This window comes from Nocardia sp. MH4 (assembly GCF_019266065.1).
Lineage (GTDB): Bacteria > Actinomycetota > Actinomycetes > Mycobacteriales > Mycobacteriaceae > Nocardia > Nocardia canadensis.
Window position 1 is genome coordinate 1 of the sequence record NZ_LPNR01000078.1, and the last position, 45,138, is coordinate 45,138.

At 71.1% G+C, this 45,138-nt stretch carries 39 protein-coding genes, 1 pseudogene and 1 riboswitch; of the genes and pseudogenes, 22 read left to right on the forward strand and 18 right to left on the reverse strand.

What is annotated here, in order from left to right; genetic code table 11:
* From ATM97_RS08015 to ATM97_RS08025, 3 genes and pseudogenes are all read left to right on the forward strand, one after another.
* Window positions 1-308, forward strand: a pseudogene (locus ATM97_RS08015) (hypothetical protein); the annotation flags it as partial.
* Window positions 309-465: 157 nt separating this feature from the next.
* On the forward strand, window positions 466-1,044 hold the full coding sequence (locus ATM97_RS08020) for a sigma-70 family RNA polymerase sigma factor (protein WP_110037079.1): 579 nt from the start codon (window positions 466-468) through the stop codon (window positions 1,042-1,044).
* On the forward strand, window positions 1,037-2,152 hold the full coding sequence (locus ATM97_RS08025; protein WP_218717318.1) for an anti-sigma-D factor RsdA: 1,116 nt from the start codon (window positions 1,037-1,039) through the stop codon (window positions 2,150-2,152). The genes ATM97_RS08020 and ATM97_RS08025 overlap by 8 nt, the downstream gene beginning before the upstream one ends.
* A 133-nt stretch (window positions 2,153-2,285) precedes the next feature.
* Here ATM97_RS08025 and ATM97_RS08030 read toward each other — a convergent pair whose 3' ends face one another.
* On the reverse strand, window positions 2,286-2,699 hold the full coding sequence (locus ATM97_RS08030) for a DUF5319 domain-containing protein (protein ID WP_011207424.1): 414 nt from the start codon (window positions 2,697-2,699) through the stop codon (window positions 2,286-2,288).
* 217 nt (window positions 2,700-2,916) lie between these two features.
* Between ATM97_RS08030 and guaB the strand changes: the two genes are divergently transcribed.
* Both guaB and ATM97_RS08040 read left to right on the forward strand, forming a co-directional pair.
* Window positions 2,917-4,461, forward strand: a complete 1,545-nt coding sequence (guaB, locus tag ATM97_RS08035) for an IMP dehydrogenase (RefSeq protein ID WP_305082650.1) — start codon at window positions 2,917-2,919, stop codon at window positions 4,459-4,461.
* A 317-nt stretch (window positions 4,462-4,778) separates the two neighbouring features.
* The gene (locus tag ATM97_RS08040) at window positions 4,779-5,933 is read left to right on the forward strand and encodes a GuaB3 family IMP dehydrogenase-related protein (protein ID WP_218717349.1); all 1,155 of its coding nucleotides are present in this window, start codon (window positions 4,779-4,781) and stop codon (window positions 5,931-5,933) included.
* Here ATM97_RS08040 and ATM97_RS08045 read toward each other — a convergent pair.
* On the reverse strand, window positions 5,930-6,730 hold the full coding sequence (locus tag ATM97_RS08045) for an alpha/beta fold hydrolase (RefSeq protein ID WP_218717319.1): 801 nt from the start codon (window positions 6,728-6,730) through the stop codon (window positions 5,930-5,932). The two genes, ATM97_RS08040 and ATM97_RS08045, sit on opposite strands and share 4 nt — an antisense overlap.
* Window positions 6,731-6,840: 110 nt before the next feature.
* Here ATM97_RS08045 and guaA point away from each other — a divergent pair, with 110 nt between their 5' ends.
* A complete protein-coding gene (guaA, locus tag ATM97_RS08050) occupies window positions 6,841-8,415 on the forward strand; it encodes a glutamine-hydrolyzing GMP synthase (protein ID WP_218717320.1) in 1,575 nt (524 codons plus the stop codon).
* Between the two features lie 4 nt (window positions 8,416-8,419).
* Here the strand turns inward: guaA and ATM97_RS08055 are convergent, their stop codons facing one another.
* The 6 genes from ATM97_RS08055 to ATM97_RS08080 form a co-directional block, all read right to left on the reverse strand.
* Window positions 8,420-8,557 (reverse strand): hypothetical protein, encoded by a 138-nt coding sequence (locus ATM97_RS08055; protein WP_218717321.1) that lies wholly within the window; start codon window positions 8,555-8,557, stop codon window positions 8,420-8,422.
* 77 nt (window positions 8,558-8,634) lie between these two features.
* Window positions 8,635-8,844, reverse strand: a complete 210-nt coding sequence (locus ATM97_RS08060) for a hypothetical protein (protein WP_218717322.1) — start codon at window positions 8,842-8,844, stop codon at window positions 8,635-8,637.
* On the reverse strand, window positions 8,837-10,615 hold the full coding sequence (locus ATM97_RS08065; protein ID WP_255587388.1) for a PspC domain-containing protein: 1,779 nt from the start codon (window positions 10,613-10,615) through the stop codon (window positions 8,837-8,839). The genes ATM97_RS08060 and ATM97_RS08065 overlap by 8 nt, the downstream gene beginning before the upstream one ends.
* Window positions 10,616-10,687: 72 nt before the next feature.
* Window positions 10,688-14,416: an NACHT and WD repeat domain-containing protein gene (locus ATM97_RS08070; protein ID WP_218717324.1), complete on the reverse strand. Its 3,729-nt coding sequence runs from the start codon at window positions 14,414-14,416 to the stop codon at window positions 10,688-10,690.
* A gap of 206 nt (window positions 14,417-14,622) precedes the next feature.
* On the reverse strand, window positions 14,623-15,252 hold the full coding sequence (locus ATM97_RS08075; RefSeq protein WP_218717325.1) for an MspA family porin: 630 nt from the start codon (window positions 15,250-15,252) through the stop codon (window positions 14,623-14,625).
* 171 nt (window positions 15,253-15,423) lie between these two features.
* Window positions 15,424-16,566 carry a N(5)-(carboxyethyl)ornithine synthase gene (locus ATM97_RS08080; protein WP_218717326.1) on the reverse strand — a complete coding sequence of 381 codons (1,143 nt, stop codon included), beginning with the start codon at window positions 16,564-16,566 and terminating at the stop codon, window positions 15,424-15,426.
* 240 nt (window positions 16,567-16,806) lie between these two features.
* Here ATM97_RS08080 and ATM97_RS08085 point away from each other — a divergent pair, with 240 nt between their 5' ends.
* Window positions 16,807-18,303 (forward strand): PspC domain-containing protein, encoded by a 1,497-nt coding sequence (locus ATM97_RS08085; RefSeq protein WP_255587391.1) that lies wholly within the window; start codon window positions 16,807-16,809, stop codon window positions 18,301-18,303.
* Window positions 18,304-18,429: 126 nt separating this feature from the next.
* Window positions 18,430-19,071, forward strand: coding sequence for a response regulator (locus tag ATM97_RS08090; RefSeq protein WP_374104838.1), 642 nt, complete (start codon window positions 18,430-18,432; stop codon window positions 19,069-19,071).
* Here the strand turns inward: ATM97_RS08090 and ATM97_RS08095 are convergent, their stop codons facing one another.
* Entirely contained in the window at window positions 19,072-20,202 is a 1,131-nt protein-coding gene (locus ATM97_RS08095; RefSeq protein WP_218717327.1) for a serine/threonine-protein kinase, read from the reverse strand.
* 211 nt (window positions 20,203-20,413) lie between these two features.
* Between ATM97_RS08095 and ATM97_RS08100 the strand changes: the two genes are divergently transcribed.
* From ATM97_RS08100 to ATM97_RS08110, 3 genes are all read left to right on the forward strand, one after another.
* Window positions 20,414-21,163, forward strand: coding sequence for a hypothetical protein (locus tag ATM97_RS08100; RefSeq protein WP_218717328.1), 750 nt, complete (start codon window positions 20,414-20,416; stop codon window positions 21,161-21,163).
* Window positions 21,164-21,434: 271 nt separating this feature from the next.
* Window positions 21,435-23,006 (forward strand): DNA polymerase Y family protein, encoded by a 1,572-nt coding sequence (locus tag ATM97_RS08105; protein ID WP_218717329.1) that lies wholly within the window; start codon window positions 21,435-21,437, stop codon window positions 23,004-23,006.
* Window positions 23,007-23,106: 100 nt separating this feature from the next.
* Window positions 23,107-24,030 carry a sucrase ferredoxin gene (locus tag ATM97_RS08110; RefSeq protein ID WP_218717330.1) on the forward strand — a complete coding sequence of 308 codons (924 nt, stop codon included), beginning with the start codon at window positions 23,107-23,109 and terminating at the stop codon, window positions 24,028-24,030.
* Here ATM97_RS08110 and ATM97_RS08115 read toward each other — a convergent pair.
* Window positions 24,010-25,230 (reverse strand): cytochrome P450, encoded by a 1,221-nt coding sequence (locus ATM97_RS08115; protein WP_218717331.1) that lies wholly within the window; start codon window positions 25,228-25,230, stop codon window positions 24,010-24,012. The two genes, ATM97_RS08110 and ATM97_RS08115, sit on opposite strands and share 21 nt — an antisense overlap.
* Window positions 25,231-25,312: 82 nt before the next feature.
* Window positions 25,313-26,284 carry an SDR family NAD(P)-dependent oxidoreductase gene (locus ATM97_RS08120; RefSeq protein WP_218717332.1) on the reverse strand — a complete coding sequence of 324 codons (972 nt, stop codon included), beginning with the start codon at window positions 26,282-26,284 and terminating at the stop codon, window positions 25,313-25,315.
* A 132-nt stretch (window positions 26,285-26,416) separates the two neighbouring features.
* Between ATM97_RS08120 and ATM97_RS08125 the strand changes: the two genes are divergently transcribed.
* The 5 genes from ATM97_RS08125 to ATM97_RS08145 all read left to right on the forward strand — a co-directional run bounded on the left by ATM97_RS08125 (window position 26,417) and on the right by ATM97_RS08145 (window position 32,952).
* Window positions 26,417-26,872: a hypothetical protein gene (locus ATM97_RS08125; protein ID WP_218717333.1), complete on the forward strand. Its 456-nt coding sequence runs from the start codon at window positions 26,417-26,419 to the stop codon at window positions 26,870-26,872.
* 66 nt (window positions 26,873-26,938) lie between these two features.
* A complete protein-coding gene (locus ATM97_RS08130; protein ID WP_218717334.1) occupies window positions 26,939-30,547 on the forward strand; it encodes an error-prone DNA polymerase in 3,609 nt (1,202 codons plus the stop codon).
* A gap of 78 nt (window positions 30,548-30,625) precedes the next feature.
* On the forward strand, window positions 30,626-31,624 hold the full coding sequence (locus tag ATM97_RS08135) for a M48 family metalloprotease (protein WP_218717335.1): 999 nt from the start codon (window positions 30,626-30,628) through the stop codon (window positions 31,622-31,624).
* A gap of 187 nt (window positions 31,625-31,811) precedes the next feature.
* A complete protein-coding gene (locus ATM97_RS08140) occupies window positions 31,812-32,765 on the forward strand; it encodes a DUF4349 domain-containing protein (RefSeq protein WP_218717336.1) in 954 nt (317 codons plus the stop codon).
* Window positions 32,725-32,952, forward strand: coding sequence for a DUF167 domain-containing protein (locus ATM97_RS08145; RefSeq protein ID WP_218717337.1), 228 nt, complete (start codon window positions 32,725-32,727; stop codon window positions 32,950-32,952). Before ATM97_RS08140 ends, ATM97_RS08145 begins: the two co-directional genes overlap by 41 nt.
* 9 nt (window positions 32,953-32,961) lie before the next feature.
* Here the strand turns inward: ATM97_RS08145 and ATM97_RS08150 are convergent, their stop codons facing one another.
* Both ATM97_RS08150 and ATM97_RS08155 read right to left on the reverse strand, forming a co-directional pair.
* Window positions 32,962-33,369 carry a type II toxin-antitoxin system VapC family toxin gene (locus tag ATM97_RS08150; RefSeq protein WP_218717338.1) on the reverse strand — a complete coding sequence of 136 codons (408 nt, stop codon included), beginning with the start codon at window positions 33,367-33,369 and terminating at the stop codon, window positions 32,962-32,964.
* Window positions 33,370-33,439: 70 nt separating this feature from the next.
* Entirely contained in the window at window positions 33,440-33,904 is a 465-nt protein-coding gene (locus ATM97_RS08155) for a tRNA (cytidine(34)-2'-O)-methyltransferase (RefSeq protein WP_218717339.1), read from the reverse strand.
* Window positions 33,905-34,003: 99 nt separating this feature from the next.
* Here ATM97_RS08155 and ATM97_RS08160 point away from each other — a divergent pair, with 99 nt between their 5' ends.
* Window positions 34,004-34,330: a DUF3017 domain-containing protein gene (locus ATM97_RS08160; RefSeq protein ID WP_308248410.1), complete on the forward strand. Its 327-nt coding sequence runs from the start codon at window positions 34,004-34,006 to the stop codon at window positions 34,328-34,330.
* On the opposite strand, the gene ATM97_RS08165 is transcribed toward ATM97_RS08160, so the two are convergent.
* Window positions 34,323-34,964 carry a nitroreductase family protein gene (locus ATM97_RS08165; protein WP_218717340.1) on the reverse strand — a complete coding sequence of 214 codons (642 nt, stop codon included), beginning with the start codon at window positions 34,962-34,964 and terminating at the stop codon, window positions 34,323-34,325. The two genes, ATM97_RS08160 and ATM97_RS08165, sit on opposite strands and share 8 nt — an antisense overlap.
* Window positions 34,965-35,033: 69 nt before the next feature.
* Between ATM97_RS08165 and ATM97_RS08170 the strand changes: the two genes are divergently transcribed.
* On the forward strand, window positions 35,034-35,411 hold the full coding sequence (locus ATM97_RS08170; protein ID WP_308248411.1) for a helix-turn-helix domain-containing protein: 378 nt from the start codon (window positions 35,034-35,036) through the stop codon (window positions 35,409-35,411).
* 13 nt (window positions 35,412-35,424) lie between these two features.
* Here ATM97_RS08170 and ATM97_RS08175 read toward each other — a convergent pair whose 3' ends face one another.
* On the reverse strand, window positions 35,425-36,381 hold the full coding sequence (locus ATM97_RS08175) for an oxygenase MpaB family protein (protein ID WP_218717341.1): 957 nt from the start codon (window positions 36,379-36,381) through the stop codon (window positions 35,425-35,427).
* 151 nt (window positions 36,382-36,532) lie between these two features.
* Here ATM97_RS08175 and ATM97_RS08180 point away from each other — a divergent pair, with 151 nt between their 5' ends.
* The gene (locus ATM97_RS08180) at window positions 36,533-37,177 is read left to right on the forward strand and encodes a TetR/AcrR family transcriptional regulator (protein ID WP_218717342.1); all 645 of its coding nucleotides are present in this window, start codon (window positions 36,533-36,535) and stop codon (window positions 37,175-37,177) included.
* 13 nt (window positions 37,178-37,190) lie between these two features.
* On the opposite strand, the gene ATM97_RS08185 is transcribed toward ATM97_RS08180, so the two are convergent.
* From ATM97_RS08185 to ATM97_RS08195, 3 genes are all read right to left on the reverse strand, one after another.
* A complete protein-coding gene (locus ATM97_RS08185) occupies window positions 37,191-38,339 on the reverse strand; it encodes a homoserine O-acetyltransferase (RefSeq protein WP_218717343.1) in 1,149 nt (382 codons plus the stop codon).
* Entirely contained in the window at window positions 38,336-39,652 is a 1,317-nt protein-coding gene (locus ATM97_RS08190; RefSeq protein WP_218717344.1) for a bifunctional o-acetylhomoserine/o-acetylserine sulfhydrylase, read from the reverse strand. The genes ATM97_RS08185 and ATM97_RS08190 overlap by 4 nt, the downstream gene beginning before the upstream one ends.
* An 80-nt stretch (window positions 39,653-39,732) precedes the next feature.
* Window positions 39,733-39,843, reverse strand: a riboswitch (SAM riboswitch).
* Between the two features lie 63 nt (window positions 39,844-39,906).
* Window positions 39,907-40,647 (reverse strand): TetR family transcriptional regulator, encoded by a 741-nt coding sequence (locus tag ATM97_RS08195; protein ID WP_218717345.1) that lies wholly within the window; start codon window positions 40,645-40,647, stop codon window positions 39,907-39,909.
* 207 nt (window positions 40,648-40,854) lie between these two features.
* Between ATM97_RS08195 and ATM97_RS08200 the strand changes: the two genes are divergently transcribed.
* The 3 genes from ATM97_RS08200 to ATM97_RS34265 all read left to right on the forward strand — a co-directional run.
* Window positions 40,855-42,276, forward strand: a complete 1,422-nt coding sequence (locus ATM97_RS08200; protein WP_308248412.1) for an MFS transporter — start codon at window positions 40,855-40,857, stop codon at window positions 42,274-42,276.
* A 132-nt stretch (window positions 42,277-42,408) separates the two neighbouring features.
* Window positions 42,409-43,092: a hypothetical protein gene (locus tag ATM97_RS08205; RefSeq protein ID WP_218717347.1), complete on the forward strand. Its 684-nt coding sequence runs from the start codon at window positions 42,409-42,411 to the stop codon at window positions 43,090-43,092.
* 57 nt (window positions 43,093-43,149) lie between these two features.
* Window positions 43,150-45,138, forward strand: a 1,989-nt coding sequence (locus ATM97_RS34265; RefSeq protein ID WP_308248413.1) for a BTAD domain-containing putative transcriptional regulator, incomplete at its 3' end; no start/stop codon positions are given.

Sequence of the window (45,138 nt, forward strand, 5' to 3'; positions counted from 1 at the left end):
TGCGCGACGCCGAGACCGCGGTGGCGCTCGCCGCCGCCCTGCCCTCGGTGCGGCACCGGGTGAAATCGGCGCTGCTGGTCGCCGCCGCGACCGCCGCCACGGGCGACCTGGACGGGTCGGCGCGACGGGCCCGCGCGGTCGACGACGAGTGCCGCGAACACGGCCTGTTGCCCCTGCGCTGGGCCACGGCGCTGCTGCGTGCCGGGGTGTGCGCGGAGGCCGAGTCGCGGGCCGCCGCAGCCGAAGCCGCAGATCATGCGGCCCGAATCCGCGCATGGGGTGGGGATTTCACGGCGCCGTCCTGGTGACCCCTCCCCGGTGATCTTCCTGAGAGGTCTCATAGAAGGGGCCAGGCCCGCTAGCGGGTGATCAACGGGTCGCTATTGTTAGTCCCGTTCCGCCCCTTCGGTGGAAGCTCGGTCACATTGGACCGCGCCACTCGTAACGCCAGGAAAATCTCTGACGATGACGCATATGGGCGAAGAGTTGGACCTCGCCGTCGCTGCGGCTGCGCAGGGCGACAGGACTGCTTTAGCTCAGGTACTGGAACTGATCCGTCCGCTGGTAGTCCGCTACTGCCGGGCCAGGATCGGGGCCGCGGAGCGCGGGCAGCTCTCCGCGGATGATGTTGCGCAAGAGGTCTGTTTGGCTGTGATGACCGCCCTGCCCCGCTATCAGGATCAGGGTCGGCCCTTCATGGCCTTCGTTTACGGCATCGCTTCGCACAAGGTCGCCGACGCCCATCGCAACGCCGCCCGTAACAAGGCGGAGGCGATGGCCGAAGTACCAGATGTCATATCCACCGACCAGGGACCGGAGCAGCGAGCTCTCGACTCGGAGACGAGCAGGCAGATGAACACTCTGCTGGCAACACTCCCCGAGAAACATCGGGAAATCCTGATCCTGCGCTTGGTCATGGGTCTGTCAGCAGAGGAAACCGCAGTCGCCGTGGGCAGCACGGCGGGGGCGATACGAGTAGCCCAGCACAGGGCACTCGCGAAACTGAAGTCACAAGTGGCGAGGGCAGGTGAAATGTATGGCTAGGGATGGCGAGCGCGGTCGAGGCGACCGGAAGGTTTGGCGTGGGTCGCACGACAGCGGTCCCTACGCCGCCGAGGATGCCGGTGATTCCGGTCCGGTCGACATCGCGGCGGTGCGCAGCGATGATGCGCTGATCGACGCGATCGCGAGCGACGGACCGGTGCGTACCGACAGCCCCGAGGAGTTCCAGCTGGCGTCGTTGCTCGCGGATTGGCGAGCTGACCTGCTGGCCGAGCCGATGCCCGCGGGTCCTGATCTGGACACCGTGTTCGCGGCGGTCAATCAGGAGATCGGCGCGCGGCAGGTTCGAGTCGGAGCTTCCTCGCGCGGACGTCTACGGCTGGTACGACCCATTCTCGGCGCGGCCGCGGCACTGGCCGTGGTCTTCGGCGGCATCACAGCGTTCTCCTACAGCGCGGCACCCGGCGATCCGCTGTGGCGCGTCAAGGAGGTCGTGTTCAGCGAGCAGGCGCAGTCGACCGTCGTGGCACGTGCCGACGACGATCTCGTCGCCGCGCAGAACCTGCTCGACGCCGGTAATCCGGAGCAGGCGCGGGCCCGGCTGGAACAGGCTTCGGCCACCGCGAGCCAGGTCAACGACCCGGGCAAGCGGGAGGATCTGGTCGCCCGCTGGAACCTGCTGCGTGACGAGCTGGCCAAGCGCGCGCCGGAGATCGCCGCCCAGCTGGCGCCGTCGGCGCCGACCTCACCCGGACAGACCAAGCCCACCTCACCGTCGCCGGCCTCGCCGACCCCCAACCCGGGCAGCACCGCTCCGGTGGCGCCGACCGGTCCCGGTGGTACCGCCGACCCGTCCTCGGAGCCGCCGGTGATCCTGCAGACGCCGGGTCCGGGTTCGGAGACCAAGCCGCTCGTTCCGCCGGTCACCGTCGAACCCACGGTGCCGCCGGTGACCACCGTGCCGACCACACCACCCCCGGTGACGGTCGACCCGACCACCCCGCAGACAACCATCGCCGAACCACCGCCGGTCACCGTGCCGACGGTGGTCCCGACGTCCGCTCCGGTGCCACCCACGGTGCCACCGACCCTGCAGACGCCGCCGGCCATGACGATCCTGCCCGCACCGCCCGCGGTGCCGTCACCCTGATCGTCGCGTTCTGACGACGAAGGCCCCGAACCTCAGGTTCGGGGCCTTCGTCGTTGGTGTCTGTCGATGCCGTGCGGCAACCGTCCCCCGCGCACGCGTGACCGGAGCGGGGGAGCGGCGCCCAGCGGACGGCTCAGCTGTCGAAGCCGTCGAAGCCGTCGCCGTGGAACGCCTCGTTCATCGAGGCGTCCGCGTAGCCGCGGCAGTAGTCCCAGGTGACGTACGCCTCGGGCGTCGGGTCGTAGGCGGGCTCGTGCGGACGGACGGTGCCGTCGACGAGTAGCTGGAGCAGGTTCGCCCGCAGCATGTCCCAGTCGTGGTAGTGATCTTGCCGACAATCCTCGCAGCTGACGACGAGCCCGCGGATGCCGCGATGGGCCAGCAGGGCTTCGTAGACGGCGAGGTCGGCGAGATCTTCCTCGACCGCGAGGCGCTCATGAGGATCCAGCGGCTCACCGGGCTCGATCGCATCGAGCGCGGCAGACGGGTCGGAGGGGTCTCCGGCGAAGGGATCCGGCGGCAGGCCAGGTGGTAGATGGTCACGCACATCCCCACGGTACGCAGTACTTGGTGGTCTGCGCCAGCGATGCACCGGGCAAGTTTGCCGCGGGGCTCACTTCACAGGCGTGTTCGCCCGCCGGATACCATGGAATGCAGGCGTCGGCGAGCTTGTTCTCACCGACCATCAATCATTTCCGCTCAGCACCGTCGCGCTGCATCTATCGGCGTCGGTTGCTACCGACGACCAGGAGGGGTCGATCCGAATGAGTAATCCCGTGTCGGGCGAACGAATCGCGGTGCGCCCTCCTACGGGTGGCGACGATCCGACCAAGATCGCCATGCTCGGCCTCACGTTCGACGACGTGCTGTTGCTGCCTGCCGCCTCGGATCTCATCCCCAGTTCCGTCGAGACCTCCAGCAGGCTCACCAGGGAGATCACCCTGCGCACCCCGCTGGTGAGTTCGGCCATGGACACCGTCACCGAGGCCCGCATGGCCATCGCGATGGCGCGTGCCGGTGGTATGGGCGTGCTGCACCGCAACCTCTCGGCCGCCGATCAGGCCGCCCAGGTGGAGACGGTGAAGCGGTCGGAGGCGGGCATGGTGACCGACCCGGTCACCTGTCGTCCCACCGACACCCTCGCCGAGGTCGACGCCATGTGCGCCCGGTTCCGCATCTCGGGTCTGCCCGTGGTGGACGAGACCGGCGCGCTGGTGGGCATCATCACCAACCGTGACATGCGTTTCGAGGTCGATCAGGATCGTCGCGTCGACGAGGTGATGACCAAGGCGCCGCTGATCACCGCCCAGGAGGGCGTCACCGCCGAGGCCGCGCTGGGTCTGCTGCGCCGCCACAAGATCGAGAAGCTGCCGATCGTCGACGGCAACGGCCGCCTGCGCGGCCTGATCACGGTCAAGGACTTCGTCAAGACCGATCAGTACCCCAACGCCACCAAGGACCGCGACGGCAGGCTGCTGGTCGGCGCCGCGATCGGTGTCGGCGAGGACTCTTGGTCGCGCGCGATGACGCTGGGCGACGCCGGGGTCGACGTGCTGATCGTCGACACCGCTCACGGTCACCAGTCGCAGGTGCTGCAGATGGTCGCCAAGGTCAAGGCCGAGGTGGGCGACCGGATCCAGATCGTCGGCGGCAATGTCGCCACCCGCGCGGGCGCCGCGGCGCTCGTCGAGGCGGGCGTCGACGCTGTCAAGGTGGGTGTCGGTCCCGGCTCGATCTGCACCACCCGCGTGGTCGCCGGTGTCGGCGCCCCGCAGATCACCGCGATCCTCGAGGCCGTCGCCGCGTGCAAGGCCGCCGGTGTGCCGGTCATCGCCGACGGTGGCGTGCAGTACTCCGGTGACGTCGCCAAGGCCATCGCGGCCGGCGCCTCCACCGTGATGCTCGGCTCGCTGCTCGCGGGCACCGCCGAGGCCCCCGGTGACCTGATCCTGGTCAACGGCAAGCAGTTCAAGAGCTACCGCGGCATGGGTTCGCTCGGCGCCATGCAGGGACGCGGCCAGGCCAAGTCGTACTCCAAGGACCGCTACTTCCAGGACGACGTGCTCGCCGAGGACAAGCTGGTCCCCGAGGGCATCGAGGGACGCGTGCCGTTCCGTGGCCCGGTCAACCAGGTGATCCACCAGCTCGTCGGCGGCCTGCGCGCGGCCATGGGCTACACCGGTTCGCAGAATATCGAGCACCTGCAGAACGCGCAGTTCGTGCAGATCACCGCGGCGGGCCTCAAGGAGAGCCACCCGCACGACATCACCATGACGGTCGAGGCCCCGAACTACACCGGGCGTGGCTGAGTACAATAGCTGCGTTTGTGCGCCGGAGGGCCGACCTCCGGCGCACAAACACGTGGGCAACTCGCACCTGGCAGGGGCTTGCGGTCCGCTGACCAACAGCGAAGGCTGGCGTCGAGATGTTGTCGGCCTTCCAACACCAACGTTCCCCGCACCCGCGACCTCGAGGAGCGGCGGCCACGCAGTGGCCGGTTCGCGGCCGGGCCGCCGGTCAGGCGCCGCGGCGTAGGCGACGCAGGAGCAAGCCGCGGTGACCGACCGGCGGCCCCCAGGGGGCCGCGAACTCGAGCGCGCCAGCGCTCAGAAAGCAGAGCGTGACTGTGCGTGACATGGTGGAAATCGGAATGGGCAGGGTCGCGCGGCGGACCTACGAGCTCGACGACGTCGACATCGTCCCCTCGCGGCGGACGCGCTCGTCCAAGCAGGTCTCGCTGGCCTGGCAGCTCGACGCCTACCGTTTCGAGATCCCGGTGCTCTCGCACCCGACCGACGCGCTGGTCTCCCCGGAGTTCGCGATCGAGCTGGGTCGCCTCGGCGGCCTCGGGGTGATCAACGGTGAGGGCCTGTGGGCCCGGCACGCCGACGTCCAGGACAAGGTCGATCAGCTGATCGATCTCGTCGACAAGGGGGGTTACGAACGCGCGATCTCCCTGCTGCAGGAATTACACGCCGCGCCCATGCAGCCCGATCTGCTCGCGGCCGCGGTCGCGCAGGTGCGCGCCGCGGGCGTGACGACCGCGGTGCGGGTCAGCCCGCAGAACGCGCGGGCGCTGACCCCGGCGCTGGTGCAGGCCGGGGTCGACCTGCTGGTGGTGCAGGGCACCATCATCTCCGCCGAGCATGTGGGCGACGGTGAGCCGCTGAACCTGAAGACCTTCATCGCCGAGCTGGACGTGCCGGTCGTGGCCGGTGGCGTGAGCGACCACCGCACCGCGCTGCACCTGATGCGCACCGGCGCCGCGGGCGTCATCGTCGGCTACGGCTCCTACCCGGGCGCCACCACCACCGGCGAGGTGCTCGGCATCGGCGTGCCGATGGCGACCGCGATCGCCGACGCCGCCGCGGCCCGCCGCGACTACCTCGACGAGACCGGCGGCCGCTACGTGCACGTCATCGCCGACGGTGACGTCGCCACCTCCGGCCAGCTCGCCAAGGCGATCGCCTGTGGCGCCGACGCCGTGATGCTCGGTGTGCCGCTGTCGGTGTCGGCCGAGGCGCCCGGGCGGGGCTGGTACTGGCCCTCGGCGACCGCGCACCCCTCGGTGCCGCGCGGCTCGTTCCTGCCGGTCGACGAGTCTTGGCTCGACGGCGCCGACGGCACGGTGACCCGCCCGAACCTCGAGCGCGTGCTCTACGGCCCCTCCGACGACCCGTTCGGCTCGCTGAACCTGGTCGGTGGCCTGCGCCGCTCGATGGCCAAGGCCGGCTACTCCGACCTCAAGGAATTCCAGAAGGTCGGGCTCAGCGTCCGCTAGCGCACGGGGGTCAGGGCGACCCTTTCCCGCAGGAACCGTGCGATCGCCGCGTTGACCGGTTCTGGGTGGGTCATCGTGACGGCCAGCCGGGCGCCATCGATCTCCATGAAGGTGGAGGCGGTGAGCCCGTCGGCCAGCGTGCGGGCGCGCGTGCCCGCGATGCCGCTGTGGGTGGCGTGGATGATCAGTGCGGGGCAGGTGATCTCGCGCAGCCGGTCCAGCACGGAGTCGCGTCCGAGCAGGCAGCCGACGGCGGCGTCGAGGCCGTTGTGCGCGTCGCTGACCCAGCGTTTGGTCCACACGTCGCGATGCCGATCGTCGTCGCCGATCAGCCAGTCGGCCAGGCGGCCCGCCGCTTCCTCGCGCGAGCCCTTGTCGTGCCACTCGTCGAGGAAGCGCTGGGTCGCGGTGGACTGCTCCCTGGTCGGCCCGTGCGCCTCGGTGCTGATGAGGATGAGCGCGGCGACCCGCTCCGGCGCCACCAGCGCGGTCCGCAACGCCGTGAATCCCCCTTGCGCGGTGCCGCCGACCACGGCGCGCTCGGCGCCGATGTCGTCGAGGACCGTCAGCGCGTCGCGCGCGGCGGTCCAGTACGTGAACGGCAACCGCTGATCCTTGGTGCGGCCGTGTCCGCGCGCGTCCCAGGCCACGATCCGGAATTCGGGTGCCAGCACGGCCTGCTGCGCGGCGAACATGGTGCGGTCCATGAAGAATTCGTGGGCGAGCAACACCACCGGCCCCGTGCCACCGCTGTCCTCGTAGTAGATGTCGGCATCGATCGCGCGGGCGAATGGCACGAGCACGAGGATAGCCAGCCCGACCGGGGATTGCGCAATGTTCTCCCAACGCGTGTGCGCGCACCGATGCCCGCTGCTCGGCCCTCGTGCGGCGTCACTAAACTGTCCCGGTGGCAGAAACTCAGAGACCGGTCCTCGTCGTCGACTTCGGCGCACAGTACGCCCAGCTGATCGCCCGCCGGGTGCGCGAGTCGCGCGTGTTCTCCGAGGTGATTCCACACACCATGACGGTGGAGGAGATCGCCGAGAAGCAGCCGCTGGCCGTCATCCTGTCCGGTGGCCCGTCCAGTGTGTACGCCGAGGGCGCGCCCCAGCTCGACGCCCGGCTGTTCGACCTGAACGTGCCGGTGTTCGGCATCTGCTACGGCTTCCAGGCGATGGCGCAGGCCCTGGGCGGCACGGTGGCCCACACCGGCACCCGCGAGTACGGCCGCACCGAGCTCAACATCGACGGTGGCGTGCTGCACGGCGGCCTGCCGACCATCCAGCCGGTCTGGATGAGCCACGGTGACGCCGTGACCGACGCCCCCGAGGGCTTCGAGGTCACCGGCACCACCGCGGGCGCCCCGGTCGCCGCCTTCGAGGATCGCGCCCGCCGCCTGGCCGGCGTCCAGTACCACCCGGAGGTGCTGCACTCGCCGCACGGGCAGCAGGTGCTGAGCCGCTTCCTGCACGAGCTGGCTGGTATCCCCGCGCAGTGGACCCCGGCCAACATCGCCGAGGCCCTGATCGAGGACGTGCGCGCGCAGATCGGCGACGGCCACGCCATCTGCGGTCTGTCCGGCGGTGTCGATTCCGCCGTCGCCGCCGCGCTGGTGCAGCGCGCGATCGGTGACCGCCTCACCTGCGTGTTCGTCGACCACGGTCTGCTGCGGGCCGGCGAGCGCGAGCAGGTGCAGCAGGACTTCGTCGCGGCGACCGGCGCCAAGCTGGTGACCGTCGACGCGGTGGACAAGTTCCTGGGCGAGCTGAAGGGCGTCTCCGACCCGGAGGAGAAGCGTAAGATCATCGGCCGCGAGTTCATCCGCTCGTTCGAGGACGCGGTCTCGGGCATCGTGCTCGAGGAGGGCGCGGCCGCGGGGACCGCGCCGAAGGTCGAGTTCCTGGTGCAGGGCACCCTGTACCCGGACGTCGTCGAATCCGGCGGCGGCACCGGCACCGCGAACATCAAGAGCCACCACAATGTCGGCGGCCTGCCCGACGACCTCGAGTTCGACCTGGTCGAGCCGCTGCGCCTGCTGTTCAAGGACGAGGTCCGGGCGGTCGGCCGCGAGCTGGGCCTGCCCGAGGAAATCGTTGCCCGCCAGCCCTTCCCGGGCCCCGGTCTGGCCATCCGCATCGTCGGCGAGGTGACCGCCGATCGGCTCGACCTGCTCCGCCAGGCCGACGCCATCGCCCGCGAGGAACTCACCGCCGCGGGCCTGGACAAGCAGATCTGGCAGTGCCCGGTCGTGCTGCTGGCCGACGTGCGCTCGGTCGGTGTGCAGGGCGACGGCCGCACCTACGGTCACCCGATCGTGTTGCGCCCGGTGTCGAGCGAGGACGCGATGACCGCGGACTGGACCCGCCTGCCCTACGACGTGCTCGAGCGCATCTCCACGCGCATCACCAATGAGGTGTCCGACGTCAACCGCGTGGTGCTCGATGTGACGAGCAAGCCGCCGGGCACCATCGAATGGGAGTAGGGCGCTAGGCCGGTCGCCGTGGCGGCGCCACCTGGGTGAGCAGCAGCCTGCCGAGGAGGAAGCCGCCGGGCGGCCGATGGGTGGTCGGCGGCAGCGCCTTCGCCAGCGGAGTGGGCTGCCGATCGGATCGGGAATCGTCCATTGCCGTGTGTCCTCCGACGACAATGGCCCGTCACGGTGACGGGCCATTGTCGTATCTCGGTGTTCGGTGAGCTTTCGTCAGTGTCGTTTGCCGCGCGGGGAGATCGTCAGCATCAGGCCGATGACGATCGCCGCGATCACCACGCCCCAGCCGATCGGCAGGATGCCGCCGCTGTCGGGGGTCGGTGCGCCGAGCAGCGCCCAGACGCTCAGGGCCAGGGCGATCAGCCCGGTGCAGAGCAGGGAGAACGCCGGTCGGCGGGGTTCGGTGCCGGTCGGGTCAGCCACGGGTCACCTCCACGTCACCCAGGTGCATCTTGATGTGCAGGTCCAGGACCGGGGCGCCCGGTGTTTTCGGGCCGCTCAGCCCTTCGACGCAGGTCGCGTCGGCCACCCGGATGTCACATGTCGTGTTCACTGTCATCCCTTCGGGCAGGTGCACTTTCGCGTCACCGATGTTCACCGCCACTTCGACGCTGCGCGATTCGGTGAGGTTCAGGCCCCGCAGATCCAGAGTGCCCGAACCGATGTCGAGGGCGTAGCGGGGCTGGAGTTCCGACACCGAGGTGGGCGCCCAGACGCGATCGCCGATGGCGCCGCCGTTTTCGAAGTCGATCGGCCCGATCAGCGAGGCCAGCAGGACGAACCCGGCCAGCGGGGCGGTCAGTACCAGCAGTCCGTAGCCGCGCCGCAGGAACGCGCCCGCGATCAGCCCGAGCCCGACGACCGCGAGCGCGACGGCCGCGATCCGCGCCGGGGTCATCCATTCGACGCCCGAGGCCGCGGCCGCACCGGCGAACGCCGCCGCCAGGATCGCCAGGCCGATGGTGACCGGGGTGAGCCGCGACCGCGGCTTCTTCGGCGGCGGGGGCGGCACCGCCACGGCGTAGCGCGGTGCCGCCTCGGGGAGCTCCCAGGCCAGCGGCGCGATGCCGAGCGGATCGATGCCGCTGGGCACCTGCGCGCCGCTGCGCGGGAAACCCGGTGTGGGCGAGGGGAGGTCCGTGCGGAGGACGGCGGTCGCGGCGAGCCCGAGGTCCTGGATCGGCGCGGGTGTCGCCACCTCGGCCGATCCGGCGTCGCGCTTGTCGAGATCGATGGTCGTCGTGGGATCGCTCGAATCGTCCACGGCGCGGACGAGATCGGTCGATGCGGCATGCGGGGTGGCTTCCGCTGCGTCGGGCTCGGCCGTGCTGGCGGGCGTCGAGGTGGCGGTGTCCATGTCGGCGGGTGGGTTCGTCGTGTCGTCTACCGCTGCGGCCGCGGCGGATTCGCTCGTCGCGACCACGTCGACTACGTCCGCCGAATCCGACGCGTGCGCGACGTCGGTGGGGCCGGGTTCGGCGGTGGCCGGTGCGAGGTCCTTGTGCAGGACGATCGTCTCGGTGGTGTCGACCCGGAGCAGGGGCGTGGATTCGGCTGCGTCGGTGCGGGTTTGCGCGCGAGGCGGCACGGTTGTGGCCGGATCGGGGACGTAGGCGTCCGGCAGCTTGGTGTAGGGCGTGTACATCCCGGTCGGTGGCACATCGGGGACGTACGGGTACCCGCGGACCGGCACGCCGGTCGGGTAGCCCGCGGCCGGGTAGCCCGCGGTGCCGAGTGATTCGGCGCGGACGGTGTCGAAACCGCTGGGCAGTTCGGGGTGCCGGATGTAGAGCATCCACCAACCCGCCAGCATGAGTCCCATGCTGACCACCCCGGAGCCGCCCATTCCGAGCCCCACCGGACCCATGGTCGATACCGCGATCGCCAGCGCGACGATCAACACGATCGTCTTGGTCTGCGAGTGCGTGCCGCGCGCGTGATCGGTCAGCGCCTCGGCCGCCGACGCCTCGTTCCCCGCGGAGCTGAGCACCAGCCACGCGAGCAGATACAGCACGATGCCCGCGCCACCGAAGATCGTCGAGACCACGAACGCCACCCGCAGCAGCACCGGATCGACGCCGTAGCGGAGCCCGAACCCGGCCGCGACGCCGGCGATCGGCCCCTGCCGCGGCAGCCGGACGGGCCGCGTATGCCACATCTGCTGGATCTGGTCACCGAAGCTCGTTCTGCTCATGTCCTCCATGGTGTGCTCGACCAGTCCTTTCGCACATCGGGGTGAACCCTGAGGTTTGCCCGGGTTCCCCGGTCAGGCGCAGGGTGGGCGGTAGGAGACGTTCGGGACCTGACGGTGCCAGACGGGTTCGGTGAGCGCGTCGCCGGTGGCCGCGCAGATCCGGGCGGCGACCTGCTCGGGGTCCAGCTCCCAGACGCCGAGCTGGCCGTTGTCGGTGATCACGACCAGCTGTTCGCCGTCGGGATGCACGACCACCCGGCGATTGCGTCCGTCGGCGGGCCCGATCGGGCCGACGCCCTTGTGGGGTGCGCGCGGGTCCTCGATGGACCACAGCACGGTGGTCCCGTCATCGCTGGACAGGGCCAGACTGTCGCCGCCGATCGCGGTGGACAGCGAGATGATCGGGGACATCTCGGTGCGGATAGGGTCGGTGAGCGGCGCGATCGATCCGGGCTCCGCGACCGCCCACAGCCGGAAGTTGTCGAACTCCGTCACGATCATCGTGCGGTTGTCGGGCAGCAGCTGGGACGGCTGGAAGGTGGTCGTGGCGTGGGCGTCCACGGTGCCGATCAGTCGTGGATGGTCCGGGTCGGCCAGGCTCCAGATCTGGCGCAGGTACGGCTGCGCGCTGTCGCCGGGGTCGTAGGACATGGTCTCGAGCCGGTCGCCGTCGGCGGCGAAGCGGCCCGAGGAGAACTGCCCGTGTGTCGCGGTGAGCGGTGCTCCCCGGCGCACCGGTGCGGCCCGATCGGTGACGTCCCACAGCTGGAGCGTGGAGCCGTGGATCACCATCATCCGGTCGCCCTCGACGATCGATTCCGTGGTGTCGTCGGCGGGCCACGGTGCCAGCGGGCGCGGGGCCGCTGGATCGTCGAGGGCGAACACGAGTCGCTGGGCGCCGTATCGGTCGTGGACCGAGAGCGTGCGTCCGTCGGAACTCAGCGCCGGGTCCGACCGGCCGGGCGCACCGGCGATCGTGGTCACCCGGACCGGGCGTCGGGGATCGCTGGTGTCCCAGACCACGAGGGACCCGCTGGCGGACAGCACGGCCATCCGGTCGCCCGCCTGATCGAACACGGGCGTGAACGACGAATGCGGTGCCGTCGTGACCATCGATCGGGGCATCGTCCACAGGCGCAGCGATCCGTCGTTGCCCGCGCCGGCCAGCGTCGACGTGCCGGGCAGCTCGATGAGCGAGCGCGGGCCGCTGTCACAGACCGAGGCGACGGCCTGCAGGCAGGGGCCGGGACTCACCGCCAGCGCGGGTCCGGCCGGCTCCGGTTGGGCCGGATCGATGATGTTCCACAACCGGCCCGCTTCGGCGGAGCTGGTCGCGAGCCCGGTGCCGTGCCCGGTGAAGGCGATCGAGTGCAGGACGTCGTTGTCGACCCGGAAGGGCGAGCCGTAGCGACGTGGGCGATCGGGGTCGGTGACCTGCCAGAGTTCCACCCGGCTCGATTGCGGGCCCGCGGCCTCGGCCGATCCGTAGGTGCCGACGGCGAGCATCGTGGCGTCCGGGCTGAACGCGAGGTCGCGAAAATGATCGCTGCCCGGGATGACGATGGGGGCGCCGACCGGCCGTGCCGTCACCGGATCGCGGACATCCCACAGCTGCACCACATCGGGCGCCCCGGTGTCGAAGACGAGTCTGCCGATCGCGAGCAGGGCGCCGTCGGGACTGAACTCGACGACCGATTGCACGTGCGCGGAGCCGTCACCGGGCAGCTCGATGCGGCGTACGGGACCAGGCCGCTCCCCGAGGGACCAGAACGTCACCGTCGTCGCGTCCGACTCGACGAGGTGGGTGCCGCGCGGGCTGACCGCCATCGACTGCCGCCGACCGGGGGTGAGGGTCTGGAGCAGCCGCGGTGCCTCCGGCCGTGCGAAGTCCCACCACTGCACGCCGGACGGCCCGTTGGTGACCGCGCCGGTGCCGCCGGGGACGAAGGCCAGCACATCGATGGGGACGGCGAAATCGGATGCGATTCGTCGCGGTCGCCGCGCGTCGGTGGTGTCCCAGAAGCGGGCATGGCGGGCGAGATCGATGGAGACCAGCAGCCCGTCCGCCGGGCGGGCGACCAGGGTGTCGATCTGCTGGTCATGGGCGGGAATCGTGGTCGCGAGCGGCAGTTCCTGGCTGTTGAGCAGCTGGGTCCTGCTCGCCGGGTCGGGGCGCATCCGGAACGCGGCCAGCGACAGCTGCGCCGACAGCGACGGATCGCTGGTCCTGCTCCGCTGGGCGGCGGCGACCAGCTCGGTGTAGTCGCGGTCCGCGGTGCGCTGGTCGGCGAGCTTGCCGCGGTCCCAGGCGACGACACCGGTAGCCAGCAGCGCGAGCACCACGGCGGCGGCACCGGCCCGTCGGCGCCGGCCGAACCGGGCCGATCGCCCGGAGGCGTCGAGGAAGGCGCGGGCCCGCGGGCTGGTCGCGGTGCCACGGGCGTGCTCGTTCGCGCTGTCGAGCCGGGTGCCGCGATAGAGCAGCGCGGGATCGCGGGCGGCCGCCTCCCATTCGGTGGCGTCGGTCTCGAGGCGCTGGCGGACCAGGTGTCCGACCCGATCGGTGTCGATCCACCCGCGCAGCCGGGGCCAGGCGGTCAGCACGATCTCGTGGGAGAACTGCACCGAGTCCGCGTCCAGGGCGAGCAGCCTGCTCGCGGCGAGCACGTCCAGCGCCTGCCCCGCGGCGGTGGGATCGGCGCCCCGGGCGAGCAGTTCGGTCCGGCCGACGACGCGGCGGGTATCACGCGTGTCCTGGCCGACGGTGACCAGCGAGCCCAGCAGTTCCTGGGCGGCGTCCTGCTGGGCCGGGGTGAGTTCGCTCCACGCCGATTCGGCGGTCTCGGCGACCGACCCCGCCACCGCGCCCGCCGTGCGATACCCGGCGACGGTGAGTTTGCGGCCCTCGCGCTGCTGCCAGGTCGCGGCCATCACATGTGAGAGCAGCGGCAGGGCACCGGGGTCGTAGCCGTCGGTGTCGGCGTGCGCGCCGAGCCCGCGCAGCTCGGTCAGCACCAGCTCTTCCAGGCCCTGTTCGAGGGTGAGACCGGCTGCGGCCGCCGGCCCGGTGATCGCGCGCGAGACCTCGTCCAGCGACATCGGACCGAGCAGATAGTCGTTGTGCTGCAGGCTGTCCCGCAGGATCGGATGGTGCAGGCAGCGCTCGTAGAAGTCGGCCCGCAGCGCCAGGACCACGGTGAGTGGATCACGCGGGCGGCTGGTCAGCTCGGCGAGCGCGGTCAGGAACGCCGAGCGCTCGGCCTCGTCCGGGCAGAGGGTGAACAGTTCCTCGAACTGGTCGACGACGAGCACCCGGAGGTCGGGGCCGAGCGCGGCGGCCAGCCCGGCGGTCGGTGCCGTGCCCGGTGTCATGGTGGCCGACGGCAGGTCGAGGGCCGGGCGCAGGCCCGCGGCCAGCAGCGAGGACTTGCCCGCGCCCGAGGCGCCGATCAACACCACGATGCCGGTGGTGGCGCGGACCAGGTCGACGAACGCGGTGGTGGCCTGTTCACGTCCGAAGAACAGCGCGCGCTCCTCGGCCCGGAAGGCCCGCAGGCCAGGGTAGGGGCAGGTGTCGCCCTCGCTCGCCGTCGCCGTCCAGGTCACCGATTCCTGCCACAGGCGCCGCCATTCGTGCGGGTCGGCGAGCCTGCGCGGCAGTTGATGCTGGGCTTTTTCGGTCAGCTCGACCAGTGTCAGGATCACCGGCAGCAGCGATTCGAAGCGGGCGGGTACGTTGCGCCCGGCTTTCCAGTCACTGATCCGCTGTGCCGACGGCGTGCCGGTCTGGGTGTTGCGCATGCGCCGCTCCGTGGCTGAGGCGACACGGCGCAGCGTCGGATTGCCCGCTGCGGCATAGAGTTCGGCGAACCGCTGCGCGAAAAGCGCACGTGGCGAAGAACTCTCCTGATCCTCGATGGTCAAAGAACCCCCCGTTCGGTGAAAACGACCGAGGAGAATGATATTTGGCGCATCGGGACCCGGCGCGCCGCCGGGTCCCGATGCGGTCAGAGGAACATGGTGTCGCCGAAGACCGAGTTGGTCGCGCTCACCTGCGGCGTGGTCGCGGTGACCGTCGCCCAGGAGTAGATGTTGAGCGGCCCGCCGCAGTTGCCGACCATCAGATGGAAGTCACGGTTCACCAGGTAGGTGGTGCCCGTGCCCAGCGGCATGCTCCCCACATCGATCTTCTTGATCTCGCCGGGCGCCAGCGACAGGCTCAGATCGAGCCCCGCCGAGATCGACGGACCGATATCGGCCGACGCGTCCGGTCCCGACGAGCCGAACCCGATGGTGGCCCCCGCGCTCACCGAGATCCCGCCGTCCAGTCCCACCGACAGCGTCACGTCCACCGCGCAGGCGACGAGGTAGCCGGACTCGAGCGTGCCGCTCGCCCCCGGGGGCGCCGTCACGTACGCGGTGTTGTCGAGGAACACCTCCCGGTTGGTCGGCATGGCGTTGAGCGCGGGCACCTGCCGGTAGGACTGCTCGGTGTGGCCGAGGGTCAGCTCGAAGCCCGCGGGTCCGTGATAGGTCGTCTCGTGCGGGGCCATCGGTGTCGCCGAGGCGACGGGAGCGATTCCGACGGTGGTCAGCGCGATGGTGGCGGCGCCCAGCACGGTGGTGATGATGTTCAACGTTCCTCCCCTGTGTGTGGGCCGCTGTTTCCGGCCCGTCATCAAGGTAGGAATTCGTCCGGTGCCGACGCTGGCAACGGACCCGCTCTGAAGCCGATAATCGCAGGTGAGAGTGCTGTGTCCGGTTGTCCGGTCCGGACAGGAATCCGCCCCGAACAGCCCGGAACCGGGTCAGATCACCGCGTACGGGTACCCGGCGGCACGGCCCTGGAAGGACAGGATGCGGGGGTTCTGGACGCGGCCGTCGCGGATCTCGACGGCGCGCCGGATGGTCTCGCTGCCCTCCCAGGCGTCGGGGCCGGCCAGCACGATCGGGACGTACTCGAGCAGTGCCTCGGAGTTCTCCCAGGTGGCCGAATCCCAGAGAAACGAGGGACTGTGGTCGACCCCGTAGTGGTGCAGATCGGCGCCGAGGGTGAACATCGGGTCGGCGAAGGTCGTCGGGCGCGCCCAGGAGAAGCCCATACCCTCGTCGCAGGAGACGTCGATGAACAGGGTGCCGCGGGCGAACAGCTCGAGATCGTCCTCGGTGACGAACATCAGCGGTTCCTCGGTGTCCTGGAACATGCAGTTGACGATCACGTCGTAGGTGGCCAGCACTTCGGCCAGCGGCCCCGGCTCGGGCGCCTTCAGCGCGAGCGTGCGGCTCGGGTCGGCCGGGTCGCGCTGGAAGTGCTGCATGCGCACCGAGGCGAACGGCGAGGCCACCGCCGACACGCTGCGCTGGGTCAGCACCGTCACATCGCTGATGCCGAGTGCCGAGAGCGCGCGGACCGCGCCGCGCGCTGTCGCGCCGAAGCTGATCACCGCCGCCCGCTTGCGACGCCCGTAGTCGCCGGTGATGCCGCGCAGTTGCAGGGCGTGCATGACCGAGCAGTAGCCGGCCAGTTCGTTGTTCTTGTGGAAGACGTGGACGCTGAAGTTGCCCGCCGTGGTCCAGTGGTTCATCGCCTCCCAGGCGATCAGGGTCAGCGCGCGGTCCACGGCCAGCTGGGTGATCCGCCGGTCCTGCACGCAGTGCGGCCATCCCCACACGATGGTGCCGGGCCGCATCTGTTCGAGGTCTTCGGCCAGCGGCTTGGCCAGCAGCAGCACGTCGCATTCGGCGAACAGTTCCGCGCGGGTGCGAAAGCCCGCGACCAGGGGCGCGAGGAGTTCGTCGGGATAGCCGAACCGGTCACCGTAGCCGTGTTCGAGGAAGATCTGACCGCGCAATCCCGGATCGATCCGGTCCAGATGGGCCGGGTGGATCGCCAGCCGGTGTTCGTTTTCCTTGCGGGAGGTCGCGACAAGGCCGACGGTCAGGCGCTTCACAGTTGCTTCACCTGGTCAGCCTACGCGTACCGGGCGGCGCGGAAAGCGGCAAGATCAGGGAGATTCCCGATGCCGGGGGCCGCGCGAGCGTGCCAGTATCGAAGGATGGATCCGTCTGTTCCCGCCCGCGCCGCCGCCCAGGGGCCCGTCGCCCCGCGCGGGTACGGCACCGCACCGGGGAACAACGCCACCCCGCCGCCGAACCGCGCACCCCGCTATCCCGGTGGCCCCGGCGCCGCGATGAACCCGGGCGGACACCGGCACCCGAAGGGCCCGCAGCGCTTCGTCGCACGGGCGCTCGGCAACGGCCAGGCCGTCTACGGCACACCGCACCCCTACGTCCCGCAGCCGCAGTTTCGCCCCGCGCCCGGCTACTACCCGGCCGGGTACCCGACGCCGTCGGGGTACGGCGTGCCGCGGGGCTACCGGCCGGGCGTGCTGCCGACGCCGGGCCCCGAGCCCGTCGGCCCGCCGCTGCCGGAGACCCCGCGACTGGTCCGCCGGACCGGTGGCCGGGTGGTCGGTGGCGTCGCCGGTGGGCTGGCCGATCATCTCGGCGTCGACGTGTTCAAGGTGCGGATGGCGTTCGTGCTGCTGTCGGCCCTGGTCGGCGCGGGCCTGGTGGCCTACGGGCTGCTGTGGATCTTCACCCCGGGCGGCAACGACGCGGCCAAACCGACCGGCGACGAGCGCAGGCAGGCGATCGGCCTGGCCCTGCTCGGCCTCGGTCTCGCGGTCACCGTGGGTTGGCTGTTCCAGGGCACCGCCGCGAAGGTGATCGCCCCGATCGTGGTGGTCGCGGTCGGTGCCGCGCTGGTCTGGCGCGAGTACGACGTCGCCGCGCCCGGACCTCGCGCGCTGTTCGGGCTGCCCGCGCGGCCGTCGGTGGTCACCTGGTCGCGGATCGTGGCCGGGGCGACGCTGATCGTGGTCGGCCTCGGCGTGGTGGTGCTGGCCAGGATCGACCTGAGTTCGCTCGGATCGGCGTTGATCGCGGTCGCGGTCACGCTGGTCGGCGCGGGCCTGCTGACGGTGCCGCTGTGGCTGCGCATGGTCCGCGCGCTCAACGCCGAGCGCGGCGCCCGCATCCGCAACGAGGAGCGCGAGGAGATCGCCTCGCACCTGCACGATTCGGTGCTGCAGACCCTCGCGCTGATCCAGCGGCAGGCCGAGGACCCGCAGGAGGTCCTGCGCCTGGCCCGCAGCCAGGAACGCGAACTGCGCAAGTGGCTGTTCGACGACACCGCCCCCGCCCAGTCCAGCCTGGCCGCCGCGCTGCGCACCATCGCCGGTGAGGTGGAGGACCAGCACGGGGTGAAGGTCACCCCGGTGACCGTCGGCGATGTGGCGATGGACCCCGGTGACACCGGCGCGGGCCTGCCGAAGGAACACTTCACCGCGCTGCTCGGCGCGAGCCGGGAAGCGCTGGTCAACGCGGCCAAGCACGCGGGCGTCCCCGAGATCGACCTGTTCGCCGAGACCGAACCGCATCAGGTGAGCATCTTCGTCCGCGACCGCGGCGCCGGTTTCGACACCTCGGCCGTGCCCGCCGACCGGCGCGGTGTCGCGAAGTCGATCTGCGCCCGCGTCGAACGCCGCGGCGGCACCGCCGTCATCGACTCGACCATCGGTCGCGGCACCGAGGTGCGCATCGTGATGCCGCGCTCGGACTCCGGCACCTCGGACCCGGCCGCCGACGCCGCCCCGGCCGACGCGCCGCTCCCGCCCGAGGCATGAGCGATCCGCAACGGCTGCCCCCGAGCGATATTCGTGGGCCCGATGCCTCGGTCCGAACCGACATTCACGGTCGTGTGGTACCGATGAGAACAAGTCGATCGCCGGTGGGATGAGAGTGAGCTGTCAGTGAGTGTTCGGGTGTTCCTGGTCGACGATCACGCGGTGTTCCGGTCCGGCGTGCGCGCCGAACTGAGCCGCGAGACCGACATGGAGGTCGTCGGCGAGGCGGGCGCGGTGGCCGAGGCGGTCGCGGGGATCGACGCGGCCAAACCGGATGTGGTGCTGCTGGACGTGCACATGCCCGACGGTGGCGGTGTCGCGGTGCTGACCGGGATCGCCGACGGCCCGGTGTGCCTGGCGCTGAGCGTGTCCGATGCCGCCGAGGACGTGATCGCGGTGATCAGGGCGGGCGCGCGCGGGTATGTCACCAAGACGATCTCCGGCGCCGAACTGGCCGACGGCATCCGCCGCGTCGCCGGGGGTGACGCCGTGTTCAGTCCGCGGCTGGCCGGTTTCGTCCTCGACTCGTTCACGGGCCGATCGCCGGTGCCCGAGCCGCCGCTCGATCCCGAGCTGGACTCGCTCACTCCGCGCGAGCTCGAGGTCCTGCGCCTGCTGGCCCGTGGCTACACCTACCGCGAGATCGCCGAGACCCTGTTCATCTCGGTGAAGACGGTGGAAACCCACGCCTCCAACGTGCTGCGCAAGACCCAGCAGTCCAATCGCAACGCGCTGACCCGATGGGCCCATCGCCGCCGGATCGAGTGATCACATCACCGCGATGATGATCGCGATCAGGATGACCAGGCCGATCAGCACGCCGGCGCCGATGGCCAGCGGCGCCCCGTTGGGCAGGTTGTCGACGAAGCTGCCGCTGCGCTGGGCCGGTGCCTGGGCGGCGGCCAGCGGGGCGCGCTGCGGGCGCGGCAGCGGGGCGGAATGCGGGCTGCGCAGGCCGCTGGCGGAGTTGCGGGCGGCCCAGGACGGGATGGTGCCGTCCTCGGTGCGCAGCGGCACGCCGAGGATGTAGGCGGCGGTGCCGGGGCCGAAGGCGGCGGTGAGGATCTCGTCGCGCGCCTGGGCCATCGTCGGGCGGCGCTGCGGGGCCGGTTCGAGCATGTGCAGCAGCGGCTGGGTCAGGATGCCGCTGCGGCTGGGCGGGATGATCCGGCCCATCGCGGCCCGGGTGACGACATCGTTCTCGTCGTCGTCGAAACCGAACGGCGGCTGGCCCTCCAGCGCGGTGTAGAGCGTGGCGCCGAGGGAGAACACGTCGCTGGCCTCGGTGGGCTGGGCGCCGCGGGCGACCTCGGGCGGCAGGTAGGCGGGGGTGCCGGTGATGGTGCCTTCCGGGTCGTCGCCGTGGGTGTCGCCCGCGCCGCGCGAGATGCCGAAGTCGCTGAGCTTGGCCTTGCCGAGATCGGGACCGCGATCGGCGACGAGGATGTTGCCCGGCTTGATGTCGCGGTGCACGATGCCTGCGGCGTGCGCGGCGGCGAGCGCGTCGGCCACCTGCGCGCCGATCTGGGCGACCTCGACCGCGGGCAGCGTGTCGAACAGCGTGAGCGCCTTGGCCACGCTGCGCGAGGGTAAGTACTCCATGACGAGCCAGGGTTCGCCCGCCTCGATCACCACGTCGTAGACGGCGATCGCGTGCTCGTGCGACAGCTTGGCCGCCACCCGGCCCTCGTGCACGATGCTGCTGCGGATGCGCTCGGCCTCGGCCTCGCTCAATCCCGCCGTGGAGAGCACCTGCTTGATCGCGACCTCACGGTTCAGCAACCGGTCCGTCGCGAGCCAGACCGCGCCCATGCCACCGCCGCCCAATTTCGACTGCAGGCGGTAGCGACCCGCGACGAGGTAGTCGGGGCCGATATGGGGACGAGCACGTTCGGTCACGGGTGCGAGGGTAGTCGAATATGCCGATGACTGGCCGGTATCACGACGCGCGGGTATAAGGGGGCCCGCTGTGGACACGGGGCGGGGGTGGGTGTCACCCTGGTCGCGATCGAACGTATATTCGAATACGATCGATAGCTGAAACGGTGCTGCCGTTCCGGTGCCGGGCGGTTCTCCGCTCGCGGGTCCATCGTGGAAGTAGGTGGTGTTGATGGGTTCGGATGCGTTGTCGCCCGAGGTGGCGGCCCGGGCGCGCACGCTCGACGAACTGCGCAGGCGGATGGCCGCGGTACCGGGCCGAGGCGAGTCCGCCACCGGGCACATCCCCCGTGAACAGCCATTACGTCGCGATCTGTTGCCGGTGCCCGCGCCGCTCGCCGAACTGTTGCCCGAGGGTGGCCTGCCCAAGGGTGCCGTGGTCGCCTATACCGGCGCGCACTCGTTGCTGTCCGGTCTGCTCGCCGCGGTGACCGGAGCCGGTGGCCACGCCGCGGTGGTCGGCCTGCCCCGGCTGGGTTTGCTGGCCGCCGCCGAGATGGGCGCGCAGCTGTCCCGGCTGGCCGTGATCCCCGATCCCGGCCCCGATCCGGGCGAGGTGGCCGCCGTCCTGCTCGACGGCCTCGATCTGGTCGTCCTCGGGCTCGACGGCGTCGCCGTCCCACCCGCCCGCTGCCGGGTCCTCGCCGCCCGCGCCCGCAACCGCGGCGCCACCCTGGTCGTCGCGGGCGGTACCTGGACCAATCCGTCGCTGCGCCTGGACACCCGCGTCACCGGCTATCGCGGTCTCGGCCCGGGCCGCGGCCGCCTGCGTTCGGTCTGCCTGGACGTGCGCGTCAGCGCCAAGGCGGGCCCACCCCGGCACGGCCGGATAGACCTGTGCGCCAAGGCCGGTCGCACCGAATGGCTCGCCCGCGAAGCGGAGACCCGCGCGGCGGCCGACCTGCGGGAGGCCGTGTCGTGACCGGCCGGCGGCGGCCATCCGGTCAGGCGCCGATCGCCTGCCCGACGGCCCCGCCGAGCCCGGGCCGCCGCACGGCGGCTCGACCGATCACGGTGTGCCCCGAGCCCGCGACGACAGTGGCGACGGCGCCGAGGCTGTCATCGGCCTCGACCGGTGGTTCCGCGCCGGAGCCGCGTCCCGGCGGTCGGCCGGGGCGGTTCCCCCGCCGGTGGCGAACGCTGACCAGCGGTGGACATCCGGCCGCCGACGGTCGTCGCGTCGGGGACAGCCGATGACGCGGGCCGAGCGCGTGCTGGCGTTGCTGTGTCCGGACTGGCCCGCGGTGGCGGCGGCCGCGGCGGCGGGGGTGCCCGCGGATCGTCCGGTGGCGGTGCTGCACGGGAACCGGGTGGTGTCGGCGTCGGCGATCGCCAGGGCCGAGGGTGTGCGCGAGGGCGTGACCCGCAGGGAGGCGCAGTCGCGCTGCCCCGATCTGGTGGTCGCCCAGGCCGATCCGGACCGGGACGCCCGGCTGTTCGAACCGATCGCCTGCGCGGTCGACGCGACGGTGCCCGGTGTCGAAGTGCTGCGCCCTGGCCTGCTGGTGCTCGGCGCGCGGGGCGTCACCAGGTTTTTCGGTTCCGAGGAAGCGGCGGCGGTCCAGCTGATCGACGCCGTGGCGGTGGCGGGCGCCGAGGCCCAGATCGGCATCGCCGACGCCCTGTCGACCGCGGTGCTCGCGGCCCGCCGCGCCGCGTTCGTCCCGGTCGGCGGCGGCGCCCGCTATCTGGCGCCGCTCCCGGTGGCCGAGCTGGCGGCCGAATCCGCGCTGGCCCCGCCGGAACGCGCCGATCTGGTCGACCTGTTGCACCGCTTGGGATTACGCCGGGTCGGCGACTTCGCCCGGCTCGCCCCCGCCGACGTCGCCTCCCGCTTCGGCGCCGACGCGGTGCTGGCCCACCGCCTCGCCCGCGCCCTGCCGGAGCGGGCGCCCTCCGCGCGCAGGCCACCGCCGGAGCTGAGCGTCGACCTCGACTGCGATCCGCCGATCGACCGGGTCGACGCCGCCGCTTTCGCCGGCCGCACCCTCGCGACCCGGTTGCACACCGCCCTCACCGCCGCGGGTGTCGCCTGCACCCGGCTGGCCGTCACCGCGCGCACCGAGGCGGGGGAGGAACTCTCGCGGATCTGGCGCTGCGCGCGCCCGCTCACCCCGCTCGACACCGCCGACCGCATCCGCTGGCAGCTCGACGGCTGGCTCACCCATCGCGATCGCCCGACCGCGCCGATCGTCGCGCTGCGCCTGGAACCGGTCGAGGTGGTCGCGGCGGGCGCGCTGCAACTCGGCCTGTGGGGCGGGGAGGGCGAGGAGACCGAACGGGCCCGCCGCGCGCTGGTCCGGGTGCAGGGCCTGCTCGGCGGCGAAGCGGTGCGCGTCGGCGTGCTCAGCGGCGGGCGCGGTCCCGCCGAGCGGATCACCATGATCGCCCTCGGCGACGAGCTCACCCCGGCCACCGACCCGTCTCAGCCCTGGCCCGGCCGGCTCCCCGAGCCCGCGCCGACACTGCTGCTCCTGCACCGGCCCATCGTGCACCTGACCGCCGCCGACGGCACCGCCGTCGAGGTCACCGACCGCGGCCTGTTCACCGCCGACCCGGCCCGCCTGCACTGGGGTCGCAGGCAGTGGGCACTGCTCGGCTGGGCGGGCCCGTGGCCGGTGGACGAGCGCTGGTGGGCCGCCGCCGAGCAGGCGGGTCCGGCCGCCCGCGCCCAGGTCCAGCTCGACGCCGAACCCACCGAGATCAGGGCCGTGCTGCTCGTCTACGACGCCGCCGCCTGGCACGCCGAGGGCGTCTACGAATGACCGAACACAGGGTGCCCTTACCGCTGGCTCCGGCGCCGGTTCTACAGTGAAACGACGCCTGTTCCGGATCGGCCGGACATCGGTCGTGGAAGGAGCCGTCATGAACCCGTTCGAGAGCATGTCGTGCTCGGTGGCCGCGACGGAGCTGTCCCTGCTCGGCACCGCGGCGCATGTCACCGGCTGGCTGTGCATCGAGCATCCCGGTGCCTGGGGCCACGACGTGATCGGTGACGAGGTGCTCGGCCCGGAGATCACCGCCGAACTGGCCGCCCGCACCACCGCCGCGAAGGTCCGCCCGACCCTCATCCGCCGTCCCGGCCGCAACGAGTTCACCGGCACCCGCACCGTGCTGCTGGTCAGCTCGCGCCCCGAGGGTTCCTGGTGCGAGCGGTTCGAGATCACCGACCTGCGTCAGCTCCTCGACATCGACCTGCATCTGGTCGACGGCCCACCGCCGGGAATCGGTGCGCGCGTGGACGAGCCGCTGGTCCTGGTGTGCGCGCACGGCAAACGCGACCAGTGCTGCGCCCGGCTCGGCCGCCCGATCGCCGCCACCCTGGGCGCCGCCCATCCCGACCGCGTCTGGGAGGCCTCGCACACCGGCGGCCACCGCTTCGCCCCCGCCGTCGTCCTGCTCCCGTCCGGTCTCACCTACGGCCGCGTCGACGCCGACGCCGCCGAGGCCATGCTCGCCGCCGCCGACACCGGCGCCGTCTCGCTCACCGGCCTGCGCGGCCGCAGCTGCTACGACCCGATCGGCCAGCTCGCCGAAGTCGCTGTCCGCGAGCGGTTCCCGGCCCTGCCCGCCGACGCCCTGGTCGTCGAGCCCGATTCGAGCCACACCGCCGACCCGACCCTGGCCGGCGCCGCCGTCGTCACCCATCGCGACGGCCGCCGCTGGCGCGTCACCGCCCGCACGGTCCCCGCTCCGCCCCGCAAGGCCAGCTGTGGCGGCGCGCCGAAACCGGCCACCTACCTGGAAACCGCCGCGGTGGAGGAACTGTCAGTGCAGGCGCACCGGTAGTTCGGTCAGTCCGCGGATGAGGGTGCTCGTCTGATACCGCGGATCGTGGGCGTCGGGGGCGAGCGTCAGGGCGGGGAAACGGGAAAGCAGCGCGGTGAAGGCGATCTCGGCCTCCAGCCGGGCCAGCGGCGCGCCGACACAGAAATGGATGCCGTGGCCGAAGGCGAGGTGGCCGTTCGCCGCGCCGTCGACCCGGAGATCGTCGGGGTCGGGGAACCGGTGCGGGTCACGGTTGGCCGCGACGAGCGCGACGTGGACGAACTCGCCCGCGGGAATCTCGATGTCGCCCACCGTGATCGGCTCGGCCGTGACGCGCTCGGTGGACATGTTCACCGGGCCGTCGAAGCGCAGGAACTCCTCGACCGCCGCGGGCACGCCGGCGGGATCGTCGAGCAGCGCCCGCCACTGTTCGGGCGCGCGCAGGAGCGCGAGGGTGCCGTTGCCGATCAGATTGACCGTGGTCTCGTGTCCGGCGACGAGCAGCAGGAACGCCATCGCCACCAGCTCCTGGTCGGTGAGGCGGTCGCCGTCGTCGTCGGCGAGCACCAGCCGCGAGAGCAGATCGTCGGCGGGCCGCTCCTGCTTGGCGCGCACCAGGTCCGACAGGTAGGTGTGCATCTCGATCGCGGCGGTGGCGCCGTCCTGGGTGAGCCGGTGCACGCCGACGAGCAGTCGGGTCCAGGCCTGGAAACGGTCGCGGTCCGCGAACGGCACGCCCAGCAGCTCGCAGATCACCGCCACCGGAAGCGGAGTGGCGAAGGCGGCCATCAGGTCTACCTCGTCCTCGGCGGCGAATCCGTCGAGCAGCGCGTCGGTGATCTCCTGGATGCGCGGTCGCAGCACCGCCACCTGCCGGGTGGTGAAGGCCTTGTTCACCAGTTTGCGCAGCCGGGTGTGCCCCGGCTCGTCGGTGTTGAGCATGTGATCGGACAGCACCAGCGCCCGGCTGTCGACCAGTGTCCCCGTCCGGCTCGCCATGGTCGCCGCGAGTTCCGCGATGCCCTTGTGCAGCCGTGAATCCGCCAGCAGGGCCCGGCCCACCGCGTAGTCGAGGACCACCCACCGGACGATGTTGTCCGGAAACCGCACCCGATGCACGATCCCGCGCTCCCGCCATCGGCGATAGTAGGAGTGCGGATCGTCGTAGAAATCGTTACCGATGGTCTCGACCGTCGCAGGGCCCGAGTGATTCGCCGCCATGGCTCCAGGCTACGCCGACCGCGTCGCCACGAACTCGGGAAATCGGGCGAATTCAGCTGCTACACAGTAGCTTTCGCGCGACTCACCAATGGGTACCCGGCACCCAGCGCGCGGCGCGTCGCAGGGCGCTGCCGGTGGCCTTGCGCGCCGCCGACTTCGGTTTCGGCTCCGTTCGCGGCGCCGTCGGTTCGACGGCCGGTTCGGCGGGGTCGACCGATTCGCCCTTGGCGGCGGGGGAGTCCGGCAGGGCGCGGTAGTAGCGGTGCAGGATGCGGTCGCGCAGCTTGGGGGTGAGCAGCGCGCCGTACTCGGCGAAGGTGCCGAGCGGGACGTCGATGCGCTTGGGGCGCTCGGTGAGGGCGCGGACGATGGTGGCGGCGGCCCACTCCGGTGATTCGGAGGGGCCCTGGTCGCCACTCGGCGCGATCATCGGGGTGCGCACCAGCGGCATGTGGATGGTGGTGAAAGTGACGCCGTCGGCCAGGGTTTCGACGGCGGCGACCTCGGTGAACTTGTCCAGCGCCGCCTTGCTGGCGAGGTAGGCGGAGAAGCGCGGGGTGGCGACCTGCACGCCGGCGCTGGAGATGTTGACGATGTGACCGAAGCCGCGTTCGCGCATCTGCGGCAGCAGCGCCAGCGTCATCCGCAGCGCGCCGAAGTAGTTGACCGCCATGGTGCGCTCGAAGTCGTGCAGGCGATCGGTGGACCGGTGGATGGCGCGGCGGATGGACCGGCCCGCGTTGTTCACCAGCATGTCGACGTGGCCGTGCTGGTCGAGGATCGCCTCGACGGTCGACTCGACGGACTCGGCGTCGGTGACGTCGCACTGATAGCCGTGGGCTCGGCCGCCCGCGTCGACGATCTCGGCGACCACGGCGCCCAGTTCGTCGCCGCGGCGGGCGAGGAGGAAGACCACGGCGCCCTTGTCGGCGACCGCCAGCGCGGCGGCGCGCCCGATCCCGGACGACGCGCCCGTGATCACGACATGACTGCCGGTCAGATCGTGCCGCCGCCGACCGCGACGGCCCTGTGTACCGGGAGAAACCTGTGACATCACTGCTCCTTTGCAGCTCGTTCCCTCGAACTTACTCCAAAGTAAGTTCCGGGACCAGGTCTGGCGAAAAACTCGAAAATATGTTCGAACACCTCTCGCCAACATTCGAACGTATGTGCGATACTGGGCCACATGGCGGACGATCGGATGGCGGATATCTATGCCGCGGTGCGGCTCGGCGGTGGCGACCCGGAGGCGGCGCGCGCGGCGCTGACCAGGCTCTGGGACGAGGTAGGGGAAGGCGGCGACCCGTTGCATCGCTGCGTGATCGCGCATCACCTGGCGGATGTGCAGGAGTTGCCGGAGGGCGCGCTGCTCTGGGATCAGCGGGCGCTGGCCGCGGTGTTCGGGCCGGGCGTTCCGCTGGACGAGGGACTGCGCGGATTCTTGCCCTCGCTGTATCTGAATCTGGCCGACAGTCACCGTCGCGTCGGTGATTTCGACATGGCGCGGATGCAGCTGACCATCGCGCGCGGGCACCTGGACGTGCTCGCCAACGATGCCTACGGCGCGGTGATCCGGTCGGGTCTGGGGCATGTGGAGGCCGCGCTGGAGTCGCAATCGATGGAGCGTTTGCCCGCGAGTTGAGGGGTCGGGCAACCGCGATCGAGTGGGAGGTGCGGGTGATGCGGGGGCCGTGAGAGGAGTGGGCGCGTGGGCTGGAGCAACGGTCCGCCGACCTGGTCGGAACTGGAACGGGTGCTGTCGGGCAGGCCGTCCCGCCGTCCGGCCGAGGAGATGCATCCCGGCGACGGCGGTGACAGCCCGGCCTGGTCGCGCAAACGCGGTGCGTACGAGGCGAACTCGATCGCCAGGCCCACCGTGTCGACGGTGCCCTTCGCCGAGCTGCACGCCCATTCCGCCTACAGCTTCCTCGACGGCGCGAGTCAGCCGGAGGAACTGGTGGAGGAGGCGGTGCGCCTGGGGCTCGAGGCGCTCGCGCTCACCGATCACAACGGGTTCTACGGGACCGTCCGGTTCGCCGAGGCGGCCAGAGAATGGGGAATGCCAACGGTTTTCGGTGCCGAACTGTCACTGGGAACCGATGCGGAGGCGGCGCCTGGCCGAGGGGATGCGGTCAGGCGCCGTTCTGTTCCCCGGGGCGGGCTGCGGCCGATCGGTGATCCCCGGGGTGCGGTCGGCGGCCACGCCGACGCCCCGGACGCGCTGCCGCGCACGGGGACTCCCGACCCGAACGGGCCGCACCTGCTGGTGCTGGCGCGCGGGCAGGAAGGGTATCGCCTGCTGTCGCGGCAGATGTCGGCGGCGCACATGGCAGCCGGGGAGAAGGGCGTCCTGCGCTACGACCTCGACACGCTCACCGCCGCCGCTGCGGGTCACTGGCACATTCTGACCGGGTGCCGGAAGGGGCATCTGCGTCTGGCCATGGAACAGGACCTGCGCGCGGGCGACACCCGGCTGCCGAAAGCCGACGCGGCGCTGCGTGAGCTGATCGAACGTTTCGGCGCCGACCGGGTGAGCGTCGAACTCACCCACCACGGCATCGCCACCGACGACGAGCGCAACGAGTACCTGGTCGCGCTCGCCGACCGCCTCGGACTGCCGGTCCTGGCGTCCACCGGCGCGCACTTCGCCTCGCCCGCCCAGCGTCGCCGAGCCATGGCGCTGGCCGCGATCCGGTCCAGGAGCAGCCTGGACGCGATGGCGGGCTGGCTCCCGTCCACCGGCGGCGCGCATCTGCGCTCCGGCGCGGAGATGGCCGCGCTGTTCGCCGAGTACCCGCACGCGGTGGCCAACGCGGCGGAACTGGCGCGCGAGTGCGCCTTCGACCTGCGCCTGATCGCCCCGAAACTGCCGCCGTTCGAGGTCCCCGCCGGGCACGACGAGGATTCGTGGCTGCGCGAGCTGAGCTATCGCGGCGCGGCCGAGCGCTATGGTCCGCCGGAGCGGAATCCGAAGGCGTACGCGCAGATCGAGCACGAGCTCGCGGTGATCAAGAAGATGACCTTCCCCGGGTACTTCCTGGTGGTGCACGACATCGTCGACTTCTGCAAGCGCAGCGACATCCTGTGCCAGGGCCGGGGCTCGGCCGCCAACTCCGCGGTCTGCTACGCCATCGGCATCACCAATGTCGACCCGGTGCGCAACGAGCTGCTGTTCGAACGCTTCCTGTCCACCGAACGCGACGGCCCGCCCGACATCGACGTCGACATCGAGTCCGATCGGCGCGAGGAGGCCATCCAGCACGTCTACGCCAAGTACGGCCGCGACTACGCCGCCCAGGTGGCCAACGTCATCACCTATCGCGGCAAGTCCTCGGTGCGCGATGCCGCACGGGCGCTGGGCTTCTCGCCGGGGCAGCAGGACGCCTGGAGCAAACAGGTGAGCCGCTGGTCGGGGGTGTCGGCGGAGCAGGGCACCGATATCCCGGCACCGGTGCTCGAGCTCGCCGGCGAGCTCGACGGCCTGCCCCGGCATCTGGGCATCCACTCCGGCGGCATGGTGATCTGCGATCGGCCGATCGCCGACGTGTGCCCGGTGGAGTGGGCGCGGATGGCGGGGCGCAGCGTCTTGCAGTGGGACAAGGACGACTGCGCCGCCGTCGGCCTGGTGAAGTTCGACCTGCTCGGCCTCGGCATGCTCTCGGCGCTGCACTACATGATCGACCTGGTGCGTGAGCACAAGGGCGAGAAGGTCGAACTGCACGCGCTCGATCTCGCCGAACCCGCCGTCTACGAGATGTTGCAGCGCGCCGACTCGATCGGGGTGTTCCAGGTGGAGTCGCGCGCGCAGATGGCGACGCTGCCCCGGCTGAAGCCGCGCACCTTCTACGACCTGGTGGTGGAGGTGGCGCTGATCCGGCCCGGTCCCATCCAGGGCGGGTCGGTGCACCCGTACATCCGCAGGCGCAACAAGCTGGAGAAGGTCGTCTACGACCATCCGGCGCTGGAGAATTCGCTCGAACGCACGCTGGGCGTCCCGCTGTTCCAGGAGCAGCTGATGCAGATGGCGGTCGACGTCGCCGGGTTCACCCCCGCCGAAGCCGACCAGCTGCGCCGCGCGATGGGCTCCAAGCGCTCACCGGAGAAGATGGAACGGCTCAAGGACCGTCTCTACCAGGGCATGCGCGACCTGCACGGCATCACCGGCGCCGTCGCCGACCGGATCTACGAGAAGCTCTACGCCTTCGCCAATTTCGGCTTCCCGGAGAGTCATTCGCAGAGCTTCGCCTCGATCGTGTTCTATTCGTCCTGGTTCAAGCTGCATCATCCGGCCGCGTTCTGCGCCGGACTGCTGCGCGCCCAGCCGATGGGCTTCTACTCCCCGCAGTCGCTGGTCGCCGACGCCCGCCGCCACGGTGTGCTGGTGCACGGGCCCGACATCAACGCCAGCCTGGCCGAGGCCACCCTGGAGAACGTGGGCACCGAGATCCGGCTCGGCCTGTCCGGCGTCCGCCACATCGGCACCGATCTCGCCGAGCGGATCGTCGCCGAGCGCACCGAGGCGGGCCCGTTCACGTCGATGCTCGACCTCACCGGACGCGTGGAACTGACTGTCGCCCAGGCGGAGTCACTGGCCACCGCGGGGGCGCTGGACCGCCTGGTCGATGCGGTGCCCGGGTCCGGCGAGCAGCGACTTCGCGGTGCCGCGACCGGGACGAGTCGAGCCGCCGCGCGCGCGGTCGACGATGTCACGCCGGTGGATCGAGCGGGTGCGACGGTGCGTGTACCGGCGGAGTCGGCCGATCGGGCGGACGAACGCCCGGTTACCGGGCGCGGCAGCAGCGTGCGCCGGGCCGCGCTGTGGGCCGCGGGTGCCGCGGCGGGCGAGCGTCCGCACCTGCTGCCCGGTACCGGACCGGCGACCGTCGCCCCGTCCCTGCCCGGCATGAGCGCACTCGAACTCGCCGCCGCCGACGTCTGGTCCAGCGGCATCTCGCCCGGCAGCTATCCCACCGAATTCCTGCGCGCGCACCTGAACTCGCTCGGTGTCGTCCCGGCCGCCGACCTGTTGCTCGTCGAAGACGGCACCCGCATCCTGGTCGCGGGCGCGGTCACCCACCGGCAGCGTCCAGCCACCGCGGCGGGCGTCACCTTCCTCAACCTGGAAGATGAGACCGGCATGGTCAATGTCGTCTGCTCGGTGGGTCTGTGGGCCCGCTACCGCCGGCTGGCCCAGAACGCGACCGCACTGCTGATCCGCGGCCGCGTCCAGAACGCCGAGGGCGCGGCCAGTGTCCTGGCCGACCACCTCGAACACCTCGACCTCACCATCGCCGCCCGCTCCCGCGACTTCCGTTGAACCACTGCCGAATCGATGCCGGACATCCGGGAATCGCTGCGGTATCAAGGAAGTGGAGCATCGAATCGTGGGGGCCGCATGTCGCACTCCGAACTGAACGCACTGTCGGTGACCTACCGGCAGGGCTACCACTGGGCCGTGGTGGATCTGCTGGCGTCGCTGCCATCGATCGTGCTGAGCGGTTGGCTGCTGGTGGGAATCGCGGCGCTGTCGGCGAACTGGGTCGCGGTGCTGGTCGCCGTGCTGTGGGTGGCGTCGGGCCCGGTGATGCTGGGCTGGCGCCGGCTCCTGCTGGGGGCGATGGCGCTGTCGTCGGAACGGGACCTGCCGGACGAACACGACCGGGTGAACCGCGCGTGGGCGCGGGTCGCCGAGGCCGCCGGTGTGCCCGCCGCCACGACCACGGTGTGGGTCATGCGTTCCGAGGCCGTCAACGGAGCCGTCAACGCCAGCGGCTATGTCAGTGTCACCCGCGCTGCCGTCGAGGCTTTCACCGAGCGGCAGCTCGAAGCGCTGATCGCCCACGAACTCGGGCATCGCCTGCAGGGCACCGCCACCTGGCGGTCGGTGATCCGGTGGTATCGGTGGCCATTCGAGTGGCTGGTACGCGCTGTTTTCGCGCCGGCGGACCGGTTGATGGTTCCGTTGCACCCGCGCCTGTTGCGATTCTCGAACCGCGTGATCGCCGCCCTGCGCTATTCCGCTCTCGGTGTGGCCGCCGCGACCACGCTGCTCGCGGCCCCGGCCGTCCTGGCCTACGGCACCGCCGCCTGCCTGCTCTTCGCGGCACTCGCACTGCTGCTCGGCCCCTGGGGTTCCGCACTCGCCCTGGCTCTGGCCGCTCTCCAGCCGCTGATCCGGCCCCGGCTGTCGCAGCGCCTCGAATTCCTGGCCGACCGCGTTGTCGTCGACCTCGGCTACCTCGACGACTTCCGCCACGTCCTGCGACTCGTGTACGACCGTTCGACGTTTCCCGGCTCCGCCTACCTCACCGAGGTCCCCACCCTGCTCGCCACCCACCCCCGCCTCGACGACCGCCTCGCCGAACTCGACCGCTACGCCCACCGAACTCACTGACCTGCGACTGCGGTGATCTCGCCGAGCTGGACCAGCTCGTGCACCGCGATCTCGCCGCGGCCCAGCTCATCCGGGCCGAGTACGAGGGCCTTCGGCTCGACCTCGCCGACGCGTTCCGCGTCCTGCCCGCCGACGTGTAGATCCGCGGGTGGGCCCGCTCGGGCCGCTCGCGCATTACGCTGCGATCATGCGCAAGCTTGCGGTGGTGATGGTCGGGGTGCTCGGGCTGGTATTGCTGGCCGGGTGTGGGAACGACGTGAGCGAGAGTCCGGCCGATCACGCGTCCTCGCCGACGATCTCGGGCCCCGCCGCGGCGGTGGCGCCGGGGTATCGGGAGGGGGCGCCGGCGAAAGAGAGTCCGGCGCCACCGGATTCGGACCGCAAAGAGGTGATCACCGGGTCGGTCGATGTCACCTCGGGTGATCCGATCGGCGCGGCGGCGCAGGTCACCGAGCAGGTGCGTGTGCTCGGTGGGCGGATCGACAGCCGCACCGAACAGCCGGGTACCGACGACCGCGCGCCGCGCGCCGTGCTCAGCGTGCGGGTGCCCGCGGACAAGACCGATGCCTTCATCACCGGGCTCGACGGGGTCGGCACCGTCACCAGGGTGAGCACCAATCGCGACGACGTCACCATGCAGTGGCAGGACCTCGACGCCCGGATCAGCGCCCTGCGCGCCTCGGTCGACCGGTTGCGCGCGCTCATGGCGGGCGCGACCAACACCGCCGACCTGATCGCTGCCGAGGAGGCGCTGGCCAGCAGGCAGGGCGAACTCGACAGTCTCACCGCGCAGAAGCGTTCCCTCGACGACCAGGTCGCGCTGTCCACGCTCACCCTCACCTTCACCGCCGACGACAAGGACGCCCCCGGCGATCCGGACAACTTCTGGGACGGCATCGTCGCCGGGTGGAACTCGCTGATCGACTGGCTCCACGACGCCGTCGTCTTCGCGGGCAAGGCGGTGCCGTGGCTCGGCTTCCTCGCCGTCCTCGGCGGGGTGATCTGGCTGGTGCTGCGGACCGCGCTGCGCCGTCGCCGCCCCGCGCCGCCCGTCGCGAAAACCCCTGCGGCCGCGCAGACACCCGAGGAGGAACCGACCGATGCCGACCGTACGGGCGACGATCAAACCGAACAGCCGTAAAGGCCCACTGGTCGAAGTCGCCGACGACGGCACCCTCACCCTCTACGTCCGCGCCCCGGCCGTCGAGGGCAAGGCCAACAAGGCCGCTATCGAACTCCTCGCCGACCACTTCGGCGTCGCCAAATCGGCGGTGCGCTTGACCGGCGGCGCCACCTCCCGCTTCAAGCGTTTCGACATCGACGACTGACGCCGGAGCTCAGTCGATGACTTCGACCCGGCACGGCAATCCGGGTGTTCTGCTGAGCCGCGCGTCGCTGGTGAGCGGTGGAACATCGAGTCGTGCCGCCAGCGCGGCATAGAGGCCGTCGTAGAAGGTGATCGTGTGACGGAGCAGCCAGTCCTGCTCGCTGAGCCATCCCTGGTTGGCATAGCGCCGATCGACCATCGTCGCCAGCATGCGCAGGCCGATCGTGGCGGTATCGGGGTCGATCAGGCCCTTGCGCTCATGGCGGCGCAGCACAGTACCGACTTCGGCATCGATGAGATGTGGCGCGTGGCAGGTGCTGGCCTCGATCAGCCGTCCGACGGCGGTCCCGACGGCGTCCTTGCGCAGCAACGCGGTCGAGGCGGCCGAGGCGTCGAGCACGTACTCCTCACTCGCCACGGGCGTCGTCCAGCGCGCTCAGGATCGATTCGCGATCGGCTCCCTCGCTCGTGTCGCGCTCGAGCGACTGCTATACGGCGCCGGGGAAGCCGAGTTGGCGCCAGGCCTCGTAGACCGCGACCGCCGCGGCGTTGGACAGGTTCATCGAGCGGCGGCCGGGCAGCATCGGGATGCGGACCTGGTCGGTGATGTGCGGGTCGGTGAGGACCTCGGCGGGCAGGCCGGTCGGTTCGGTGCCGAACAGCAGGGCGTCGTTGTCGCGGTAGGCGACCTCGGTGAAGCGGGTGGTCGCCTGGGTGGTGAACGCGAACACCCGGTCCGGCGCGATGGCCGCCCACGCCGTGGCCAGGTCGGGATGCACCGTCACCACCGCGAGGTCGTGATAGTCCAGCCCGGCCCGGCGCAGTTTCGACTCCGAGAGGTCGAAGCCGAGCGGCTCGATCAGATGCAGCGCGCAACCGGTCCCCGCGGCCAGCCGGATCGCGTTGCCGGTGTTGGGCGGGATCACGGGGTTGTGAAAGATCAGGTGCAGCACAGCGCATCACTCTGTCATGCCGGGCTCGCGCGCCCGGTTCGCCCCACCGATCGGGCGCGGGCCGCCCGCCGCGCGGCCGCGTCTGGAACAATCGGGGCCGTGAACAAGGCGGAGACGACCGGGAAGCATCGGGTCGTGCGGTTGAGCGCGGGGGAGCAGTACCTGCGCAGTCACCTGCCGATGACCGTGGTGAGCGCGCTGATCCTGGTCGCGATCGTGTTCGTCGCCTGGGATCGGTGGCGGCGCGGCGCGATCATCTTCGGCAGCGCGGCCCTGGTGGCCGCCGCCTTCCGGCTGTGCCTGCCGACGGTGCAGGTCGGCCTGCTCGCCGTCCGCAGCCGTCCGTTCGACGTGGCCACCCTGACCGCGCTCGGCAGCGCCATCGTCTTCCTCGCCGCCACCATCAACACCCTGGGCGTCAGCTGAGATAGCGCTCGGTGAACACCGCGCGCTCCCGCGGCCTGCGGCCGGGGTGCGGCGGCGTGCCCGCGCCGTAGCCGACGGCGACCATGACCGCGATCGCGGTCTCGGCGTCGGCGTCGATGCCGATCGCCTGCTTGACCAGCGCTTCGTCCCAACCGTTCATCGGCGCGGAGTCGAGTCCGAGCCCGGTCGCGGCGAGCATCACGTAGGTGGCCGCGATCATCGCGTTCTTCACGGCGTTCTCGCGCAGCAGCCCGCGCTCGCGCATCGAGTGATAGTCGGCGCGCGAGTCGAACTTCGCCAGGAACTGCTCGTTCCACGCCCCGTTGCGCGTCGCCTGCTCGGCGATATCGGCGTTGGCACCGGTCCAGGCCGTCGGATCGGCGACGAACACCAGCACCGCGGGCGCCTCCAGCGGCTGCGGCTGACCGAACGCCGCCGCCGAGAGCGCCTTGCGGCCCGCTTCGCTGGTGACGACGACGATCGAGCGGTCCTGCATGTTCCAGGCGCTCGGCGCCTGCACGGCCAGCTCGAGCAGTTCGTCGAGCAGTGCGGGATCGAGCGGCTCGGGCCGGTAGTGGCGGACGGTGCGACGGGTGCGGATGGCCTCGGTGACCGAAAGTGTCTGTGTGTTCATGATTCCTACTATCGAAGAGTCACTCTCCATTGGGAAGTAGGCACCTTTTTGTGCGTTAGACTCGGTGAGGTGCGCACGATTCACGAGGCCACCGGCCTGCCCGCCGACGTCTACTCGGCCAAATGTCCCACCCGCGAGGTCCTCGACCACATCGCAGGCAAGTGGACGGTGCTGATCGTGGACGCCCTCGCCGAGGGCACCCTGCGCTACACCGATCTGCGCAGACGCATCGACGGCATCTCCCAGAAGATGCTCACCCAGACCCTGCGTCAGCTCGAGCACGACGGATTCGTCGCGCGCACGGTGTATCCCACGGTGCCGCCGCGAGTCGAGTACACGCTCACCGATCTCGGCCACAGCCTGCGCGAGCCGATCGCGGCACTGCGGGAATGGGTCGAGACGAACATCAATCGCATCGAGAAGGCCAGGCACGCGACGGCGCCATGATCGGTCGACGCGATCAGGCGGACTCGACGACCCGCTGTTCCCACAGGCTGCGGGTGCCGGTGTTGCCGTAGCGCTCACGGGCTTCGGCGGGGCTGATCGTCGACCGGGTGCGCGGCGGGGCGGCGGCGGCGTGCGCGGCCAGGATCTGTCCGGTCGTCTTCGCGACGAACGGGCTGGCCAGGATCAGTCCGCGGTTGTCGCGGCGCGCGGTGGCCCACACGAGCGCCTTCCACGGGAGCCGCGCCGACGCGTCGACGATGCCCGGCCGATCGAACCGGCCGAGCTCGCGCATCCAGGTGGGTAGCGTCGCGATCGTCGCCAGCGACAGCACGCGGCCACCGACGGCGAACGTCATGCCCTTGCTCGCCGACGGCCACAGCAGGAAGTGCATGGCCCGCACGGCCCGCTCGCTGACGCACAATTGCGGCCGGACCCGCGCGAAGTAGGCGCGCACCTCGTCACGATTGCGCGGCACATCCGCGGGCTTGCAGGTCTGGAGTTCGGCGGCGATCACGCACTCGGCCCAGTATCGGTCCTCTTCGGCCGGACTCAGCGGGCCGGGGCCGAACATCTCGTAGGCCTTGAGGACCGAATGCCAACCGGTGACGTGGATCCACAGCTGGGAGTCGGGGCTGTTGGCGCTGTAGCGCTTGCCGCTGATCGGTTCGATGCCGGTCATCGGCGCGTGCACCTTCATCAGGTGCTCGGCGGCCTGGATGGCGGTGCGGCCGTCGCCGAGCGCGACCAGCAGGAAGTAGGACAGCGTGTGGTCCAGGCGGGTGGCGGGATTGTCGTAGATCCCGTGCGAATCGGCCACCGCGGCGGTGAGGAAGGGGTCGAAGTGCTCGAGCGTGACCGCGCGCTGGAACCCGATCAGCGCGGTCGGTGCCGCCCACACCTTCCAGGTGGGGGAGTCCGGGCCGAAGAAGCCGTAGTCGTCGCGACGCAGAGTCGACGCATCGAATGTCATTGCACCTGCTCCTTTGCAGTTGCCGAGGAAGCCCTCGCAAATGAATACAACACCACCGTAGCAATCGCTCGAAACGAATACAACGGTTGCGTAGGATTGGTGCCGGGAGCCCGGTACCGGGGTATCGTCCAGGCGACGACAGGAGGAGCGCGTGACCGCGACGCAGGACCGACCACCGCGGCGCCGCTATGCCCCGCGCCTGCCACCGGACGAACGCCGCGCCCAGCTCCTCGACGCCGCGTTCACCGTGCTCGAGCGCAGGGAACTGCACGAACTGAGCATGGAGGCCGTCGCGCAGGAGGCCGGCGTCGGCAAGCCGGTGCTCTACACCGTGTTCAAGACCCGTGCCGACCTCGTCGAAGCGCTGCTGGAACGCGAACGTGAACGCGGTCTGGAGCAGATCGCCGACACACTGCCGGAGAGCCTGGTCGACACCGAGCCGCTCGCCGCCGCCTCGGCGACCGTCGAGGCGTTCGTCGGTGTGGCACTGGCGAATCCGACCCGCTGGCGGCTGATCCTGGCGACCCCGGCGAGCGCGCCGGACGAGTATCGCGCGGCGTTGACGGCGGCCAGGGCGGAGATCCTGGCCCGCGCGGAAGCCCTTGTCCGCGTGGGCATCGCGATGTCACCGCGCTGGGCGGCGATGGACGCGGCACTGCTCGCGAACTCGACCCTCACGGTCGCCGAGATGCTCGGCAGGCTCGCGGTCAGCGAACCCGAGGAGTATCCGCGCGAACGGCTGCAGGCCTATGTGCGCTCGATCATGACCCTGCTGGCCGGGACGACACGGGACTGAAAAGGCCCGGCCGTCAGCGGTTCTCGCGGGCCAGCCGCATGGTTTCGGTGAGCAGCTTGGACACCGCGGCGGCCTCGGTGAGGAAGCCGTCGTGCCCGTCGCGCGAGTGCACGATCTCGAGTCCGGCGCAGCCCGGCAGCCCCTCGGCCAGCTCGGCCTGGGTGTGCAGGGGGTAGAGCCGATCGGAATCGACGCCGCCCACCACGACCGGCACCGTCGTCGCGGCCAGCGCCGCGGCGATCCCGCCCCGGCCGCGACCGATGTCGTGGCGGTTCATGGCCTCGCTGAGCAGCACATAGGTGGCCGGATCGAAGCGCTGACACAGCTTCTCGGCCTGGTGCTCGAGGTAGCTCTGCACCGCGTAGCGCCCGCCCGTCCACGGATCCTCGTCGCCCTGGGGACGATTGGTGAAGCGGTGGTCGAGCTCGCCTTCGGTGCGGTAGGTCAGGTGCGCGATGCGCCGGGCCAGGCCCATGCCGGTCATCGGCGCGCGGCCGGTGCCGTGGTAATCGCCGCCCTGCCAGTCGGGGTCGGCCGTGATCACGGCCATCTGGGTGGTCTGGGTGCCGATCTGGTCGGCGGTGGCACGGGCGCCGACGGCCAGCACCAGCGCGGCCGCCGACCGCCCCGGCTGTCCGACGATCCACTCCAGTACCCGCATGCCACCCATCGATCCACCGACGACGGCGGCCAGCCGCTCGATCCCGAACAGATCGAGCAGCTGCGCCTCGGCGGTGACCTGGTCGCGGATGGTCAGGTCGGGAAACCGCGAACCCCACGGCGCGCCGTCGGGCGCGAGCGAGGACGGCCCGGTGCTGCCCTTGCAGCCGCCGAGCACGTTCGTCGCGATGACACACCACTCGTCGGTGTCGATCGGCGCGCCGGGGCCGACCATGCCCTCCCACCAGCCGGGCTGGGCATTGTCGGCGCTGGCGATGACGTGGGAGTCACCGGTCAGGGCGTGTTCGACGAGCACCACATTGTCGAGTGCGGGCGAGAGCTCGCCCCAGCGCTGCACCGCCAGCCGCACATCGGGGACCACGGCGCCGTTCTCCAGCGCGACGTCCCCGATGGCGACCACGCCGAGTCGCCCGTCCGGCGGTGGCAGCAGGGCCACACCGGTTGCGGGACGGGCGATCGGCGATTCGGTGCTCACAGTCACGTGTTCGCCGCCGCGAAACCGGCGCGCAGATCCGCCAGGATGTCGTCGATGCCCTCGATGCCCACGGCGAGCCGGACCAGCCCCGGGGTCACGCCGGAGGCCAGCTGCTCCTCGGGCGTCAACTGCGAGTGCGTGGTCGACGCCGGGTGGATCACGAGAGAACGCACATCACCGATGTTAGCGACATGGCTGTGGAGGCTGAGCGCGTCCACGAACTTCTTGCCCGCGTCGACGCCGCCGCGCAGCTCGAACGCGACGATCGCGCCCGCGCCCTTGGGGGCCAGCTGCTTGGCCCGCGCGTACCACGGCGAGGACTCGAGACCGGCGTAGTGCACGGCCTCGACGCCCGGCTGCTCGGCGACGAACTTCGCCACGGCCTCGGCGTTGGCGACGTGCCGCTCGACCCGCAGGCTCAGCGTCTCGATGCCCTGGGCGATGAGGAACGCGTTGAACGGCGACACCGCCGCGCCCAGGTCGCGCAGCAGCTGCACGCGCGCCTTGAGCGCGAAGGCGGGCGCGCCCAGGTCGGCGAAGACCGCGCCGTGGTAGCTGGGGTCGGGCTCGGTGAAGCCGGGGAAGCGGGCGTTGCCGTCGGCATCGCGCACGGTCCAGTCGAAGGTGCCGCCGTCGACGATCACGCCGGCCACCGCCGCACCGTGCCCGCCGAGGTACTTCGTCGCCGAGTGCACGACGATGTCGGCGCCGTGGGCCAGCGGCTGGATCAGGTACGGGGTCGCGACGGTGTTGTCGACGATCAGCGGGATGCCCGCCTTGTGCGCGATCTCGGCGATGCCGGGGATGTCGAACACGGCACTGCTCGGATTGGCGATGGTCTCGCCGTAGAACGCCTTGGTGTTGGGCCGGATGGCGGCCTGCCACTGCGCCAGGTCGTCGGGATCCTCGACGAAGGAGACCTCGATGCCGAGCTTGGGCAGCGAGTAGTGGAACAGGTTGTACGTGCCGCCGTAGAGGTGCGGGCTGGACACGATGTGGTCGCCCGCGTTGGCCAGGTTCAGGATCGCGAAGGTCTCGGCGGCCTGGCCCGAGGCCAGCAGCAGCGCCGCGACGCCACCCTCGAGCGCGGCGACGCGCTGCTCGACGGCGTCCTGGGTGGGGTTCATGATCCGGGTGTAGATGTTGCCCGGCTCGGCGAGACCGAACAGCGCGGCGGCGTGATCGGTGTCGCGGAAGGTGTAGGAGGTGGTCTGGTAGATCGGCAGCGCCCGCGCGTTGGTGGCCGCGTCGGGGGACTGGCCCGCGTGGATCTGCTTGGTCTCGAAGGACCAGTTCTCGGGCAGGGCAGAGTCGGTCATGAAAAGCTCCAGGGTTGTTCGCCGGTGTTTCGCGTCAGATGGGTTGGATCGACGGACAACAACACATGGGGGCCTCCTGCGATGCGCGCTTGCTCCCGGCCTTCGGGAGCCCGGTCATCACCCGGAGCACCCCACCGCAGCTGGAGGGTTGCCGACCAGCGAGCCGGGGCTTGGCACTGGTACTCATGACCTTGCCGACATGTTAACCGGCGATTGCGCCCGCGCGGAAACTTCCCCCGGTTTCATGCCGTGGATCACTCCGCCGCCGGTGTGCCGACCGCTGGCGTGTCGGGGTCCGGCTGGGCGCCGCAGATGCGCCGAAGCTCGTGGTAGGCGCGCAGAACGGCGTCGCGGGTGACCAGCGCGGCGGCCTCGGGGGTCGAGCTGAGCAACGCGTCCTCGACCGAGACGAGCGAGAGGTGGCACAGCATCTGCCAGGTGCCTGCCACCAGCCGGACCGAGAAGTCGTCCGGGGTCGTCGACATCCGCTCGGCCAGTCGCGCGCAGACCGCGATGTTCTTCTTCTCGGCGTACTCGAGCGCCCGCGCGTTCACGGCCTGGCTGGCGCGCATGATCCGCTGCATCTGCAGGAACTGACGCAGGAACCGCACGCCGTCGGCATCGGCCTCGGTGTCGATGACCTGCAGGTAGGCGCCACACAGCGCCTGTAGCTCGTTGTCGGTGCGCGGTTGCTCGCCCAGCGCGACGGCGACGGCGAGCCCGAAGTCGTCGATCGGGGCGAGCACGATGTCTTCCTTCATCGGGAAGTACCGGTTCACCGTGCGAGGGGAGACGTCGGCGCCCGCGGCGATCTGCTCGACGGTGGTCGCGTCGAAGCCCTGTGAGTCGCACAGGTTCAGCCCGATCTCCACGATCGCCGCCTTGGTCTGCAGCTTCTTGCGTTCGCGCAGGCCGGTCGGCGCGCGATCGGGCCCGGTAGGGGCTGCGGGTTCGGTCGTCCGGTCCGCGCTGATCGGAGTGGTCGAGTCCAGCATTCCTCCAGATTACCGCCCCACCCGATCCGTCTGTCCTCGCACGTCAAATGTCGCAGTCAGACATTTTTCTCTTGACGCCAATTGTCTCGCGGTGTCAGGATTGAGCGCGAGCCTTCGAGTGACTAGGAGTCCGCAGTGACCGGCACCGAAATAGATGCGAAACCTACTGAGATACAACAGAGTTCGACACGCTGGTGGGCGCTCGCCGTGCTCGCCTCCGCGCAGTTGATGGTGATCCTCGACGCCACCGTCGTGACGATCGCGCTCCCGTTCGCCCAGAAAGACCTCGGCATCAGCGAGGGCGACAAACAGTGGGCGCTCACCGCCTACACGCTGATCTTCGGCGGCCTGCTGCTGCTCGGCGGCCGGATGGCCGACTACCTCGGCCGCAGGCGGATCTTCCTGATCGGCCTGGTCGGCTTCGCCGCCGCATCGGCCCTGGCCGGACTCGCCCAGGACGGCTTGCAGCTGTTCCTCGGGCGCGGCTTGCAGGGCGCGTTCGCCGCGCTGCTCGCGCCCTCGGCGCTGTCGCTGCTGTCGGTGACGTTCACCGACGTGAAGGAGCGGGCCCGCGCGTTCGCGGTATTCGCCGGCATCTCGGCCGGTGGCGTCGCGTTCGGGCTGATCGTGGGCGGCGCGCTCACCGAGTACGTGTCGTGGCGCTGGACGCTGCTGATGAACACCCCGGTCGCGATCGTCGCGCTGCTCGGCGCGCTGGCGGTCATCGTGCGCGATGTGCCCGCGCCGCGCCTGGGCGGCTACGACCTGCCCGGCGCCGTCACGGTGACGGCGGGCCTGGTGGCGATCGTGTACGGATTCAGCCGGGCCGCCGAGGACGGCTGGCTGGCCGGGAGCACGCTCGGCCTGCTCGGGGTGGGCTTCGCGCTGCTGATCGCCTTCGTCGTCATCGAGGCGCGCTCGTCGAATCCGCTTCTGCCGCTGCGCATTCCGGGCGAGATCAACCGGGGCGGCGCGCTGCTGGCCGCGTTGCTGATCCCGATCGCCATGTTCGCGATGTTCCTGTTCCTGAGCTTCTACTACCAGAACACCCTCGGCTACTCGCCGCTGAAAGCGGGCGTCGCGTTCCTGCCGTTCCCGGTGGGCATCGCGGTCTCGGCCGGAGTCACCAGCGCGCTGATGCCCAAGCTCGGCCCGCGTCCGCTGATGGTCGTCGGCGCGCTGCTCGGCACCGTCGGCCTGCTGTGGCTGGCCCAGCTCGGCTACGGCGACGGTTACGCGCTGAGCGTGCTGCCCGCGCAGTTGCTGATCGCGCTCGGCATGGGCCCGCTGTTCGTCGGGATGCAGGCCGTCGCGCTGCATCAGGTCGACGCCGCGGACTCCGGTGTGGCCAGCGCGCTGCTCAACGCGGCTCAGCAGGTCGGCGGCGCGGTCGGCACCGCCCTGCTGACGACGCTGTCGGTGCAGGCCGCGAAGAACTACGCGACCGACAACCCGACCATCGACCACCTCGTCGAACGCGCCTCGATCTACAGCTACGACGTCGCGTTCTACGTCGGCGCCGGGTTCTTCCTCGCCGCCGCCGTGGTGATCGCGGTGATGATCAGGGACAAGCCGGAGAACCTGATCGAAGGCGACGAGCACGCCACCCGGGTGCCGGTCGCGGTCTGAGTTCGGAGCACCGGGCCCCGCACGCCGTTTCGGCAGGCGGGGCCCGCGTGTGTGCCGGGCGGCGGCGCGCGGGCCAGGCGATCGCAATTCGTTCGCAAGTGGGCGCCAATCGGCCGCGGTCACGCTCTGTGCATGACTATCGAGACCGCCGATGAGGCGAACAACACCGCGCTAGCGCATTCCGCCGACCGCACGTCGAGCTCCGTCCCGCCGGGGAGTCGGGATCGGGGCAGGGCAGTGGTCCTGGCCGTGGGCGCGGCCCTGTTGGCGGCGGGCAACCTCATGCATCCGCTGGAACACGCCGAGTCCTCCGAGCAGGCGGCCACCTGGGCGGCCGCGCATCTCACCTTCGCCGTCGGCGCGGTGCTGGTGGCGGTCGGGCTGCCCGCGCTGATCCGGGCCATCCGCAGGCCGGGTGACGAGCGGGCGGGCAAGATGCTCACCCTCGCGCACGGGTTGCTGTTCGCCGGGCTGGCGGTGGTGATCCCGATCGGGGCCTATCACGAGGTGTTCGTCAGCACCCATCTCGACCACCACGCCGCAACCGAGATCGCCGACGCCTCGGCCGCGGTGCTCGCGCCGCTGTCGCTGGCGTTGCTGCTCGGGTTCGTGCTGCTCGCGGTGTACGCGCTGATCCGGCCCGCCGCCGTGTTCGGCCGCTGGTCCGGCGTGCTGATCATCCTGGGCACGCTGTCGATGACGGTCGCGGCGATGCTGCCCGGGGTGCTGCCCGGCGCGGAGGGCTGGTGGATCATCCCCGGAACCGTCGCCCAGGGTGTGGCGATCGGCCTCGCGGGGGTGCGTATCGCCAGGTAGATTGACCGCATCGAAGACGAAGGACCGTACGGCGGCACGCCCGCCGTACGCATCGAAGTGCTCGGCCCGTTGCGGGTCGAGGTGGGTGGGCGGCCCGCCGATCTGGGTGGACCGCGTCAGCGCGCGCTCCTGGCCCGTCTGGTGCTCGCCGGCGGCGAGGTGGTCTCGACCGATCGCCTGATCGACGACCTGTGGGCGGGCGACCCGCCGCCGAAGGCCCTGGGTGCCCTCCAGGCCCACATCTCCTACCTGCGCCGCGCCCTCGAACCCGATCGCCCGCCCCGCGCCCCGGCCATCGTGCTGATCTCCGAGGCCCCCGGCTACGCACTGCGGCTCGACCGGTCCGCGGTCGACGCGTGGCACTTCGAACGCCTGCTCGCCGACGGCGATCGCACCGATCCGGCGCAGCGCTACGCGGCGCTCGGCGCGGCCCTGGCGTGCTGGCACGGTGAGCCCTACGCTCCCTTCGCGACGGCCCACTGGGTCGTCCCGGAAGCCACCCGCCTGCACGAACTCCGCCGCGTCGCCGTCGAACGCCGGGCCGAAGCGGCCCTGGCGCTCGGCCGGTCCGACGAGGCCCTGGCCTTGCTGCACCCCCACGTCACCGATCACCCCGACCGCGAGAACGCCGCCCGCCTCCTGGCACTGACCCACTACCGCCTGGGCCGCCAGCTCGACGCCCTGGCCACCCTCCGCCGGGTCCGCGACTACCTGGACACCGAGTACGGCGTCCGCCCCGGCCCGGCCCTCGCCGCCCTCGAAACCGCCATCCTCACCCACGCCCCGGAACTGGACCTGCCACCGACCCACTCGACCGCTGCGGCGCACCCCGCCGAGCCGATGCAGCAATCGACCGGGGCGGTGCACTTCGTCGAGCCGGTGCGGGGATCGACCGGGGCGACGCACCTAGCCGAGCCGGTGCGGGGATCGACCGGCGCGGTACGCCCGGCCGACTGGGCGCGGGGATCGACCGGCGCGGTGCACTCTGCCGACTCGGTACCGGGATCGACCGGCGCGGTACACCCTGCCGACTCGGTGCAATCATCGGCTGGACCAGCCCAGACCGATCCGGTGCAACCGTTGGCTCGACAAGCGCGGCCGGGTCCGGTGAAACCGTCGGCTGGACCTGCGCGGCCGGGTCTGGTGGATTCGTCGGCTGGACAAGCTCAGCCCGCCGGTGGTGGGGAGTCGAGAGGCTCGGCGATCGGTTCGACCGAAGCCGTGCGGTCTGCCGACGGTGGGCCGCCGGTGACCTTCGCGGAGGCGGAGCCGCTCACCGACCACCGCGTCGGACACCCGGCGCGACCTGTCGGCGACGATGCCTCGGCGACCTCGGCGACCTCGGCGACCCCGGTGAGCGCGGGTGTCGGGGGAGTGGGTGCGGCGAAGGCCGCCGGGGCCGGCGGTGGTCCGGATCGGCCCGCCCCGCGAGCGCGGTTCAGCGCGGACGCGGTCGGCTACGACGCCGAACGGGCGGCGCTGCGCGCCGAGGCGGCCGAGGTGGTGGCGCACGGGCGGGCCCGGGTGGTGTGGCTGGAAGGGGAAGCGGGAGCGGGGAAGACGACGCAGAGTGAGGCCCTGGCCCAGGTGCTGGCCGGGGACGGGTGGACCGTCGCCGGGGCCGCGTGTCCGGAGGTCGACGGTGCGCCCGCGGCGTGGGCCTGGACGCATCTGCTCGAAGGGCTCGGCGCGGAGGCGGAGCGGGAAGCCGGTCCGTTCGGCATCGCGCGGGCGGTGGCGCGGGCCTGCGCGCAGCGACTGGTCGACGGGCCCGTGCTGGTGATCCTCGAGGACGTCCATCGCGCCGACAGCGCCACCCTGCAGATCCTGCGCCAACTGGTGGCGTGGCTGGCGCATCGCCCGGTCCTGGTCCTGGTCACCGCGCGCGGTGACGAGGCCGACGCGGGCGTGCGCGCCTCGGCCGCCGCGCTGGCGGCGGTGACCGGCCGCCGCCTCGAACTGGGTGGCCTCGACACCGCGGCGGTGCGCGCCATCGCGAGTCGGGCCGGTCTGCGGGCCATCGACGACGACACCGCCGAACGCCTG

Coding starts and splice junctions, on each gene's coding strand:
- ATM97_RS08190 (WP_218717344.1), bottom strand. CDS start 39,652: ATGACCGACTCTGCCCTGCCCGAGAACTGGTCCTTCGAGACCAAGCAG.
- ATM97_RS08175 (WP_218717341.1), bottom strand. CDS start 36,381: ATGACATTCGATGCGTCGACTCTGCGTCGCGACGACTACGGCTTCTTC.
- ATM97_RS08065 (WP_255587388.1), bottom strand. CDS start 10,615: ATGAGCAGAACGAGCTTCGGTGACCAGATCCAGCAGATGTGGCATACG.
- ATM97_RS08115 (WP_218717331.1), bottom strand. CDS start 25,230: ATGGCGGCGAATCACTCGGGCCCTGCGACGGTCGAGACCATCGGTAAC.
- ATM97_RS08195 (WP_218717345.1), bottom strand. CDS start 40,647: ATGCTGGACTCGACCACTCCGATCAGCGCGGACCGGACGACCGAACCC.
- ATM97_RS08135 (WP_218717335.1), top strand. CDS start 30,626: ATGTCGCACTCCGAACTGAACGCACTGTCGGTGACCTACCGGCAGGGC.
- ATM97_RS08105 (WP_218717329.1), top strand. CDS start 21,435: ATGACGCGGGCCGAGCGCGTGCTGGCGTTGCTGTGTCCGGACTGGCCC.
- ATM97_RS08020 (WP_110037079.1), top strand. CDS start 466: ATGACGCATATGGGCGAAGAGTTGGACCTCGCCGTCGCTGCGGCTGCG.
- ATM97_RS08205 (WP_218717347.1), top strand. CDS start 42,409: ATGACTATCGAGACCGCCGATGAGGCGAACAACACCGCGCTAGCGCAT.
- ATM97_RS08145 (WP_218717337.1), top strand. CDS start 32,725: ATGCCGACCGTACGGGCGACGATCAAACCGAACAGCCGTAAAGGCCCA.
- ATM97_RS08085 (WP_255587391.1), top strand. CDS start 16,807: ATGAACCCGGGCGGACACCGGCACCCGAAGGGCCCGCAGCGCTTCGTC.
- ATM97_RS08025 (WP_218717318.1), top strand. CDS start 1,037: ATGGCTAGGGATGGCGAGCGCGGTCGAGGCGACCGGAAGGTTTGGCGT.
- ATM97_RS08120 (WP_218717332.1), bottom strand. CDS start 26,284: ATGTCACAGGTTTCTCCCGGTACACAGGGCCGTCGCGGTCGGCGGCGG.
- ATM97_RS08100 (WP_218717328.1), top strand. CDS start 20,414: ATGGGTTCGGATGCGTTGTCGCCCGAGGTGGCGGCCCGGGCGCGCACG.
- ATM97_RS08125 (WP_218717333.1), top strand. CDS start 26,417: ATGGCGGACGATCGGATGGCGGATATCTATGCCGCGGTGCGGCTCGGC.
- ATM97_RS08140 (WP_218717336.1), top strand. CDS start 31,812: ATGCGCAAGCTTGCGGTGGTGATGGTCGGGGTGCTCGGGCTGGTATTG.
- ATM97_RS08110 (WP_218717330.1), top strand. CDS start 23,107: ATGAACCCGTTCGAGAGCATGTCGTGCTCGGTGGCCGCGACGGAGCTG.
- ATM97_RS08165 (WP_218717340.1), bottom strand. CDS start 34,964: ATGAACACACAGACACTTTCGGTCACCGAGGCCATCCGCACCCGTCGC.
- ATM97_RS08055 (WP_218717321.1), bottom strand. CDS start 8,557: ATGGACGATTCCCGATCCGATCGGCAGCCCACTCCGCTGGCGAAGGCG.
- guaB (WP_305082650.1), top strand. CDS start 2,917: ATGAGTAATCCCGTGTCGGGCGAACGAATCGCGGTGCGCCCTCCTACG.
- ATM97_RS08070 (WP_218717324.1), bottom strand. CDS start 14,416: ATGCGCAACACCCAGACCGGCACGCCGTCGGCACAGCGGATCAGTGAC.